The organism is Nocardia sp. CA-128927 (genome assembly GCF_050955855.1).
In the GTDB taxonomy this organism is placed as follows: domain Bacteria; phylum Actinomycetota; class Actinomycetes; order Mycobacteriales; family Mycobacteriaceae; genus Nocardia.
In genome coordinates this window covers 8,234,028-8,288,272 of record NZ_CP192087.1, presented here as the reverse complement: position 1 = coordinate 8,288,272, position 54,245 = coordinate 8,234,028, and the positions used below count along the sequence as shown (strand labels likewise).

The 54,245-nt window shown below is 64.7% G+C and carries 58 protein-coding genes and 4 pseudogenes (2 of these 62 cut by a window edge); 38 read left to right on the top strand and 24 right to left on the bottom strand.

Annotation, left to right across the window (positions count from 1 at the left end):
• Window positions 1-313, bottom strand: partial view of an SPFH domain-containing protein gene (locus ACQPW1_RS38435; protein WP_433657578.1) — the 5' portion only. The gene continues 533 nt to the left of window position 1, outside the view; 313 of the gene's 846 nt are visible here — the first part of the coding sequence; it begins with the start codon at window positions 311-313; its stop codon lies beyond the left edge, outside the window.
• Between the two features lie 9 nt (window positions 314-322).
• Entirely contained in the window at window positions 323-682 is a 360-nt protein-coding gene (locus tag ACQPW1_RS38430; protein WP_433657576.1) for a DUF5994 family protein, read from the bottom strand.
• A gap of 218 nt (window positions 683-900) precedes the next feature.
• Between ACQPW1_RS38430 and ACQPW1_RS38425 the strand changes: the two genes are divergently transcribed.
• Window positions 901-1,632: a TetR/AcrR family transcriptional regulator C-terminal domain-containing protein gene (locus tag ACQPW1_RS38425; protein ID WP_433657574.1), complete on the top strand. Its 732-nt coding sequence runs from the start codon at window positions 901-903 to the stop codon at window positions 1,630-1,632.
• A 4-nt stretch (window positions 1,633-1,636) separates the two neighbouring features.
• On the opposite strand, the gene ACQPW1_RS38420 is transcribed toward ACQPW1_RS38425, so the two are convergent.
• Window positions 1,637-2,458: a TetR/AcrR family transcriptional regulator C-terminal domain-containing protein gene (locus ACQPW1_RS38420; protein ID WP_433657572.1), complete on the bottom strand. Its 822-nt coding sequence runs from the start codon at window positions 2,456-2,458 to the stop codon at window positions 1,637-1,639.
• A 117-nt stretch (window positions 2,459-2,575) separates the two neighbouring features.
• Here ACQPW1_RS38420 and ACQPW1_RS38415 point away from each other — a divergent pair, with 117 nt between their 5' ends.
• Both ACQPW1_RS38415 and ACQPW1_RS38410 read left to right on the top strand, forming a co-directional pair.
• On the top strand, window positions 2,576-3,868 hold the full coding sequence (locus tag ACQPW1_RS38415; protein WP_433657570.1) for a fatty acid desaturase family protein: 1,293 nt from the start codon (window positions 2,576-2,578) through the stop codon (window positions 3,866-3,868).
• Window positions 3,865-4,359, top strand: a complete 495-nt coding sequence (locus ACQPW1_RS38410; RefSeq protein ID WP_433657568.1) for a DUF5994 family protein — start codon at window positions 3,865-3,867, stop codon at window positions 4,357-4,359. The genes ACQPW1_RS38415 and ACQPW1_RS38410 overlap by 4 nt, the downstream gene beginning before the upstream one ends.
• On the opposite strand, the gene ACQPW1_RS38405 is transcribed toward ACQPW1_RS38410, so the two are convergent.
• Complete coding sequence (locus tag ACQPW1_RS38405) at window positions 4,360-5,169, bottom strand: SAM-dependent methyltransferase (protein WP_433657566.1); 810 nt, start codon at window positions 5,167-5,169, stop codon at window positions 4,360-4,362. It lies immediately after the preceding gene.
• 94 nt (window positions 5,170-5,263) lie between these two features.
• Here ACQPW1_RS38405 and ACQPW1_RS38400 point away from each other — a divergent pair, with 94 nt between their 5' ends.
• From ACQPW1_RS38400 to ACQPW1_RS38390, 3 genes are all read left to right on the top strand, one after another.
• Entirely contained in the window at window positions 5,264-6,445 is a 1,182-nt protein-coding gene (locus ACQPW1_RS38400) for a cytochrome P450 (RefSeq protein ID WP_433657564.1), read from the top strand.
• Window positions 6,446-6,508: 63 nt separating this feature from the next.
• Window positions 6,509-7,102, top strand: a complete 594-nt coding sequence (locus ACQPW1_RS38395; protein ID WP_433657562.1) for a M23 family metallopeptidase — start codon at window positions 6,509-6,511, stop codon at window positions 7,100-7,102.
• A 45-nt stretch (window positions 7,103-7,147) separates the two neighbouring features.
• The gene (locus ACQPW1_RS38390) at window positions 7,148-7,423 is read left to right on the top strand and encodes a hypothetical protein (RefSeq protein WP_433657560.1); all 276 of its coding nucleotides are present in this window, start codon (window positions 7,148-7,150) and stop codon (window positions 7,421-7,423) included.
• Window positions 7,424-7,459: 36 nt separating this feature from the next.
• Here ACQPW1_RS38390 and ACQPW1_RS38385 read toward each other — a convergent pair whose 3' ends face one another.
• Together ACQPW1_RS38385 and ACQPW1_RS38380 are read right to left on the bottom strand one after the other, a co-directional pair.
• Window positions 7,460-8,776, bottom strand: a complete 1,317-nt coding sequence (locus tag ACQPW1_RS38385; RefSeq protein ID WP_433657558.1) for a tyrosine-type recombinase/integrase — start codon at window positions 8,774-8,776, stop codon at window positions 7,460-7,462.
• 52 nt (window positions 8,777-8,828) lie between these two features.
• On the bottom strand, window positions 8,829-9,491 hold the full coding sequence (locus ACQPW1_RS38380) for a hypothetical protein (protein ID WP_433657556.1): 663 nt from the start codon (window positions 9,489-9,491) through the stop codon (window positions 8,829-8,831).
• A gap of 249 nt (window positions 9,492-9,740) precedes the next feature.
• Between ACQPW1_RS38380 and ACQPW1_RS38375 the strand changes: the two genes are divergently transcribed.
• The 10 genes from ACQPW1_RS38375 to ACQPW1_RS38330 all read left to right on the top strand — a co-directional run bounded on the left by ACQPW1_RS38375 (window position 9,741) and on the right by ACQPW1_RS38330 (window position 18,374).
• Complete coding sequence (locus ACQPW1_RS38375; RefSeq protein ID WP_433657554.1) at window positions 9,741-9,941, top strand: helix-turn-helix transcriptional regulator; 201 nt, start codon at window positions 9,741-9,743, stop codon at window positions 9,939-9,941.
• Window positions 9,942-10,121: 180 nt separating this feature from the next.
• On the top strand, window positions 10,122-10,874 hold the full coding sequence (locus tag ACQPW1_RS38370) for a bifunctional DNA primase/polymerase (RefSeq protein WP_433657552.1): 753 nt from the start codon (window positions 10,122-10,124) through the stop codon (window positions 10,872-10,874).
• On the top strand, window positions 10,871-12,220 hold the full coding sequence (locus tag ACQPW1_RS38365) for a DUF3631 domain-containing protein (RefSeq protein ID WP_433657550.1): 1,350 nt from the start codon (window positions 10,871-10,873) through the stop codon (window positions 12,218-12,220). Before ACQPW1_RS38370 ends, ACQPW1_RS38365 begins: the two co-directional genes overlap by 4 nt.
• A 544-nt stretch (window positions 12,221-12,764) precedes the next feature.
• Window positions 12,765-13,175: a hypothetical protein gene (locus ACQPW1_RS38360; protein WP_433657548.1), complete on the top strand. Its 411-nt coding sequence runs from the start codon at window positions 12,765-12,767 to the stop codon at window positions 13,173-13,175.
• A complete protein-coding gene (locus ACQPW1_RS38355) occupies window positions 13,160-13,423 on the top strand; it encodes an HNH endonuclease (protein ID WP_433657546.1) in 264 nt (87 codons plus the stop codon). Before ACQPW1_RS38360 ends, ACQPW1_RS38355 begins: the two co-directional genes overlap by 16 nt.
• A gap of 297 nt (window positions 13,424-13,720) precedes the next feature.
• Window positions 13,721-13,966: a hypothetical protein gene (locus ACQPW1_RS38350; RefSeq protein ID WP_433657544.1), complete on the top strand. Its 246-nt coding sequence runs from the start codon at window positions 13,721-13,723 to the stop codon at window positions 13,964-13,966.
• 59 nt (window positions 13,967-14,025) lie between these two features.
• Window positions 14,026-15,462: a terminase TerL endonuclease subunit gene (locus tag ACQPW1_RS38345; protein ID WP_433657542.1), complete on the top strand. Its 1,437-nt coding sequence runs from the start codon at window positions 14,026-14,028 to the stop codon at window positions 15,460-15,462.
• Window positions 15,463-15,466: 4 nt separating this feature from the next.
• Window positions 15,467-16,885, top strand: coding sequence for a phage portal protein (locus ACQPW1_RS38340; protein ID WP_433657540.1), 1,419 nt, complete (start codon window positions 15,467-15,469; stop codon window positions 16,883-16,885).
• Window positions 16,886-17,326, top strand: a complete 441-nt coding sequence (locus tag ACQPW1_RS38335; protein WP_433657538.1) for a hypothetical protein — start codon at window positions 16,886-16,888, stop codon at window positions 17,324-17,326.
• A 79-nt stretch (window positions 17,327-17,405) separates the two neighbouring features.
• Complete coding sequence (locus tag ACQPW1_RS38330) at window positions 17,406-18,374, top strand: phage major capsid protein (protein ID WP_433657536.1); 969 nt, start codon at window positions 17,406-17,408, stop codon at window positions 18,372-18,374.
• 206 nt (window positions 18,375-18,580) lie between these two features.
• Here ACQPW1_RS38330 and ACQPW1_RS38325 read toward each other — a convergent pair whose 3' ends face one another.
• The 4 genes from ACQPW1_RS38325 to ACQPW1_RS38310 form a co-directional block, all read right to left on the bottom strand.
• A complete protein-coding gene (locus ACQPW1_RS38325; protein ID WP_433657534.1) occupies window positions 18,581-19,870 on the bottom strand; it encodes a hypothetical protein in 1,290 nt (429 codons plus the stop codon).
• 75 nt (window positions 19,871-19,945) lie between these two features.
• The gene (locus ACQPW1_RS38320; RefSeq protein ID WP_433657532.1) at window positions 19,946-20,464 is read right to left on the bottom strand and encodes a hypothetical protein; all 519 of its coding nucleotides are present in this window, start codon (window positions 20,462-20,464) and stop codon (window positions 19,946-19,948) included.
• 67 nt (window positions 20,465-20,531) lie between these two features.
• A complete protein-coding gene (locus ACQPW1_RS38315; RefSeq protein ID WP_433657530.1) occupies window positions 20,532-20,846 on the bottom strand; it encodes a hypothetical protein in 315 nt (104 codons plus the stop codon).
• Between the two features lie 238 nt (window positions 20,847-21,084).
• A complete protein-coding gene (locus ACQPW1_RS38310) occupies window positions 21,085-21,288 on the bottom strand; it encodes a hypothetical protein (RefSeq protein WP_433657528.1) in 204 nt (67 codons plus the stop codon).
• Between the two features lie 746 nt (window positions 21,289-22,034).
• Between ACQPW1_RS38310 and ACQPW1_RS38305 the strand changes: the two genes are divergently transcribed.
• From ACQPW1_RS38305 to ACQPW1_RS38285, 5 genes and pseudogenes are all read left to right on the top strand, one after another.
• The gene (locus ACQPW1_RS38305; RefSeq protein ID WP_433657526.1) at window positions 22,035-22,970 is read left to right on the top strand and encodes a helix-turn-helix domain-containing protein; all 936 of its coding nucleotides are present in this window, start codon (window positions 22,035-22,037) and stop codon (window positions 22,968-22,970) included.
• Entirely contained in the window at window positions 22,967-23,173 is a 207-nt protein-coding gene (locus ACQPW1_RS38300) for a DUF397 domain-containing protein (protein ID WP_433657524.1), read from the top strand. Before ACQPW1_RS38305 ends, ACQPW1_RS38300 begins: the two co-directional genes overlap by 4 nt.
• Before the next feature lie 252 nt (window positions 23,174-23,425).
• A pseudogene (locus ACQPW1_RS38295) lies at window positions 23,426-24,211 on the top strand (ATP-dependent DNA ligase); the annotation flags it as partial.
• A 157-nt stretch (window positions 24,212-24,368) separates the two neighbouring features.
• Window positions 24,369-24,806, top strand: a complete 438-nt coding sequence (locus ACQPW1_RS38290; protein WP_433657522.1) for a hypothetical protein — start codon at window positions 24,369-24,371, stop codon at window positions 24,804-24,806.
• A gap of 134 nt (window positions 24,807-24,940) precedes the next feature.
• On the top strand, window positions 24,941-25,804 hold the full coding sequence (locus ACQPW1_RS38285; RefSeq protein ID WP_433657521.1) for an alpha/beta fold hydrolase: 864 nt from the start codon (window positions 24,941-24,943) through the stop codon (window positions 25,802-25,804).
• On the opposite strand, the gene ACQPW1_RS38280 is transcribed toward ACQPW1_RS38285, so the two are convergent.
• From ACQPW1_RS38280 to ACQPW1_RS38255, 6 genes are all read right to left on the bottom strand, one after another.
• Complete coding sequence (locus tag ACQPW1_RS38280) at window positions 25,805-26,368, bottom strand: phospholipase D-like domain-containing protein (RefSeq protein ID WP_433657519.1); 564 nt, start codon at window positions 26,366-26,368, stop codon at window positions 25,805-25,807.
• Between the two features lie 61 nt (window positions 26,369-26,429).
• Window positions 26,430-27,332, bottom strand: coding sequence for an N-acetylmuramic acid 6-phosphate etherase (murQ, locus tag ACQPW1_RS38275; protein ID WP_433657518.1), 903 nt, complete (start codon window positions 27,330-27,332; stop codon window positions 26,430-26,432).
• A 50-nt stretch (window positions 27,333-27,382) separates the two neighbouring features.
• A complete protein-coding gene (locus ACQPW1_RS38270) occupies window positions 27,383-28,258 on the bottom strand; it encodes a MurR/RpiR family transcriptional regulator (RefSeq protein WP_433657516.1) in 876 nt (291 codons plus the stop codon).
• The gene (locus ACQPW1_RS38265) at window positions 28,251-29,417 is read right to left on the bottom strand and encodes an anhydro-N-acetylmuramic acid kinase (protein ID WP_433657514.1); all 1,167 of its coding nucleotides are present in this window, start codon (window positions 29,415-29,417) and stop codon (window positions 28,251-28,253) included. Before ACQPW1_RS38265 ends, ACQPW1_RS38270 begins: the two co-directional genes overlap by 8 nt.
• Window positions 29,417-30,946 (bottom strand): sodium:solute symporter, encoded by a 1,530-nt coding sequence (locus ACQPW1_RS38260; RefSeq protein WP_433657512.1) that lies wholly within the window; start codon window positions 30,944-30,946, stop codon window positions 29,417-29,419. Before ACQPW1_RS38260 ends, ACQPW1_RS38265 begins: the two co-directional genes overlap by 1 nt.
• A gap of 73 nt (window positions 30,947-31,019) precedes the next feature.
• Complete coding sequence (locus ACQPW1_RS38255) at window positions 31,020-31,946, bottom strand: N-acetylglucosamine kinase (RefSeq protein WP_433657510.1); 927 nt, start codon at window positions 31,944-31,946, stop codon at window positions 31,020-31,022.
• Between the two features lie 94 nt (window positions 31,947-32,040).
• Here ACQPW1_RS38255 and ACQPW1_RS38250 point away from each other — a divergent pair, with 94 nt between their 5' ends.
• Window positions 32,041-32,412, top strand: a complete 372-nt coding sequence (locus tag ACQPW1_RS38250; protein WP_433657508.1) for a cupin domain-containing protein — start codon at window positions 32,041-32,043, stop codon at window positions 32,410-32,412.
• Between the two features lie 9 nt (window positions 32,413-32,421).
• Window positions 32,422-33,177, top strand: coding sequence for a helix-turn-helix domain-containing protein (locus ACQPW1_RS38245; RefSeq protein ID WP_433657506.1), 756 nt, complete (start codon window positions 32,422-32,424; stop codon window positions 33,175-33,177).
• Between the two features lie 36 nt (window positions 33,178-33,213).
• Here the strand turns inward: ACQPW1_RS38245 and ACQPW1_RS38240 are convergent, their stop codons facing one another.
• The 3 genes from ACQPW1_RS38240 to ACQPW1_RS38230 all read right to left on the bottom strand — a co-directional run bounded on the left by ACQPW1_RS38240 (window position 33,214) and on the right by ACQPW1_RS38230 (window position 35,406).
• Window positions 33,214-33,768 carry a hypothetical protein gene (locus tag ACQPW1_RS38240; RefSeq protein ID WP_433657504.1) on the bottom strand — a complete coding sequence of 185 codons (555 nt, stop codon included), beginning with the start codon at window positions 33,766-33,768 and terminating at the stop codon, window positions 33,214-33,216.
• A 172-nt stretch (window positions 33,769-33,940) separates the two neighbouring features.
• Complete coding sequence (locus tag ACQPW1_RS38235; protein ID WP_433657502.1) at window positions 33,941-34,546, bottom strand: NADPH-dependent F420 reductase; 606 nt, start codon at window positions 34,544-34,546, stop codon at window positions 33,941-33,943.
• 41 nt (window positions 34,547-34,587) lie between these two features.
• The gene (locus ACQPW1_RS38230) at window positions 34,588-35,406 is read right to left on the bottom strand and encodes an inositol monophosphatase family protein (protein ID WP_433657500.1); all 819 of its coding nucleotides are present in this window, start codon (window positions 35,404-35,406) and stop codon (window positions 34,588-34,590) included.
• Window positions 35,407-35,522: 116 nt separating this feature from the next.
• Between ACQPW1_RS38230 and ACQPW1_RS38225 the strand changes: the two genes are divergently transcribed.
• From ACQPW1_RS38225 to ACQPW1_RS38205, 5 genes are all read left to right on the top strand, one after another.
• On the top strand, window positions 35,523-36,437 hold the full coding sequence (locus ACQPW1_RS38225; RefSeq protein ID WP_433657498.1) for a LysR family transcriptional regulator: 915 nt from the start codon (window positions 35,523-35,525) through the stop codon (window positions 36,435-36,437).
• 98 nt (window positions 36,438-36,535) lie between these two features.
• Window positions 36,536-37,522 (top strand): CorA family divalent cation transporter, encoded by a 987-nt coding sequence (locus ACQPW1_RS38220; RefSeq protein WP_433657495.1) that lies wholly within the window; start codon window positions 36,536-36,538, stop codon window positions 37,520-37,522.
• 153 nt (window positions 37,523-37,675) lie between these two features.
• A complete protein-coding gene (locus ACQPW1_RS38215; RefSeq protein ID WP_433657493.1) occupies window positions 37,676-39,283 on the top strand; it encodes a peptide ABC transporter substrate-binding protein in 1,608 nt (535 codons plus the stop codon).
• Window positions 39,284-39,413: 130 nt separating this feature from the next.
• Entirely contained in the window at window positions 39,414-39,845 is a 432-nt protein-coding gene (locus ACQPW1_RS38210; protein WP_433657492.1) for an anti-sigma factor, read from the top strand.
• Window positions 39,835-40,650: an RNA polymerase sigma factor SigF gene (locus ACQPW1_RS38205; RefSeq protein WP_433657490.1), complete on the top strand. Its 816-nt coding sequence runs from the start codon at window positions 39,835-39,837 to the stop codon at window positions 40,648-40,650. The genes ACQPW1_RS38210 and ACQPW1_RS38205 overlap by 11 nt, the downstream gene beginning before the upstream one ends.
• On the opposite strand, the gene ACQPW1_RS38200 is transcribed toward ACQPW1_RS38205, so the two are convergent.
• On the bottom strand, window positions 40,639-41,322 hold the full coding sequence (locus ACQPW1_RS38200; protein ID WP_433657488.1) for a DUF998 domain-containing protein: 684 nt from the start codon (window positions 41,320-41,322) through the stop codon (window positions 40,639-40,641). The genes ACQPW1_RS38205 and ACQPW1_RS38200 overlap by 12 nt on opposite strands.
• A gap of 132 nt (window positions 41,323-41,454) precedes the next feature.
• Between ACQPW1_RS38200 and ACQPW1_RS38195 the strand changes: the two genes are divergently transcribed.
• From ACQPW1_RS38195 to ACQPW1_RS38185, 3 genes are all read left to right on the top strand, one after another.
• Complete coding sequence (locus ACQPW1_RS38195; RefSeq protein WP_433657486.1) at window positions 41,455-41,991, top strand: hypothetical protein; 537 nt, start codon at window positions 41,455-41,457, stop codon at window positions 41,989-41,991.
• A 54-nt stretch (window positions 41,992-42,045) separates the two neighbouring features.
• Window positions 42,046-42,201 (top strand): DUF6131 family protein, encoded by a 156-nt coding sequence (locus tag ACQPW1_RS38190; protein ID WP_433657484.1) that lies wholly within the window; start codon window positions 42,046-42,048, stop codon window positions 42,199-42,201.
• 98 nt (window positions 42,202-42,299) lie between these two features.
• Complete coding sequence (locus ACQPW1_RS38185) at window positions 42,300-43,052, top strand: NYN domain-containing protein (RefSeq protein ID WP_433657482.1); 753 nt, start codon at window positions 42,300-42,302, stop codon at window positions 43,050-43,052.
• A gap of 5 nt (window positions 43,053-43,057) precedes the next feature.
• On the opposite strand, the pseudogene ACQPW1_RS38180 reads toward ACQPW1_RS38185, so the two are convergent.
• Window positions 43,058-43,420 (bottom strand): annotated as a pseudogene (locus ACQPW1_RS38180) (multicopper oxidase domain-containing protein); the annotation flags it as partial.
• An 8-nt stretch (window positions 43,421-43,428) separates the two neighbouring features.
• On the opposite strand from ACQPW1_RS38180, the pseudogene ACQPW1_RS38175 reads away from it, so the two are divergent.
• The 4 genes and pseudogenes from ACQPW1_RS38175 to ACQPW1_RS38160 form a co-directional block, all read left to right on the top strand.
• Window positions 43,429-43,536 (top strand): annotated as a pseudogene (locus tag ACQPW1_RS38175) (LuxR C-terminal-related transcriptional regulator); the annotation flags it as partial.
• Window positions 43,537-43,658: 122 nt separating this feature from the next.
• Window positions 43,659-44,126, top strand: coding sequence for a helix-turn-helix domain-containing protein (locus ACQPW1_RS38170; RefSeq protein WP_433657480.1), 468 nt, complete (start codon window positions 43,659-43,661; stop codon window positions 44,124-44,126).
• Between the two features lie 54 nt (window positions 44,127-44,180).
• Window positions 44,181-44,807, top strand: a complete 627-nt coding sequence (locus tag ACQPW1_RS38165; protein ID WP_433657478.1) for a PIN domain-containing protein — start codon at window positions 44,181-44,183, stop codon at window positions 44,805-44,807.
• A 161-nt stretch (window positions 44,808-44,968) separates the two neighbouring features.
• The gene (locus ACQPW1_RS38160) at window positions 44,969-46,735 is read left to right on the top strand and encodes a gamma-glutamyltransferase family protein (protein ID WP_433657477.1); all 1,767 of its coding nucleotides are present in this window, start codon (window positions 44,969-44,971) and stop codon (window positions 46,733-46,735) included.
• Here ACQPW1_RS38160 and ACQPW1_RS38155 read toward each other — a convergent pair.
• The 3 genes from ACQPW1_RS38155 to ACQPW1_RS38145 form a co-directional block, all read right to left on the bottom strand.
• A complete protein-coding gene (locus ACQPW1_RS38155; RefSeq protein WP_433657475.1) occupies window positions 46,717-47,601 on the bottom strand; it encodes a hypothetical protein in 885 nt (294 codons plus the stop codon). The two genes, ACQPW1_RS38160 and ACQPW1_RS38155, sit on opposite strands and share 19 nt — an antisense overlap.
• An 83-nt stretch (window positions 47,602-47,684) precedes the next feature.
• A complete protein-coding gene (locus ACQPW1_RS38150; RefSeq protein ID WP_433657473.1) occupies window positions 47,685-50,384 on the bottom strand; it encodes a discoidin domain-containing protein in 2,700 nt (899 codons plus the stop codon).
• 168 nt (window positions 50,385-50,552) lie between these two features.
• On the bottom strand, window positions 50,553-51,500 hold the full coding sequence (locus ACQPW1_RS38145; protein ID WP_433657471.1) for an SMP-30/gluconolactonase/LRE family protein: 948 nt from the start codon (window positions 51,498-51,500) through the stop codon (window positions 50,553-50,555).
• An 84-nt stretch (window positions 51,501-51,584) separates the two neighbouring features.
• On the opposite strand from ACQPW1_RS38145, the gene ACQPW1_RS38140 reads away from it, so the two are divergent.
• The 3 genes and pseudogenes from ACQPW1_RS38140 to ACQPW1_RS38130 form a co-directional block, all read left to right on the top strand.
• Complete coding sequence (locus ACQPW1_RS38140; protein ID WP_433657469.1) at window positions 51,585-52,223, top strand: PaaI family thioesterase; 639 nt, start codon at window positions 51,585-51,587, stop codon at window positions 52,221-52,223.
• A gap of 426 nt (window positions 52,224-52,649) precedes the next feature.
• Window positions 52,650-52,976 (top strand): annotated as a pseudogene (locus ACQPW1_RS38135) (transglycosylase family protein); the annotation flags it as partial.
• 317 nt (window positions 52,977-53,293) lie between these two features.
• Window positions 53,294-54,245, top strand: partial view of an MFS transporter gene (locus tag ACQPW1_RS38130; RefSeq protein ID WP_433657467.1) — the 5' end (the start) only. The gene runs 995 nt beyond the window's last position; the window shows 952 of its 1,947 coding nt (coding positions 1-952); its start codon is at window positions 53,294-53,296; its stop codon lies beyond the right edge, outside the window.

Below are 54,245 nucleotides of genomic sequence, written 5' to 3'. Positions count from 1 at the left end.
CGTTTTCGATCGCGACGACCGATCGTTCCGCATCGACGATGCGGAAGTAGGCCACCGCGGAGATGTCGACGCTGACGTTGTCCCGGGTGATGATGCCCTGCGACTGGATCGGCATGGTGATGATCCGCATCGTCACCTTCCGCAGCTGATCGACCACCGGAATGATGAAGTTGAGGCCGGGCTCGCGGACCGCGATCACCCGCCCGAGCCGAAACAGCACGCCCTTTTCGTATTGGGTGACGATGCGAATCGACAGCGCCGCCGCGATCAGCGCCAGCACGACTACGGCCGCGAGAATGACGAATACGTTCATGATGTGCGCCTAACTCAGGGCTGCTGGTTCGGGGGTGACGGCGGCCATCAGCGCCGCATGCGCGAGCTCTTCATCGGTGGCCGAGGGGATGACGCGCAGCACGATCATGCCGGTGTCCCTGCCGAAGATGTACATGGTGTTCCACACTTCGAAGGGATAGGCGTCGAGCCGGATCACCCGATCGCCGACGGTCAGCTGCTGCGGTGCCTGCGACCAACCCGCCGGGTCGTAGACGACGCGCCAGATCGGTCCGAGCCGAACGGTGAGGACTGCCAGGAGATCCGGCAGTTCGGCGGTGAGGTCGGGGGAGTGCGGCCACCATGCGCCGTCGACGTATCCGCCGCTTTCGGCCTTGGGCTTCAACCGCAATCGGGGTGTGTATTCGGGTGGAACCGGGTGTCGGGCCGACGGAGTGAGGTGCTGAGCTGGTGTGCTGACACTCCGGCTTCGGCCGCGCGGAGTCCTGACCATGGCGATCCTCGGATCTGTGGGTTGACTCCAGTAGACACCGCGTGTGGCATAGTGTCAACGTCGTAGGTCTACACCAGTAACCTACCGAAAACGCCGAGGGAATGAGGCCTACTCGTATGACTGAGCCGCCCGCCAAACGCGGTAACTCTCGATCGGGAAACTCGCGCGCCGACGGCGTGACCTCGGTGCGGGGCGAGAGTCCGGTTACCAGGGCTGCGGTGTTGGACGCGGCGCTGGAGATCATCGACGCCGATGGTGTGGACGGGCTGTCCATGCGGCGACTTGCCGACTCGGTCGGCCGGGATCCGATGGTGATCTATCGGCACGTGCCGAACAAGGCCGCGGTCCTCGACGGTGTCGCCGAGATCGTCTTCGCGCAGCTGTCGGTCGACCCCACCGATACGGACTGGGTCGCTCAGCTGCGCAAGGTCGCGCGGGACTTCCGCGGACTGGCATTGGCGCATCCGAAGGTGGTTCCGCTGTTGGTGACCCGCCCGTTGGCGACGCCGCTCGGGTTGCGCCCCACGTCGGTGGTCCGGCCGCTCGAGGACATGCTCGCGCTGCTCACCCGGGCCGGCTTCGCGGGAGCGGATGCGCTGCATATCTACCGCGCGCTGTTCGGATTTCTCTACGGCCATGTCCTCAACGAGTTGCAGGAGATCGTCGAACGCCCCGACGAGACCGACGAGGTGCTGCGGCTTGGGCTGCATCGGCTGCCGATCGCCGAGTTCCCGCTGCTGCGTGAACTCGCGCCGGTGCTGGCCGCCTACGACGGCGCCTTCGAACTGGAACGTGGACTCGACATCCTGCTCACCGGCCTCGCCGCGACCCTGCCCGGCCCCGGCTGACGGCTCAACCGGCTCCGCCCTCGGAGTCCCAACGCTGCTGTGCGGCAACCGATTCGGCTTCCCGGTCAGCGCTGTCCCGGTCGGCGGCGCTCGGCGGCGTCGTGATCGGTGTCATGGTTGTGTTGAGGCCGTCCATCAAAATGTCCAGGCCGAGTTCGAGTTCGGCGAGACCGTCGTAGGCGGCGAGGTCCGAGGCGAGGCTGCGGAGCAGCGGGAATTCGCCGATCGGTAGGCGGTTGAGACCCATGCGTAGCAGGTCGGTCGTTTCCTCCGGTCGTTCGACGACTTCCTGTAACTCGTTGAGGATGTGGCCGTAGAGGAATCCGAACAGCGCGCGATAGATATGCAGTGCGTCCGTGCCGCTGAAATCGGCGTGGGTGAGCAACTCGAGCATGTGTTCCAGCGGCCGCAGGGTGCCCGTCGGCCGCAGCCCGATCGGTGTCGCCAGCGGGTGGGTCACCAGCAGCGGAACCACATTCGGATGGGCCACCGCCAACCTGCGGAAATCACGTGCGACGACGCGCAATTGGTGCTGCCAGTCGGGGTCGGTGGCGTCGACCGACAGTTGGGCGAAGACGATCTCGGCGACGCCGTCGAGCACCGCGGCCTTGTTCTCGGCATGCCGGTACAGCACCATCGGGTCGCGGCCGAGCGCCGCGCCGAGGCGCCGCATCGACAGTTGGTCGATGCTGTCCCTATCGATGATCTCCAGTGCGGCCGCCAGCATCGCGGCCCGGGTCAATGGGTTGTTCCTGCCGTTCTTACGGGCAGGGGGACCTGCCTCGGCGTCCGGGGGGTCGCCGGGGCCGGCCCTGATTCGATTCATGGAATCCAGCACCTCGTCCATCTAGATCCAGCACACCGTCCAGCTAAAGGGTGCGTTGTCAACGATGTAAGCCTACGCTGTAGACAGACGCTGTAACGGAACTCGAGGACACCAAGAATGGCGATTACCGAAGTTGCTGCCTATGCGCACCTGAGCGCGGCGGATGTCGAGGCGCTCGGCTTGGAGCTCGATGCGATCCGCCGCGACATCCAGGAGCAGCGCGGTGCCCGCGACGCGAGCTACATCCGTCGCACGATCGCGTTCCAGCGTGCGCTCGACGCCGCGGCCAGGCTGACGATCGGACTCAGCCGCGGCCGCACCGGCTGGCTCGCGGGGACCGCCGGGCTGGCGCTGGCCAAGAGCATCGAGAACATGGAAATCGGCCACAACGTCTGCCACGGTCAGTGGGATTGGATGAACGACCCGGAGATCCACTCCAGCACCTGGGAGTGGGACATGGCCGGTGTGTCGGCGCAGTGGCGCTATTCGCACAACTATCGCCACCACGTCTATACGAACGTGCTCGGCATGGATGAGGACATCGGATTCGGCGTGATGCGGGTGACCCGCGACGAGCGCTGGAAGCCGGGACATCTGCTGCAGCCGCTGCGAAACCTGTTGCTGGCGGCCACCTTCGAGTGGGGCATCGCGCTGCACGGCCTGTATTCCGAACGCGATCGTGCGGTGGGCGCGGTGGAGAAGGCCGCGCAGACCAAGGCGTTCCTCGGGAAGATCGCCAGGCAGACCGGCAAGGACTATCTGCTCTTCCCCGCGATCAGCGGACGACGCTGGCGGCGCACGCTGGCCGCGGACGCGAGCGCGAACGTGCTGCGCAACCTCTGGGCCTACGTGGTGATCTTCTGCGGCCACTTCCCTGATGGCGCAGAGAAGTTCGAGCCGACCGTGGTCGCGGACGAGACCAAGGGGGAGTGGTACCTACGGCAGATGCTCGGCACCGCGAACTTCGACGCGGGCCCGATGCTGGCGTTCCTCAGCGGAAACCTCTGCTACCAGATCGAGCACCATCTGTTCCCCGACCTGCCGAGCAACCGGTACGCCGAGATCGCACTGCGGGTGCGGGCGCTCTGCGACAAGTACGACCTGCCCTATACAAGTGGGTCACTGCTGCATCAGTACATGTTGACCCTGCGCACCATCCACAAACTGGCGCTGCCGGACAGCCTGCTGACCGCCACGTCCGACGACGCTCCGGAAACCGCCTCGGAACGAAAGTTCAATGGCGACAAGGTATTCGACGCTCCCGATACTGTCCGGCCGCTGGGCCGCAACGGGCTGCGTACCGCGCTGCGGCGGGCCGAGAAGTCTCGGGTGGCCATTCGGCGGTCGCAGCGCCGTCCGATTCGGATCAACCCGGCCGATACCAGGCCGAGGCAGGAGGATCGGCCATGACGAAGACCCGCGTCGGTGAACGGACGCTGCGCCTGCGGCTGAAGCCGAAAGCGCCGAAGACCGGGTACGTCGACGGTGCCTGGTGGCCGCACAGCGATGAACTCGCGGCTGAGCTGCCCGCGCTGCTCGCGGCCGTTGCCGGTCGGATCGGGCCGATCCATCACGTGGCCTATCCACTCGGCGAATGGGCCAGAACATCCGGTGAACTCGTCATCGCCGGGCAGACCGTGCGGGTCGAAGGAATTCGGCAGGGGACCGTGCACACGGTCGAGCTGCTCGGCGTGAAGAACCGCAGGGTGGTCCTGCTGGTCGTGCCGCCCGCGACCGTCGAGGGCGACGCGGCGGCGACGATGACCTCCGCGTCCGCCGTGGACGACGAATCGGCGGTCGACGAGCTGCTGACCATCGGCACCCGCCAGCGCGGCGATCGTGCCGACGGCGTCACCGCGGTGCAGCGCTGGGTCTCCGAAGGCGGCGCCGACCGCCGGTGATCAGGGGATGCGGGCCACCGCACCCAGCATGGAGACCGCCTCCGGCCTCGGGTGCGGCCGCCATTCGCCCGGCCGCCACGTCATCACCGAGCCGATGCCCGGTGAGACCAGATCGAAGTCGGTGAAGAAGCGGGTGAACTCCTCGGTGGTCCGTAATCGGAACGGGACACCGCTGCGCTTGTTGGCCGCGTTCGTCTCGGCGAGGTCGTCGGGCGAGAGATGGTCGCTGGTGGCATGGGTCATCACCAGGTAGCTGCCGGAGGGCAGTGCGTCGCACAGCTTGCGGACCAGCTCGTACGGGCCGTCGTCGTCGGTCATGAAGTGCATGATGGCCACCAGCATCAGCGCCACCGGCTGGTTCATGTCGAGGACCCGGGTCAGGTCCGGGTGGTTGAGGATGCGGTCGGGATCGCGGATGTCGGCGTCGAGATAGGCGGTCGCGCCCTCGGGTGAGCTGTTCAGCAGGGCCCGGGCGTGCACCAGCACGATCGGGTCGTTGTCCACGTAGACGACGCGCGACTCGGGGGCGATGCTCTGCGCGATCTCGTGCACATTGCCCGCGGTGGGCAGGCCGGCGCCGATGTCGAGGAACTGCCGGACGCCCTCGTCGGCCAGGTAGGCCACCGCGCGCCGCAGGAAGCTGCGATTCTCCAGCGCGGCCAGGCGGATGGTGGGAAACGCCTCGGCCACCATGTCGGCCGACTCCCGATCGGCCGGGAAGTTATCCTTGCCGCCCAGCCAGTAGTCGTACCGGCGCGCCGGATGCGGTTTCGACACATCGATCTTCGCGGCTACCGGTTCCGAGTTCACAACGCCCTCAATTCATCTCGACTATTGTCATCATGTCAGCTCGAGTTGCGAACCGGTAGCGATGGTGATGTCGCACCGCCCGGAAGGCTCCGCCATGCCACTGCAGTACAGCCCATACGATTTTGACGTACACCGCGACCCGTACCCGTACTACGCGAGACTGCGTACCGAGGCGCCGGTATACCGCAACGATACCGATGACTTCTGGGCGTTGTCCCGCCACGCGGATGTCCTTGCCGCACTGCGCGATTCGGATCGATTCTCGAACGCGAACGGGGCGATCCGGATGGAACCGGCGTTCTGGGGACCGCAGGCGGAGCAGATGTTCTCCTTCGTCGCGATGGACCCGCCCCGACACACCCGACTGCGTGGGCTGGTCTCGCGGGCGTTCACCCAGCACCGGGTACAGGGGCTGGAGACCCGGTTGCGCGAGATCGCTCGCGGGCTGCTGGACCCCCTGCTGGCGCGCGGCAGCTTCGATTTCATGGCCGATTTCGCGGGGCCTTACCCGACCGAGGTGATCGCCGAACTGGTCGGTGTGCCCGCGCGCGACCGCGACATGCTGCGCAAGCTCGGCATGGAAATCATGTACAACGACGAGGAGACCACCGACCTGCGCCCCGAGGCGATACAGGCGATCGGCGCGATCATCGGCTACTACACCCAGCTGACCATCGAACGCAGCCAGGATCGGCGCGACGACCTGCTCTCCGGGCTGCTCGACGCGGCGGACGGGGACGATCGACTCACCCCCGAGGAGATCGTCAGCGTGCTCATCCTGCTGATCGGCGCGGGCATCGAGACCGTCATGCTGACCCTCGGCAACCTCTGGCACACCGCCTGGCTGCACCCCGACCAGCGGCGTAAGGCGTTCGACGGGCAGATCGACGCCTGGATCGCCGAGTCGATGCGCTACGAACCGTCCAGCCAGACCTCGCTGCGCACGGCCACCGAGGAGTTCGCGCTGCACGGGGTGACGATTCCGGCGGGCGCGCGGATGCTGCTGCTGATCGGCTCCGCCAACCGCGACCCCGAGGTGTTCACCGACCCCGACACGTTCGATCTGGACCGCGACACCAGCGCGTCCCTGGTGTTCGGCAGCGGGCGCCACCACTGCCTCGGCGCCAACCTCGGCCAGCTGGAAATGCGCGTCGCACTCGAGGAGATCGTCGGCAAGGTCGCCGACTACGAGATCGACCCCGACGGCGTGCGCCGCATCCACGCGTCGAACAACCGCGGCTTCGCGGCCCTGCCCACCACGATCACGGCCCGCTGAGCGGACCGAGTCAGCACGTTCGGCGCCCTCCTCCCGATATCCGGATCGGAGATGAGGGCACCCATGACCCGATACTGGCCCATCGCCCGAGAAACACTCACGATCGGTTCGCCGTTCGGCCCGCGCGAGGACGGTTTCCACACCGGGCAGGACTTTCCCGCGCCCGACGGGACCCCGATCTACGCCTGTGCGGGCGGCACGGTGCGGTATCTCGGCGCCGCGTCCGGATACGGCGAGTGGATCGTCATCGACCATCCGACCGCCGAGGGCGGCGGGGTGAGCGAATACGGCCACATGTGGGACGCCCGCGCGACCGGACTGTCCGTCGGGGACCGCGTCGAGGCGGGGCAGCTGATCGCCTACGTCGGCAACAACGGCGGATCCACCGGCCCCCACCTGCATCTCAGCGTCATGCCGTACGGGTACGACCCCGGCGCCAAGATCGACCCGATGGGCTGGCTGGACGACGCGGACTTTCCCGCGGACTTCCTCTGGGCGCTCGGCGACGACGAGCAGCGCGAACTGCTCGATCGGACCCGCGCGGTCTGGACCCAGCTGTGCGGACCACACGGCCGGGGATGGCCGCAGCTCGGGCAGCACGCGAACGGGGCACACCGCACCTTCGTCGATGCGCTCGCTGCGTTGCCGCCGGTATAAAACACCCGGGTTGACCGCGCTGTCCGTGGCGGGCAAGGTGAGCCGATGGGCAGTGAAGAGGTCCGCGCCGGGGTAACGCTGACCAATCTCGACAAGCCACTGTTCGACGGTGCCGAGGCGACCAAGCGCGATCTGGTCGACTACCTCGAGGCCGTCGGCGAGCGGCTGGTGCGGCAATTGCGGGACCGGCCGCTGTCGGTGCTCCGGGTCCGGCCGGGGCAGCAGCCGTTCATGCAGAAGGGTACGGGTTCAGCGAGAACCGCCAGTTCAGAGCATTGTTCATGCACTAGGTTTGCCCGAAATCCCGTGAAATTCCCGTGAGTCGGGGGAACTGTCAGCCCTGATCGGGCATACCCCCTAGGCAGCTGCGGATTCCGCCCGATCCCTACGCTTGCGGTCTCGCTTACACGCCCGGCAATGCCTCCGGCCGACCGGGTCAACGTAGGAGTTTGCGTCATCGAACGGATGCCCGTTGATGCAGTGGGTTTTCGCTGCCCTGGCGGAGTCCCTGTTGTTGGCGTTGATCTTCGGGACGGTCACACCCTCCCAAGCTGCGTTCACGGCTTCGATGGTTCGCTCGAACTCGCCGGGCCATAGGTGCGTGTAGACCTTCAATGTGATGTCTGGGGAGGCATGTCCTAGGCGAAGCTGCACAGCCTTCACTGATGCCCCGTACTGGATCAGCTTGGAGGCGTAGAAGTGTCGGCAATCCTTCCACGTCAGCCGGTCCGGCAACCCTGCTCGTTTTGCCGCATTCTTGAACTGCTCCCAAACCTCAGATGCCTTCATGGGCCGACCGTTTCGGCTCGGGAAGATGAGAGCTGTAGAGGACATGTCGCAGCTCTTCAAGTAGGCGCTGAGAGCCGCGTACAGCTCATCGGGGAGCGGCACTGTGCGGCGGCTGGTTTCGGTCTTCAGCGTGAACGTGGGAAGCCTGTCCCTGCCTATCTGCTGCTCGACTCGGAGAGTGCGCGCGCCTAGGTCAATGTCTCGGTATCGGAGCCCAACAATCTCGGACGGTCGTAGTCCGGCCTGCATAGCTACGAGCATCATCGTTCGGAGTTTCGGGCGGGAAACACCCAGGAGCGCTTCGGCTTGCGCGAGGGTGAGCAGGTTCACCGGAGTCACGATGTTCTCAACACTGACTTTCGACGGGGCTTCCACACCACGGGCAGGGGTCTTGGTCAGGATGTCATCGTTGACTGCCTGGTTCAGGACGGTTTTCACGTGCTGAAAGGCCAGTCCGATTGTGGTTGCTGCGAGCGGCTTCCCATCAGCCCACGGCCGCCCTTCCCGGAGTACGTCTAGCCATTCCCGTAGGTGCTCCTGGTGCATCTTTCCGACAGGTTTTGATTTCAGCACACCGAGATTGCCGAATGTCGACATACGAGCTTCTTTGGTGCGTGGCGCTTTTGCTCTGTTCGCCCACTTCAAGAACAGATCGCCAAAGGGCTGCTCACCAAGCTTCGGGTCCGTGTATGACCCTGTAATGAGCCGGTTCTCAACTTCCTTCTTGAATGCGTGCGCTGTTCCCGGTGCCGGGTAGCTCTCCGAGCCCTTCTTGTCGAAGCTCTTGGACTTCTCCTCTCCGTGGATGTCTACCCACCGAACGATGTAGTATTTCTGGCCCTTGCGGGGGCCGCTGGTGCGGTTTTTGGCCTGGATGTGTGCCAAGTTCCTTGTTCTCTCTCGGTAGTTCTTCGGTGTTTCTGGCGATGAGGGTCGACTACCAGGCGGACTCTGCGCCGAGTTCGAAGATCATGGGATGGTCATCGGTCGCGGCCTCAACTCGAATTTTGGGAAAACGCTCCTGGAACCGCTCACTCATGAGCTTGCGCTCTGGTCGCAAAAATTCCTTCGCCTTCTCGGTGACCTGGCCTCCGGCACGCCCTCGAACGGTCGTGAGCAGGTCTCGTCGCCGGGCCTCCTTCAAATGCATCTTGATGGTTTCCTGGCTCGCTCCGACCAACTCGCCAAGACGCGGAACCACGGACTTGTTTCCTTCTGTGACAATTAATTCGTAGGCGTTGGCGAGAACCGCAAGGTAGAGGTCTGTGATCCCCTCGGCGCGGAGTTCGCGAAGCCGAAAACCCCTGTAGTTCCATTGCAGTTCGTTCAGCGCCTCTGAGACCGGTTCCCGCTGCCGTCGTATCTCGGCTGCCTGCGTCAGGTTGATCCTCCGCAACAGGGTTGCGGGAATGCCGCCTGCTAGGTCTTCCTCGGATGCGCCCGCCGCTGGTTCGATGACCACCTTCCACGGGTTTCCTTGGGGAGTGTCGGCGGGCCAGCTGTATTCGATAGTCCATGGGCCATCCGTTTGGGAAACCGAGGGTCCGGAGATCGAGCGGGCACCAGGTGTGGACTTGTCTGAGGGGTCACTTTTCGTCATGCCATCAACCTACACCATCCATGCTGGGTTGCACACCCGGGTTGACGTACCTGGGTATGTCTGGCAGTGTGTGCCGTGTTGCCCCTCGTCCGGGGCGGATGAGAAGGCAACACGGCACATTGAGAACTGAATAGCTGAGCTCACTCGGGTTCGGGAGTCGTGGCGGGTCCGCAAGTGCGGAATCTGTTGCTCTGCAATCGAACACGGGTGGAGGCGTGAGCCAAGATCGGCGGATAGGAGAGCGCGCGAGTGGGTGTCACGGGGCCGTTGGGGCGGCTGTACACGGTGAGGGAGTTCGCGGAGTTGACCGGGATCAGCAAAAGCACCCTGGATAAGTGGCGTAGTGCCGGGATCGGCCCGGCCTACCTGAAGCAAGGCGGAATAGTCCGCTACCCCGCGAGCGCGTATGCGGAGTGGGTCAAGAACAACACCATAGGAGGGGTTGCGTGAACAACAACGATATGAGCAACAACGATTTTGACCGGGCGATGGAGGAAGCGCGCGACAACGCGGATAAGACCATCGGCAAGGCGGCATGAACTGACACGTACCAACTTTGATGTGCCCCGGCCGGTGTTCGCAGCACCGCGCCGGGGCGTTAGCTCAGATCAATATTCAAGTAGGAGGGTAATGCGTGACGTCGATGTCCCCGCACAGGGGGGCGAGATGATGGCTCATGCGCTGGCATACGCGCGGGCAGGGTTGGCCGTGCTGCCATTGGCTCCGGCGGGCAAGGTGCCCGTAGTCGAGCACGGTAAGGATGACGCGACGACCGATCCGGAGGTTATCCGGGCGTGGTGGGAGCGGAATCCGTTGTGCAACATCGGTATTCGTCCCCTAGTGGGGCGGGTCGTGTTGGATGTGGACCCGCGCTCGGGCGGCAGCCTGGAAGCTCTGGGCGAGCTGCCGGACACGTGGATGGCCGCGACGGGCGGCGGGGGCTGGCATGTCTGGTTTCGTTGCACGGGCAGGATGCGGGGCCGCCTGGATGGCGTGGCCGGTGTCGACATCAAGACCCACACCGGATATGTGGTGGCTGCGCCATCGGTGCACCCCTCAGGTATTCGATACCGGTGGTTGAACCGCGCTCCGGTCGCGGTGCTGCCGATGCATTTGCGGGACAAGGTACGACTACCGGCACGGCGGGCGGACGGCTTCGGACGGGTTCGGACGGCTTCGGGAGGTGCGGGGCTGGTGAACGTAGTCGCCTCCGCTCAGGAGGGGAACCGCAATCAAGCGTTGTTCTGGGCGGCGTGCCGCGCCTATGACAGCGGTGGTGATCCGAATGTGTTGCAGGAGTTGATGTTTGCCGCTATGAGGGTTGGCTTGCCGGATAGTGAGATCGAGGCGACGTTGCAGTCCGCCCAGCGGAGGGCCGCATGAGTGACCCTGACTACAGCAATGCGGGGGTCGCACCGCTCGACGGCGCGGCCCTGCTGGATGAGTTGCGGGCCTTGATCAGCCGTTACTGTGTCCTGCCCTCGGAAACTGCGTTGAACGCGGTGGTGTTGTGGACCGCGACAACGCATCTGGTATCGGCGTTCGAGTACGCACCAAGACTGGTGATCCGGTCGGCGGAGAAGCGGTCCGGTAAGTCCCGGCTACTGGAAGTGGTGGACGCAGTGGTGCATGAGCCGTTGCGGGTGGTCAACGCGTCGGTGTCGTTCGTGTTCCGGTCGCTCGATACCGACCCGCCCCCGACGTTGTTGTTCGATGAGGCGGACACGATATTCGGGTCCAAGCGGGCCGCTGAGAACAACGAGGATCTGCGCGGGTTGCTCAACGCTGGATTCCAGCGCGGCATGACCTACGGGCGGGTGGTCGGCCCGAATCATGAACCGACCCAGTTCGAGACATTCGCGATGGCTGCCCTGGCAGGTATCGGACGAATGCCCGACACGATCGAGGACCGTGCGGTGGTCGTGGTGATGCGTCGACGTAAGCCCTCGGAACGGGTGCAGCCGTACCGGACCAGGCGGGATCGGCCGGAGTTGGCGCGTGTGTGCGACGAGATCGCAGCGTGGGCGCAACAGGTTAGGGGCAAGCTCGACGGGTACGAACCCGAAGACCTCGGGGTGGAGGACCGGGCCGCCGACGTATGGGAACCGTTGATCGCGGTAGCGGACATGGCCGGTGGGCACTGGCCCCAGCTCGCCAGGGCCGCCGCAGCCGAGATGGTCAGCGACGCCGACGACGAGGCCGAGACAGCCTCGCCGAATATGCGCCTGCTTGCCGACATTCGGGACGTGTTCACTCGAACCGGGGAAGAGTTCATCAAGTCGCAAGCACTGTGTGACTATCTGCGGCTGATGGATGAATCCCCTTGGGCGCAATGGGATCTCAATCCATCCAAGCTTGGACATCGTCTGCGCGAGTACGGGATCAAGACCAGCTTCAAGGATTCGGGCAAGAGCGAGCGCGGGTATCGGCGGACCGACTTCCTCGACGCGTTCGCCCGCTACCTGCCCGCGCAGCCCGTAAAGGCGTCCGAAGCCGTCCAACCCGTCCGAAACGACGCTGACCAGCCGAAACAGTCGGACACCTTGATGCGGCCGGACATGTCGGACCCGTTCAACCCGTCCGAGGAAAACACCAGCTCACCACCGGTTACGGCGGCTTCGGACGGCTTCGGACGGGTTTCCGGCGCACGGCCGGTGGTGGCTGATCCGTTCGCCGACGTGCCGACCGATGCTGAATGGCTCGCTGAATCCGGCTGTGAGGTGGGTTAGCCATGAGTGAATCGCACGACAAGGACGAACCGCTCGCTGTCGCCGGGCTTCGGTTGGATGTCGAAAAGGTTCGGCGTACTACTCCCAGCACTCGGCGGTATCCCCGGCACCGTGGCTCGGCACGGCGGCAACGGTCTGCGGAGTTACTGGATTTGATTGCGGCCCGTCACGGGTTCTCGGTCGAGACGTTCGCTGGTCTCGGGCCGGTCGACCGGTGCCGGTACTGCGGTGAGCCGATCCAGCGATCCGAAGAAGAATGGTTCTGTGAATCGGTGGAGCTGGAGGGCGCAGAACCGTGGGCGGGGTGTCACTGCAATTGGTGTGTGATCAAAGAAAATCCGCCACGGAAACGCGGCGGGCAACAACAGACATGCCAGTCTCTGGAATGCAAGAGAGCGTTGAAAAGGGATCAGCAACGCCGGTATCGGGAGAGTAAGAGACCTGCCGCGTAGTAGTTGAATCACTAAGGGTAGGAAAGAATCAGGGATCGCCTTCCGGGCGGTCCCTTTTTCGTATGCGGAACACCCGGAAAGAAGGGGGGATCATGGGGGTATCCATTCAGTTCGACACCGACATCAAACCACTGTGCAGTACCGCTGACCCGGCAGCGGCTGCGCTCATCATTCAGGACGCCCTAGCTCAGGCGGACCGTATCGCCGAATGCATCAACACACCAGGGTTCCGGTACACGGATGCCGCCAAGGCGATTATCCGTCAAGCGATAGTGCGACGCCTGGAAGCCGGTTCGGGTGCGATTGTGCAGCAGGCTGCCGGACCGTACTCGATGACGATAGACAACAGCCAACAGCGTAAGGCGTTGTTCTGGCCCAGTGAGATCAGCCAGCTACAGAAGCTGTGCCGTGACAACAAACGGGCGAGCTTCCACAGCATCGACACGACACCGAATTGGCCCGACACTGATTATGTTCCTGGTGAGATATGGCTAAAGGGATAGAAGGCCACCGATACCGGCAATACCGTAAACGAGTCCTCGCGAAATCCAATATCTGCCACTTGTGCGGTAAAGAAATAGATTTCAGCCTGGATTATCGGCATCCGATGTCGGCCACTATCGACCACCTCATTGCCAGATCGAAAGGCGGAGACGTGTTCGGTGAAGCCTTACCGGCGCATCGTTCGTGCAATAGCTCCCGAGGGAACAAGCCGCTGGCACCGAAACGGTTCACTTCCCGCGACTGGTAACACCTTTCATCGGCATACGCCGTTTCCGGCCCCTGGCTGCCCTGTGAACGGCCTTTCGTGTCCGATTCATGTCCGAGTATGGCTCCGGCGTTAATCGGCCCTGGGGGTGAACCTTAAGGCGGCGAAGAATGTCGCCTCTCTGTCACCGGGCCGTTTCTTTCTCCGTGCGATTTCCACACAGGAACGTTTTCCGATGCCAGGCATATGCGACTGCCCTGGACCGCTGGGGCGGTCCTCAAATCGCCGTACAGCGCCAGCAACGGCGCTTCCTGCACGGCTGGAGAAAGAAGTAGAACCATGAATGTCAGTGATGCTGTGGCCGGTGGTGACCAGCGAGAAATCCTTATCGCCTTGCGGCGCACCGTTGCGGAAGCAATCGACAACAATCCTGCTGCCCGCGATCTCGCTGCCCTGGTCCGAGCGCAGCTGAATATCGACAAAGAATTATCCGGACTTGACGCCGGTAGTTCCGACAACGTTCCCGCGGATCTCAAGGAATTACAAGAACGAACAAAACGCAAGCGTGGAGCAGTAATTTTATAACCCGTCGCCGGCCTCGACCGGTAAAAATATCAATTCAAAATTGAAGAGGTGGTGAGGTGATGCCTGAACTACTGGGTATTCCCACCCCGAGAATCAACGTATTCCCCGAGTTCGAGTATTCCTTTGGGGAAGAGTCCACGGACCTGATGCTACTTGCAGGCATCGACCTGTTCGAGTGGCAGCAGATCGTCTTGGATACCGCGCTTGGGGTGCGGAGTGACGGGAAATGGTCCGCTTCCACGGTCGGTCTCTCGGTCAGTCGCCAGGCAGGCAAATCCGCTCTGATCGAGGCCAGGGCGTTGACCGGGGTGCTGTTGTTGGGGGAACGGCAAGTTGTCATCTCGGCGCATGAGCAGAAGACGAATAACGTCATCTTCAAACGGATGCGGGACTATCTCACCGGTTCGGTGTATCTGAAAAGATTGTTGAAGCCGGGGACCGAAGGAATCCATAAGTCGAAAGGCGAAGAAGGTTTCACCTTCGCCGATGGTGCGGAGATTCGTTTTCTCGCAAGGTCGAATGGTTCCGGGCGTGGTTTCTCCCCGGACTGCCTGCTATTGGACGAAGCGCAAATGATGTCCGCCGACGAATACGAAGCGATCCTTGGTTCAGTATCGGCGAAGATCAACCCGCAAGTGTGGTTGTGCGGGACACCGCCACCGCCGAATGTCGCCGCTGATTCGTTCGCCCGGTTACGAGCCTCCGCATTATCTGGGGATGACAAGCGGGCAGCGTGGTTCGAATACTCGCCGCCCGACGACTGCGATATAGACGATCATCATAATTGGGCACTCGCTAATCCGGCGTGGGGTTTAGCTCTCCAGACCGAAACGATCGAGCGGGAACGCGCCCAGTTCTCCGAAGACGGTTTCTGCCGTGAACGTCTCGGTATGTGGGTGTTCGCCGGTACCCCGGCAGTCATCGACGCCGATATGTGGAATACAGCGGCGGTAGACGACGCTGGTGATTTGGTCGGTGCCGTATCGGTCGGAGTGGATATTTCCCCCGATCGTTCTGTCACGTCGATCGCCGTAGCCGGTATCCGGCAAGACGGGCGTTTCCAGGTCGAATTGGTGGCGCATCGCGCCGGTACTGATTGGCTACTGCCGAAACTCCTGGATCTGGTCACCAATCATGACGTGAAAACCGTGGTGGTCGAAGGAGCCGGGGCCGCTGTCACGCTCGCTCTGGAACTGGAACGCGAACGCCTACCGGTACACACCACTACGGCAACCGAATGGGCTAGTGCGTGTGGCCTGTTCTATGACTCGGTAGTCAACGGGAATCTCACCCATTTAGGCGATCCCGCATTAGCGACTGCCGTTTCCGCTGGCCGTAAACGCCAACTCGAAGGTCGATGGGCATGGGCACGGAAAAACACCGATTCCGACATCACCCCGGTCTGTGCCGCAACCCTCGCACTGTTCGGGTCCGTGAAAACCCGCAAACGTGCCCGCCGGAATACAACCAAAACCGGGTTACAAGTTTGGACATAAAACATTGACGATTATTGACGGGTTCAGCCCGGAAGAAACCAGCCTATTCGGCACACTCGCCAACCGGATCGACACCTACGCGGGCAGCAACCGGCGCAAACTCGCTTATTACGAGGGTCGGCAGCGGGTCAAACACTTACGGATCGCGGTACCACCGCATCTGGAAAACCTGTTGAACATCTCGGTCGGGTGGGCCGGAACCGCCGTCGACGTATTGAACGAGCGGATAGATTTTCTCGGCTGGAATCAATCCGACACCGACTACGGACTCGGCACGGTGTATGCGCGTAACCGGTTGTCGGTGGAAGCCGGTCTAGCCCATTCCGCATCGTTGATTTACGGGCAAGCCTATGTGTGTGTCGGTGCCGGTCTTCCGGGTGAACCGCACCCCCTTGTCACGGTCGAATCACCGCTTGCCATGACTGGCGTCTACGACGCACGCCAACGCCGATTGACCTCCGCCCTATCGCGGGTATGGGATGCCGAGAAGAAGAAGTACACAGCGGCGACGCTGTTCCTGCCGGATGAGAACATTTATTGCCAGGCCGATGATTCCGGGGTGTGGCGGGTTGTCTCCCGCAACACCCACAACCTCGGTCGGGTTCCGGTGGTGCGGCTGGTGAACCGGCCTACCGCGTCCAACCTCGATGGCCGCTCGGAGATGAGTCATGCGGTTCGCTCCTACACCGATGAAGCGGTCCGCACCCTGACCGGTGCCGCCGTGTCGCGGGAGTTCTACGCCACCCCGCAACGGTATGTGCTCAACCACGCCGCAGAGCAGAGCGAGAGCGCGGGATGGGAAGCGATTGCGGGCCGTGTCTGGTCACTGCCCTATGACGACGAGAACCCCGACGCCAAACCTGAAGTCGGCGAATTTACTGCCGCCTCGCCTACCCCGTTTCTGGACCAGCTCCGGGGCTTGGCCGAAGGATTCGCGGGCGAATGTGGAATCCCCTTGTCCTACTTGGGGTTTGCCAACGATCAAGCTTCCTCGGCGGACGCTATCCGCGCTCTGGAGGCGCGTCTGGTCAAGCGGGCCGAACAGCGACAAACCGAGTTCGGGCACGCCTGGACCGAGGTAGCCGAACTCTGCCTGTTGGTTCGTGATGGCGTGGTGCCGGAATCGTTCTATTCCGATGTGCAACCGAAATGGGTTGATGCGAACACGATTTCACGCGCCGCCGCCGCCGATGAGGTGGTCAAACTCGTGCAAGCCGGGGTGTTGCCCGCTGATTCCGATGTCGTCTATGACCGGCTGGGATTCACCGAAACCGCCCGCAAACAGATCCGGCACGACCAGCGCCGGGCACGCGTAGCCGGGCTCGCGGACCAGCCCCACGACACCGCCACCGAACCCGCCGGAGCGGCACCGGCCACGCGACGACCATCAACTACCGAACAACCTGATAACGAGGCTGCATAAATGACCGAAAACCACAGTGACACAACTGAGTTTGCGCCGATCACCACGCAAGCCGAGTTCGATGCTGCGATCTCCGACCGGATCACCCGTGTACGCAACCGGTATGCCGACTACGACGAGTTGAAGGCCACCGCCGCCCGAATCACGGAGATCGAGGCGGAGCACGCTACCGCCCTCACTGAGGCGGTTTCCCGCGCCGGGGCGGCTGAGTCCCGGATCACGGAATTGGAAGCCGCAGCGTTGCGTGTAGACGTCGCTACCACAGCCGGTGTTCCGGCCGGTCTGCTGCACGGCACCACCCGCGAAGAACTCGAAGCCTCCGCAGCGGCGCTGAACTCCTTCCGTGGTGCGTCCCGTGTCGAACCGGACCCGAACCAGGGCCGCACCACTCGCAGCGGCGATAGCGGGAAGTTCGATCTCCGCAGCCTGTTCGGCCAATAAGAATATTGTCCGCTGCCCCGAGCGGTGATCGGGAGAACACGCAAATTCTGTCTATCTCGAATCGAAGGATTATTTAATCGTGCCTATTGATCGCACTACTCTTGGCGGTAACTCCACCGCCCTGCTCCCCGATGACGCTGCCGCTGACATCATCGCGTTGGCTCCGCAATCCTCGGCGGTGATGACGTTGGGTAAACGCGTTCCGATGAACGCTCAGAAGCTGAATCAGGCCGTCTTGTCGGCCGAACCTGTCGCCTCGTGGGTGGAAGCTGACACCGACGCCCGGCCCGTCTCGGTTGCCAGTGTTCGTAACGAAGTGCTGACCGCGAAAGAGCTGGAAACCACTCTGGTTATTCCTCGCAACGTCTACGACGACGCCAGCATCGACCTGTGGGAACAGTTGAAGCCCCGTATGGCCGCAGCGCTGGGAAAGAAGCTCGACCAGGCCGCGCTATTCGGGCTCGGTTCCCCGAAAGATTTCCCGGTCGGTGGGCTCGCCGGTCTGGCCGACACGAAAGTCGTCGGCGGAACCGGGGCCGACAAGGACAAGAAAACCCATGTGGTCGATGACTCTAAACTGGATCTTGCGGCGAAAGTCGCCAAGGCCGGTGAAATCCTTGCCAGCGAAGGACTCGAGTTGAACGGTATTGCCGCCATTCCGGGGGCTCAGTGGCGACTGATCGGCTTGCGTGACGCCAACGGCGCACCCATCTACACTCCGTCCCTTTCGGCCGGTGCCCCGGCCGGTCTGTACGGCCTGCCGTTGCAGGAAGCGAAGAATGGTGGCTGGAATCCCGCCGCCGATCTCGTGCTGATCGCCGGTGACTGGTCCAAGGTGCTGGTTGGTGTCCGCAACGACATCACCATCGAAATGAGCGACCAAGGCACCGTGACCATCGACGGGAAACCCGTCTCGCTGTGGGAAACCCGGCAGGTCGCCGTACGGGTCCTGTTCCGGGTCGGCTTGCACATCGCCCAGCCGGTCACCCCGGTCGATTCCAAAACCGAAACACAGCGCACCGCTTTCCCTGGCGTGAACATCAAATAGGAACGAACGGTCGAGGGATCGAACTCAATTCCGGGTACGTTCGATCCTGACCTTCGGCAGGTCAAGCGCAGCCCGAGACCCACCTTCGGGTACGGGTTAGAGGGTTTCGTTACCCAATCCGCGGGGCGCTGTTTATCCTGGTCAGGACAGTAAAGATGGGTCCTGAACGATCGCGAATTGAGATCGTTGATTCGCTTGCCGAGCTATCAACGGTCGCGGGTTGGTCCTCGGTCGCGGCCTGGGGTCTGTCCGGTACCGCCTCGTTCGACACTGGGTGAGTGTCCGGGTGGTTCCCGCACTGCCGCCTCCGGTGCCTGTGCGTGCGACAACGCCAGTCGAATATGCTCCGGCACCTGGGGTTGATTCAGCATCTCGCGATACGCCGCGTCCCGTTTCTGGTCCAACTCGGCCTGCTTCTGCGTGGCCTCTACTGCGTCGGCTTCTCGCTGCTGTGCAGCTGTCTCGCGAGCCTTTTCGGCTGCTGTGCGCTCGGCCTCACGTTCCACGCTGGCAGCCTGATTCAGCTCCGGGGGTCGTTCCCCGATCTCGATCGTTTCTCGCTCCTGGGGCCGATCAGGCACCGGGAATGGGAATTCCCGCAATACCTGTTCACGGGCTTCACGTTCGACTCTGGCGCGTGCCGCTTCGGGCGACTCTCGTTCTGTAGTGGTCTTCTCGGGTGCGTTACCTACGGCCGGTTCTGGGCCGCTCTGTAGTCGGCCTTGGAATTCCCGCACCGCTTTTTCAGCCGCTATGCGTTCGACCTGGATACGCTGGGCCTCCGGTGTATCACGAGTCTTAGCCCGTTCGGCCCGCTCTTGCGACTGCTGTACACGTTCGGCTTGTATTCGTTGCGGAGCTTCCGCCCGACCACGCGTGACGCCGTCGCGGAACTTCTGAATCGTCCGGAACTTCTCTCGTGCCGCACGCGCCTTGGCGAGAGCCGCTTGTTTATCCCGTTGCTTTTGAAGCTCTTGCGCCTTCTCGGCGCGTGCCTTTTCTCCGACACCAGGCAATTCGAGCTGCTTCCCTTGTCCTGGTGGTTCGACCTGCCTAGCCCGGTCTAGATCGTGGCCTAATGCCCAAATAGCACGGGCCTCAGTGCGTGAAATCTCTTGATGGGTGAATCTGTCGGGAAAGTCTCGCTTCAAACCATTGATGAGTTCTTGGCATCTTTCGGATACCCCCTCATGCTCAACTGAGCGTAGGGTATGTTCCTGTACGACACCGGTTTCGAGAAGGACCCGCAACACAACAAGTTGCTTTACGTCCTTATCTCCCTCGATTCTGCCCGACTTATCCTCGATGGTGTAGGTAAGCCCGTTCTCCCTCTTTATATGGTCGAACTGAATCCGACCTTGCATAGTCTTATACAAGTGGGAATCGGGGTGGTACCCGCGCTGACTGTCCTTGTAGTAGTCGGCTAGACCGGTCTCGAATATCCTTCCGCGCGCGTTGCTGTCGAATCCGTCGCGGTCACTGTCGTATCCGTCCAACCTATGCCCCCCGAAAGCGCGAAGCTACATCCAGAACTGCTTCGGCCGTATTCCTCAGATTGCGGCCGAAGCGGCTCAGCGACTCCGATATTCCTCGTGGTAAGACGCATATTCCCGAATGGCCGCAACCATGTAAGAGAACATGCCGTCGTGATCGCCAGGGTGATAGTCAATCATGCGGCCGATCAACGCCCACACGATTTCGGCATCCTCTTCGTCGCCTGTGCCCATTTCCAAGGCTGGATTGACGTTGTCATAAAAAGTATGTTCTCGGCCAAACCAGTCTTCGTCGATAAACTTCGCCCCTGCGAACTTTTCGAAACATGCGCCAATGAAGCATATGAATGCGTCAACCATATCGGCGTTCTCGGGAGCCATGGCCGTAGCCATATCAGGGAACAGCTCCGCAACAATCGGGTCGAGCCGCTTGACCTCTGCGGAGTCCTCCGGCCACGGCTCCGACGGGATCTCGCTTATGCCTGCGTAGTCCATGAATTTCCGGGCCTGCGCCTTACGGCGCTCAGGGTCGACCCATTTACCCCACTCGGTCCGCTCGACGCCGAGATCCATCGTCAGCTGTTCGTCGTCACTCACGTCTACCCCTCTCGTCACAGCACTAACGGGCCGGTGTCCCGCGTCCACTGGTCAAGATACAAGCCGCTCATGACAAAGTTCGGCTTTCGTCGCTCGTATCGTCGGGACGCTGGGCAGGGCGGAAGCGTTGTGCTGCGGCGGTAAGCCGACCACGGAGGGGGCGATAACCCGGAGTCCGGGCCTTGAGCACTTGGACGAGACGGAACAGGAACCAGCCGTCGGGGAGTTCCGCGCAGAACGTGTAATCGTCAAACCAGATCATCGAATACTTGGCGTGAACGAAGATTTCTGCCGAGGTGGTCAGGTGCTCGACACAGTGGTCTAGCGTGCCCGTGGTCAGCTCAGTACCGCGCGGCCCCTCCTCACCTGCCTCGGGCACCATTTCGACTCCGTAGACGCCACTCACGACGGCTCGACACGTGTCGACTCGACATCAGGACAAACCGTGAGCCGCGTAGGCGGGTCACACGCTGAAGGCTGGTCGGCGGGCCTTGGCGTGTTAAGGAACTGTTCCCGTGCGGCGTTGAGCCGATCGAAGACAGGGCCGGACTGTGGTTCACCCTGAGCGTTGAACGCGTCTGTGGCACTGAGCCATTCGGCTAGGGCTTCTTTGTACTCAGTCATCGCGTTTGCCGATCGCTGCCGGTCTTCGCCTGCTGTGCAGCGAGATAGCTGTCTAGCTCCGCCAGCGTTCCAGATGCCGGTATGTCGCCGTGCTCGTTGATCAGCTCGAATCCGTACGGCGCGCGGTTCCTGCGACGCACCGCGTACCCGCTCCGCTCGGCGTTGGTGATCACCTGCTGACGAAGATCCTCGAACGTCATTTCTTACGCTCCCAACGGGTTTGGCTGATCGGTCGTATCCAATAGGGCAGCCCAATAGTCGTGTCGTACCGCGTCGAACAGGTCGTGAAGGTCGTAGAACGCCTCGCGTGCTTCCCACAGAGTCGGCGGGCCGTCGAGTATCACCAACCCCGGTGCAGCGGCAGGGAGTTCGGTTCCGCTAGGCCATCGGTATGCCGGTGAGGCATCTGCCCGATTCACGATGTGGAGCACCTGAGGGTCGCGACCCACCAGCCGCCACGTGGCTACCTTGCGTCCGTCTGGGGATGCGGTGGTACGGAACCGGTCTCGACGCATTACTCCACCCCCGACGTGGTACGCCCGGTGCTGGGGGTTGGTTCGGCACCCCAGCACCGGGACGATTCGGCTGGCCCGTTGACCGGGTCGCGTTGTGGAAGCTCGTTGTTCGGCATCTGCCGACCTCCGGTGCGTCGACTACGGCTTAGATGCGCCCGGCCCCCAGAGGAAGGGTGAAGTGCCGAATGACCAAGTAGAGCACCTACCGGGCACACACGCAGTTGAGCATCAAACTGACAAAAATGGACGTTCCAATGGAAGTTCCATGGAAATTACTCTGTTTTCCCAGCGCAACTTCCAAAACCCCAGCACAATGGGTTCCACAAGTGGCGTCCTGCGCCTTCCACCGGGGGTATTTACATCTTCCAAATGCGGCTTGCACGCCTTCCAGGAACAAAGGGATACGCCTTCCATGAACAGGAGTAAACCGGATGGGGAAGCCCATTAAGAGCAGGGGAAACCAGCAGGGCGCAGTACAACGACCGCAGGACGCGGAAGTCACTCCTGGTGTGCCCTATCGAAGCTTCGGGCGGTGCCTTCGTGGGATGCGTCAGGAGTCTGGGTTGTCGATTGAGACAGCCGCGAAGGCGATCGGTCGAGGGGTAGGCACCTTGCATCGCTTAGAGACCAGCGCTCCGAACGTGGTTGTGAAGGACGAAGACATCAAAGGGCTGTGCAAGCTGTACCAGCGTCCGGAGATGTTGCCGATCCTGAGATCACTTGCAGCGCAAGGCAAAACGCCATCGTGGTTGGATGAGTACCCCGACCAGGTGAACCCAACGTTCAATGTGTATCTACAGATGGAGTCGGCGGCAGCGCATCTGACCATCTACCGGCCGGACATGGTCAGCGGGTTGTTTCAGACCCCCGACTACGCGAGGGCGCTAGACCGGCTGTACTTCGCTACTGATTCAGCTGACGATATCGAGCGCCGTGTTCGTGTGCGACGGAACAGGCAAGCGCTCATCACGCGGGACCTGGCACCGCTGACAGTGGACCTGGTGCTTGACGAAGCGGTCTTACGTCGTGTTGTCGGTGGACCCAAGGTGATGTCTGCGCAGCTACGGCACTTAGCGGACCTCCTTCCGCCCCGTGTAGGGGTTCAGGTGCTCCCCTTCGGCGGTGGCTTCCCACTCGGCATCTCGACGGGACCATTTACCATCCTGGACTTCGCGGCCAACGCGGACGGTCACCCGCTCGAACCATCGGTTGTCTACGTCGAGAGCTACACCGGGAACATCTACCTGGAACGTCCCGTCACTGTCCAGAGGTATCGGAGAGCCTTCGAGGCGATCAGACGGGTAGCGTTGGAAGTGCCAGAAAGCAAACGCCTGTTGCGGCAGGCAGCGAAGGAGTTCACGCCGTGAGTAGAGACCTGTCCGGAGCGCTCTGGTTCAAGAGCACCTACAGCGCAGGGGGAAACGACTGTGTCGAAGTGGCACACCTGGACGGCGGCATGGTCGGCCTGCGCGACTCGAAGAACCCGACCGGCCCGGTGCTGGTCATCACTCCTGGCGCGTGGGAAGCCTTCACAGCGGGCGTGAACGATGGCGAGTTCGACCGGAAGTAGCACAACCGCGAAGGCCCCGCACCTCGTTGACGTTCGAGGTTGCGGGGCCTTTGTCATGTCGGCTGTCTGTCACGTTTCCGGAGCTGTACCACTACCCCCTACGGGTAATCAGGCATTCCCGTACTATTCCCGTGGACCATATGAATCCGGCGGAAATCAGCGGCAACTAGCGGAAACATCTATCGGTGTCAAATATGCAGGTCATCACATGAAAATGGCCCTGGCCTCGGACTGTCGACATCCTATGGACTCTTCATGCAGAAGAACTTGCCCAAGTACACTCCGGACTGGCTGGAGCGGGTGACGGTGTGGGCCGAGAGTTCGCACCGCGAGGTGACTTACGCGCTGGGTAACGACGTGCGCACACTGCTGTGGTTCGGCAATCAGCGCGCCGTCGAATACCACCCGACGCTGCTGCTCGCCGATCGCAGCCAGGGCCCGACGCACATGATCCTCGACCTCGACCCGCCGCCGGATCAGCCGTTCCGCCAGGCGGTGCTCGCCGCGAAGTTGATCCGCGAGGCGCTCGCCAACGACGGACTCGCCGGTGCGGTGAAAACCAGTGGCGCCAAGGGTGTGCACGTCTTCGTGCCGCTGGTACCCGGCCTCGCCATCGATGATGTCGCCGCGGCGACCCGCGCGGTCGCGGCGCGCGCCGAGCGCCTCGATCCGGACCTCGCCACCACCGCCTTCATCGTCGAGGATCGTGGCGGCCGGGTCTTCCTCGACTCCACTCGCGCGGGCGGCGCGACCGTCGTGGCCGCCTACAGTCCTCGAATTCGGCCGGGCACCACGGTGTCGTTTCCCGTCGGCTGGGCCGACCTCGACAATGTCACCCCGCGCGATTTCACCGTCCGCACCGCGCCGGCCCAACTCGGTGACCGCGACCCGTGGGCCGCCGAAATGCCCGAACCGCAAACCCTGCCCGCCGATCTCGTCGCGGAAGGGCACACCATTCCCATCGCCCGCGTGCAAGCAATGCACGAGGGTAAACGCCGCGCCCGCGCCCGCCGCGAGAATCCGGAACCGGAGTCGTAAATCGCATTGTCGGCGGATTTCCTCCGCGTGCCCGCGCCGGTCGGCGTGAATTCTCTTGCCATACTGGCTGGTCAGTTATATCGGCCACCGGAAATGGAAGGGATTCGAAACTGTGCTACGTGGAAATGGGCTGAGCTCCGTCAAGGGTTTTGTGCTGGTGTTGGCTGGTGTGTTCGGCATGGGGGTGCTGGTCGGGGTCGCGCCGCCCGCGCATGCGGCTACCTGCACGGCGGTGCCGGATCGCAACGCCTATGACGGGGCTTGGAAAGGGGGAGAGCATAATACGCTGGTGACCGGATTCAATGGTCTGATCAGCTTCGGCGAGACGAAGTACACCAAAGCGGGGTCGGAGCCGGTGGTCTGGCTCGGCCAATTCACGGTGGACGCGAAGAATGTGCTGACGAAATGGAGCGGAACGCAGTTTATCGGCGACGGCAGCACCCTCGACGCCATCGTGTCGACGGTGACGTGCGACGCGAGCAACAAGCCGATCAGTTTTACGGCCAACGTCATCAACACGACGACAGACCACAAGAAGACAGATCTCGGCACTTTCACGCTGAGCAAGGTCGCGATGGGTTCGGCTTCGCAGTAGTAGTTCCGGCGTTCGGGCCCCAGCCGGAGTTCGGTACCGATGCGGCTGGGGTCGGGGAATGTCTGCGCACTTCAGGTGGTTTCACAAGTCCCAGCGCCGCGGCGCTGGATGTGGAGCTATCAGAAGGGACAGTGATGCCGGTTAATGACCTACCTCGGGTCGAGCACAGGTTCGTCGAGGTCGATGGTGTTCGGGTGTTCTACCGGCAGGCCGGGCCCGACGACGCGCCGGTGCTCCTGCTGCTGCACGGGTTTCCGTCGGCCTCGCACCAGTTCCGCCGGCTGATCGACGCGCTCGGCGGCAGCTACCGGCTCATCGCGCCCGACTATCCGGGTTTCGGACACACCGAGGCGCCCGACTCCTTCGATCGGCTCGCCGACATCGTCGAAGGATTCCTGGAACAACTCGAACTCACCCGGTTCTTCCTGTACGCCTTCGACTTCGGCGCACCGGTCGGCTTCCGGATCGCAACCCGGCACCCCGAATGGGTGGCCGGTCTGGTGGTGCAGAACGGAAACGCCTACGAGGAAGGCCTTTCCGACGGCGCCCGCGACTTCGTCGCGTTGCGTCCGGATCAGCCCGAGGCCGAGCCCGCCATCCGCGACCTGCTCACCCTGCCCGGCACCCGCGGCCAGTACGAACACGGCGTCTTCGACCCCGAGCTCCTCGCACCGGACGGCTGGACCCTCGACCAGCACTTCCTCGACCTGCCCGGCCGCAAGGAAGCCCAGGTGGCGCTGGCCTTCGACTACCACTCCAACGTCGAGCAGTACCCGCGCTGGCAGGAGTGGCTGCGCACCACCACCCCGCCGACCCTGATCATCTGGGGCCGCGACGACCCCTTCTTCCCGGAACCCGGCGCGCACGCCTACCTCTATGACGTGCCCGACGCCGAACTGCACATCTTCGACACCGGCCACTTCGCCCTGGAGGAGAAGCTCCCGGACATCGCACCGCTCATCGCGGACTTCCTGGACCGGCACTGGCCGAAGGACTGATCAGACGCTGAGCGGTAGCATCGGGATGGTCTCGTCGCCGAAGTCGACGGGCGGTGCGGGCATGAGCTGGAGTTCGCGTTCCTCGGTCCAGGCGTAGTGGCGCAGGGTATTGAACTGGGCGACGAAATGGTCGCGCCAGACCTGGGCGCCGAAGTTCATCGCGGTGTTGACCTGCAGCCAGCCGGTGGCGCTGAAGTTGACCGAGCCCTCCCAGCACTGCGGGCCGCTGGGTGTGTCCACCACGAGACCCTTGGTGTGGCAGATGTATTTGCGGCCGCTGGTGCTGGTGCCGATGGTGACCTCGACGCCGGCGTCGACGAGTCGCTGCACGATCGGCTTCTGGGTCCGGCCCGAGGATTGGGTGTGGTCGAGGTAGAGGTGTAGCGGTACGCCCCGCTGGTGCGCGGCGATCAGGTTGTCGGCGGCGTCGGTCAGGGTGAAACCGTAGGCGATGAGCCAGGTTTCGCCCGGCGCCGCCACCAGCTCCAGGAACCGTTGCTCGGCTTCCGCGTGGTCGTCGGGCATCAGGTAGCACGTCATCGGACCATCGATCACGAAGGGCATGGCTGCACCGTACCGGCGCGGTAGGTGCCGGAGCTGGAGGCGGCGTCGCCGTGCGCGGCGCCTATCCGTCGACGGGCACGGCGGTCCGGACGAATCCGCCGGACCCCGCGAGCAGCCGACGCGCCGCCACCACGTCGACGCCGGCCAGCTGCATGACGATCGCGGTCTTCGGGTGTCCGTCGGCCGCGTCCAGCAGCGCGGCCGCGGTAGCGAGGTCGGCGCCGGTGGCGTCGGCGATGATCCGGCGGGACCGGTCGATGAGCTTGGCGTTGGTCGGCTTCAGGTCCACCATGAGGTTGCCGTAGACCTTGCCGGACTGCACCATGGTCGCGGTCGACAGCATGTTGCACACCATCTTCTGCGCCGTGCCCGCCTTCAGTCGGGTGGATCCGGTCAATACCTCAGGGCCCGTCTCGATTTCGATGCCCACATCGGCGTGTGCGCTCAGCTCGGCATGCCGATTGCACGAGACGCCGACGGTGGCGGCACCGATGGAGCGGCCGTGCCGCAGTGCGCCGATCGCGTAGGGGGTCCGGCCGCTCGCCGCCAGCGCCACGATCACATCGTCGGCGGTCAGGTCGATGTCGGAGAGATCATCGACGGCCCGGCTCGGGTCGTCCTCGGCACCCTCGACCGCGTGCGCGAACGCGACCGAGCCGCCCGCGATGATCCCGATGACCTCGTCGGGCGCGGTGCCGAAGGTCGGCGGGCACTCGACCGCGTCGAGCACGCCGAGCCTGCCGCTGGTCCCCGCGCCGACGTAGATCAACCGGCCGCCGTGCTTGCGCGCGGCGACGATCAGGTCGACCGCCCTGGTGATCTCCGGAATGGCCTGCGCCACAGCGGAAGCGATGCCCGCGTCCTCGGAGTTCATGGTGCGCAACAACTCTTCGACCGACATGGAGTCGAGTGCGGTGGTCCGCGGATTCGCTTCTTCGGTACTCAAAGTGCTGAGTTCACGCATATCGCCTCCTGTTGTCGTGCTGGAACATCGGTCGAACGAGAGTGCCGCTCTCATGGGGCCTTTCGGGTGCCGCGGGAGATCCGTCGATCGGCAACCGCGTCGTAGGTTCGGCGCAGCGCGATCGCGGCGGACGGGGTGCGTTGCAGGACGCCGATGTAGAGCGCGTCGACGATGAGCAGCTGGCTCATCCGGCTCGCCATTGCGGCGGAACGGAATCCGTCCTCGCGCCCGGCGACCAGCACCGTGTGTGCCGCCGCCCTGGCCAGCCTGGACTGTGCGCCCGCGGTGACGGCGACGGTCGTCGTCTGCCTGCCGACGGCGCGGTCCACGGCGTCGATGATGGCGGCGGTCTCGCCCGAGTGGGAGAAGGCGATGATTACGTCGTCGCCCTCCAGCAGGCTGGCCTGGACGAGTGCGTCATCCTCCGATGTGCAAGCACCGCACCACATTCCGATCCGGGTCAGCTTCTGCGCCATGTCCATCGCGACCAGTCCGGACGCGCCGATGCCGATGAGTTCCACGCGTCGTGCGTGCACGAGTGCGTCGACGACCGCCGCCATGGTGGCCGGGTCGGCGAGGTCCGCGGTCGCCACCATGCCCTCGGTTTCGAAGGCGGTGAGCTTGTGCAGCACCTTCGACAGCGGGTCCTCGATGGCGATGTCGGTCGCGAACACCGGCGTGCCGTCGTCCTTGCTCGTGGCCGCCAGTGCCAGCCGCAGCTGCGGGTAGCCCTCGTAGCCAAGGGCTTTGGACAATCGGACGACCGCGGAGGTGCTGGTCGAGGCGCGCTCGGCGAGCTCGCTCACCGTCAATTGCGCTGCGGCGGCGGGATCGTCGCGAATCACCTGGGCGACCCGCAGCCCGGTCGGGGTGAGCCGCGGTATCGCCCCGAGTAAGCGCGTGCGTACGTCGTCGCCCTCAGACATTGCTCACCAACCTGAGCTGTCGCGGTGCCGCGCCGGATGTTTCGGGCAGCGTGAGCCGACCCGCACCCGGCGTGATGGAACCGAGCACCGTGGCCCGCTTCGCGCCGGTGCACGCCGCATCAGTGCCCGCGAGCCCGTGCATCGTGAGGAAGCCGAGCACGGCGAACGCGGCGGCCTCCTTGGCGGCCGACGGCAATCCGAGCTCGTCGGAGGTGCATAGCGTCGCCTTACCCAAACGCTGGCCGAGCATGCCCATCAACGTCGGATTCAGGGTCCCGCCGCCTGACCCGATGACTTCGTCGGGCTCGAAGGGGGCCAGTGCGTCGGCGATAGTGTGTGCGGTCAGGGCGGTCATGGTGGCGACGATATCGTCAGCGGATAACGGGTGATCCAGCAACACTCGCTCGACGTAGGCGCGGTTGAACAGCTCCTTGCCGGTCGTCTTGGGTGGTGCTGCCGAGTAGTAACTCTCGGCGAGAAGCGCCTCGAGCAGTCGCGCGTCGACCATTCCCCGGGCGGCGCGGAGGCCGTCCCGATCGAAATGCTCCGCGCCGTCGGTCGCCAGTTCGACGGCCGCGTCGATCAGCGCGTTGCCGGGGCCGGTGTCGAAGGCGACGGGGTACTCGCCTGTGACGGTCGCGTTGGCGATGCCGCCGATGTTGAGTGCGGCCGGCCGGCCGGGCCGTCCCGCGAGCCACAACAGATCGAACAGCGCGACGAGCGGGGCGCCCTGGCCGCCCGCGGCGATATCGCGCGAGCGGAAATCGCTGACGACCGGCAATCCGGTCGACGCCGCGATCCAGGCCGGTTGGCCGAGTTGCAGTGTGCCGTATGTCTTTCCGTCGGCCACCCAGTGATAGACCGTCTGCCCGTGCGACGCGACGAGATCGGCGGTGCCGTCGAACAACTCGTGCACCGCCGCATCGGCGGCCGCCGCGAACTCCTGCCCGATCGCGGTATCGAGTCGGCACACCGTGGCCATGTCGACCGTGCCGGGTGGCAGCGCGGCGATGAGGTCCGCGCGCAGTCGGTCGGGGTAGGCGCGGCTCAGCTGCCCGACCACCTCGACGTGAACAGTGCTGTCCCGCAGGTGAATATCCGCGCCGACCGCATCGATCGCGTCGTGCGACGTGCCGGACATCAAGCCGATGACGCGCACTAGGCCACCGCCTCGACCGGCTCTGCCGGTATGGGTTCGGGTGCGGGATGGAAGAAGCTCGATACCCCGCCGACGACCAGGGTGACCAGTACGCCGATCGGCACCAGCCATTGTGCGGCGATGCCCTTCTCGGTCACCTTCCCTGCGACGGTCACGTCGATCTTGATGACCCGCACCACGAACGTCATCACGATCACCGTCACCACGAACGCCAGCACCGCATCGAACTGGTTGGCGCGCTTGACAAGTCGGCCGAGCAGGAACGCGCCGAGCAGTGCGCCGTAGGTGTATCCGGCGATGGTCAGCGCGGTGAGGTACACATTCCCGGTCGTCGCGCTGAAGCCCATCGCGAACAGCGCCATCAGCACCGCCCAGACGAGGGTCATGTAGCGCGCGAGATTCAGCATCGCGTCGTCGGAGATCTCGCGGCGGGAGAAGCTGCGAATGATGTCGGCGACGGTCGAATTCGCCATCGAGTTGAGCGCCGAGGACAGCGAGCCCATCGCGGCGCCGAGGATGCCCGCGACCAGCAGCCCGGAGATCACCACCGGCAACCCGTGCAGGATGAAGTTGGGGTACAGGTTGTCGGCGGTGGCGAGGCCGAGCTCCTTGGGCGACTTGCCGCCGTTGTACGACCACAGCAGCGCGCCGACCAGCGAGAACGCCGCGAACTGGATGGCGACGAAGATGCCGGAGCCGATCATCGCCTTCTGGCTGTCGCGCAGCGACCGGGTCGACAGGATGCGCTGCACGATCAGCTGATCGGAGCCGTGCGAGGCCATCGCGAAGATCGCGCCGCCGATGATCGCCGTCGGCATGGCGAAGGTGCTGGTGAGCACGTGTGCGATACCGAAGTCGGTATCGAAGATGTGGAACTTGCCGTTGTGCAACGCGTCCGACCAGCCCTTGGCCCCGACGTGACCGGTGAGCACGCCGATCGCGATGATCGCGCCGGACAGGTACAGACCCATCTGCAGCGCGTCGGTCCAGATGACCGCCTTGATGCCGCCGAGGTAGGTGTAGACGACGGTCAGCAGCGTCAGCGCGATGATGATGATGTCGTAGCCGAGATCGAGACCGAACTCGGCCAGCAGCAGCTTGATCGGGATGGCGGAGGCGAACAGCCGCACCCCCTCGGCGAGCAGCCGGGTGAACACGAACGTCACCGACGCGACACCCTGCAGGTAGCGGCCGAAGCGCAGTTCGAGATACTGGTAGGCGCTGACGAACCCGCCGCGCTTGTACAGCGGGATCAGCGCGGTCGCCACGATCGTGCGGCCGATGATGTAACCGATGGCCAGCTCGACATTGCCGAACGCCTGGTCGGTGTAGGCGCCGCCGGGCACCGAGATGACCGTGAGCACGCTGGTCTCGGTCGCGACGACGGAGAAGCACACCGTCCACCACGGCATCTTGCCTTCACCGACGAAGTAGTCGCGGCTCGACTTCTGCTTGCCGGAAAGGCGCAGGCCGATCCAGGCGACGACGACCAGGTAGACAACGATGACGGCGACGTTGAGTGCGTTCATCGCAGCTCCTCGGTAACGCGGGTAGCAGATTGAAAGTAAGTGTCAGGGGTCGTATGAGTTCTGTCAACAAGTGTCATGCGATTCGTACCACCAATCTCTCCAGCACCGTGTTCGGGTCGACAGCCAGCAGGGCGGCACCGTCGATCGGGCCGCCGCGCGCGGTCCGGCGATCGATCACCTGCGCTATTGCCGCATCGAGCGGATCGAGCAGCGCCGAACCGAGGTTGGCCAGTCCGCCGGTGATCGCGTAGGGCACCGGCGGGCGAATGCCGGACCGGTCGATGGTGGCGAGGACGCTGCGGCCGAGCGCGCGTCCGGCCGCGGTCATGATGGCGGCGGCGGTTTCGTCCGTCGCTGCGGCCGCGGCAACGATGGGGGCGAAGCGAGCGGCCAGCAGGGCCGGATTCTCGTGCTGGCCAAGATGTTTCGGCAGTTCGTCGAGCTGTACCCCGTAGTGCTCAACGGCTTTCGCGGCGAGTTCGGTAGGTGCGTCGCGCCCGTCGTAGGAGCGCAGCGCGGCACGCAATCCCTCGACCCCGATCCACGCGCCGCCACCCTCGTCGCCGAGCAGCGGACCCCAGCCGTCGGTCCTGGTGAATCGTCCCGCCTCGTCGACCGCGGTGACCACGGCGCCGGTACCGGCGGCCAGCACAACTCCCGGTGCGCCGCCGAGCGCTCCGGCGTGCGCGGTCACGGCGTCGGAGGTGACGGCAACCGCTCGCGCGCCGGGGATATCGGTCAGTTCACGTGCGAGCAGCTCGGCCGCGTCTGGCGCGGCTGCGGCACCCGCGGCACCGATGAACAGGGTGAATGTGGTCTCGGACAGTGCCAGCTGATCGACGACCGCGCGAATCGCGCTGTCCGCCGCCGTGACGCCGCCCGCGTTGGCCAGCCCGGGTGCGCCGGGGCCATCGGCGGATCGCGTCTCGCGTCCGTCGAGCCGAAGGGAACCCCGGCAGCCTGTCTTACCGAGGTCGATCGCGAGAACGTGGTCGGTCATCGGACCATCCTCGCGCGGTTGTCCGCGCAACGGTGTCCCACGTCGGGAACATTCGTTCAAGACGTGAACTGGGGAGAGCGGCGACAGTGGGGACATGCAGAGCTATCACCCCCTCGCCATCGCGAAGAGTCTTCAGCCGTTCGACTTCCACGAGATCGTCGGATTCAACGGCGCGTCGTTCGCCGTTTTCAACGGCACCGACCTGGCCACCTCGGACTGGGAGTTGCACCCGGACACCGACGAACTGCTCATGGTCCTCGAAGGCAGTGTCACGGTGGAGATCCTCACCGACACCGAAAGCCACCGGATTCCACTGACCGCAGGCCAGTTCGCGATCGTGCCGAAGGGGCATTGGCACCGGCACACCGAGGTGCGGGACCTGGTCGAGATGTTCTTCACGCCGGGCGAAACCGTGGAATCAACCGCGGTAGATCCGCGCCGGGAAACCAGCGCCGCAACGTCGTAGCCTGGGTAGATGAGCGGCTGGGAAGTAGTGCGCTCGGTCGCGAGCCGCCGCATCGACGGCATTGAGATGATCGGGTTCCGTGATCGGGCCGGGCTCGGGTTGGACATGCGGGTGATCCCGCGGCCCGTGGTGATCGTCGTGATCGAGTTCGGCAACGGGCTGATCGTCGAAGGCCCGACCGATCGCGCGTTGGGGAGCCTGGTCGCGGGTCTGTCACCTTGCGCGGCCCGCATTCGCGGCGAGCGGGTCGAGTGCGTCGAACTGCAACTGTCGCCGGTGGCTGCCTATTCGCTGCTCGGTGTCGCGCTGTCCGATCTCGATGACGCCGTGGTCGATCTGGACGAGCTGTGCGGCGGTGACGCGCGACGGTTGCGCGAGCAGTTGGCCGACAGCACAACATGGTCCGAGGCGTTCGCGTTGACGGACGCGTTTCTCGGACGACGGCTCGGCGCGACGGCGGTGGATCCGGAGGTGGCGGTCAGCTGGGATCGGATCGTCGCGAGCCGTGGCCTGGTGCGCATCAGCGAGCTGGCCGCCGACTGCGGGTGGAGCCGAAAACGGTTGTGGGCCAGGTTTTCCGCGCAGCTCGGTCTGACGCCCAAGCGGGCGGCCATGCTGGTCCGCTTCGACCATGCGGTCGCCGGTTTGGCCGCGGGCACGGACACCGCCGAGGTCGCCTTCGCGTGTGGGTACGCGGATCAGTCGCACATGTACCGCGACGTGGCGAGCTTCACCGGGCGCACGCCCGGCGCTTTGATCGGCTGACGCGCAGAGTGCTCGCGTCAGCCGATGATCAGCGAATCACGGTGTGGAGTAACCGATCAGGGCACCGATGCCCGCGCCGATGGGGATGGTGACCAGGGCGCCGACGCCGCCGAGGAAGAAGCCGATCACCGCACCGATGCCCGCGCCGATCAGGGCGCCGATGCCCGCGTTGTACTGCTTGCGGGCCACGGTGTCGTCTTGCTGATCGACGAGTTGTGCCAGGTGCGAGCTGGTTTCCGGGGCGCTGACGGGAGTCATCGTCACGGTGCGCCCGGTGTCGCTGATTTGGGTTCGCAGGCCGAAGGTTTGGCCGTTGGCGGTGAAGGAAGTGGGTAGCGTCGCGATGACGTTGCCCACGCTGTCGGTCAGCGTGACCGCGGCGGCATCACTGGTCAACGCGAAAACGCCCGCGTCGACGGTGGTGATCACGCCGCTGCCGTCGGTAGCCGTGGTGTATCCGACGCCATGATCGACGCTGGACACGCTGACCTCGGCCGATGGCTCTATTACTGGTTGGGCGTTGACGATGCCCGCGGTGATTCCGGTGGCGCCTACTGCGAGAAGGGCGGTGGCAAATCCTTTGACTTTCATCGTGTTTCCCCACATGTTCTGTCGGCCACGACAGCCGATACGTCCCCGTGAAGCCGGATCAGGCCACCTCCATTCTCACTCCGTGGCCCACGTCGAGTGATCGATTCCGCGAATTCCGCGCAACGAAATCCGGCGTATTTCTTTGTGCCGAATCGATAAGGGCGCAGGGGATTCAGGCCGCGATGGTCAATGCGAAGGGTGCGAATCCGCGGTTTCGGATGAGCGAAGGGACAAGCAGCATCAAGGCTTCCGTGCCGCGGGCCGTGCTGATGTCGCCGAGGTCTTCGAGCCACTCGGTGGGCCAGCCGAGATCGGTGAGCAGCGCGGTGACCACTGCTTTCGCCGATGCGTCGTTGCCGGAGAGGAACGCGGTGGGTGGTGTGCGGAGGCTGTGCGGGTCGGCCATGACGGTGAAGAACATGGTGTTGAGTGTCTTCACCACTCGTGTGGTGGGCAGGGCGGCTTGGAGTTGTTCGGCGAGGCTGGGGTCGGATCCGCTGGGGTTGTGGGGGTTCGAGACATCGATGAGGATCTTGTTCTCCAGAGCCGCGGCGAGTGCGCCGAGTCGTTCGATCGCGCCGTCGCCGGGAGTGGCGTTGATGATGATCTGTGCGCCGCGCGCCGTCGACTCGTAGTCGGCGATGGCGATGGGTGCGCCGGTCCAGTTCAGCGCGTCGGCGTTTCTGGTGCCGAGGGTGACTTCGTGTCCTGCGGTGGCCAGCTTGTTCGTCAGCGCGGTCGCTACGCGTCCGGAGCCCAGGATTCCGATGGTGCTCATGATGTTTTCCTCAGTGGTTGTGGGACAGAAGGTTTCGGTGATCAACGGAGTGTGGCGAGGACACGCTGTGCTGCCGCGTGCACTCCGGGAGCGGCCGCGAGGAAGTCCTGGCTGCTCAGTTGCCATGGGGCGCCATGGATGTCGGTGACTATGCCGCCCGCTTCACCAACCAGTAGCGCACCGGCCACCAGGCCCGAGCGGACGTCGCTGTACTGCCAGAACACATCCGAGCGTCCGGCGGCGACCTGGATCAACTGCAGTGTCGACGGCACCGAGACCTTGGTGACGAGTGCGGCGTCGAGCATGGCGGCGACCGATTCGCCTATGCGACGGAACGTATTTCGGTCCTCGCCCGGCTTCGCCTGCCCGGTGCCGACGAGGGCGGCATCGAGGTTGGTCTTGGCCGAGGCGCGCATCGCGACACCATTGCGGAAGGCGCCGCCGCCGAGCACCGCGGTGAAGGTCTCGTTCAGCAGCGGGAGGTGCACCGCGGTCAGGACCGGCTGGTTGTCGCGGACGAGGGTGGCGGTCACCCCCCAGTCGGCCATTCCGTGGATGTAATTGATGTTGCCCTCCACCGCGTCGGCGACCCACCATTCGCCGGTCGGCAGGTCGCCTGCCGACTGTTCGTCGTCGATCCACCCGGCGCCGGGCCTGGCCGCCAGCAGCGGTTCGCGCAGGGACCGGAGAGATTCCGCATCGGCGGCCTGGATCGCGGCCACTACGGCGTCGAGGCTGTCCAGCTCGGTCCGTGGCACAAAACGTTCGTGCAGGTGTGCCCCTGCGGCGTGCACCGCGGAAACCACCGCGGGTAGGAGTTCGCGGTCTGCCTCGACGGCGGTGTTCAGCAAAGTCGACATGGTGATCCTGTTCGAAAGAGAAATCGGGAGAAGTGTTTTCGTGAGTTGCTACCTCAACGCTAGAAACCTTGACCGTTGTCGTCAAATGCATTCTAGTAAGCAATAGAGTTACTCTCATGCAATTGGATTTGAACCTGCTGACCGCGTTGGACGCGCTGCTGGAGGAGGGCAGCGTGGCCGGTGCGGCCGATCGGCTGCATCTCACCGCGCCCGCCGTGAGCCGCGCCCTCGGGCGGATCAGGCGGGTGATGGGCGACGAGATCCTGGTCCGCACCGGCCGGACGATGACGCCGACGCCGCGCGCCCTCGCGGTCCGCGAACAAGTGCACGCGCTGGTGCAGCAGGCGCAGCTGGTGCTGTCGTCGGAACATGATCTCGACCTGACGACGCTCGAGCGCACGTTCACGCTGAAATGGCATGACGCCGTGGTCAATACGATCGGACCCGACCTGCTCGCGGCGCTCCGCGCGCAGGCCCCCGGCGTCCGGCTGCGCCTGCTGGCCGAGGCGGACGCCGATACCGACGAACTACGACACGGCCACGTCGATCTCGAGATCGGCTCGAATCCGCCTGCGTCGGCAGACATTCGGCACGAGATTATGGCGAGCGACCGTCTCGTGGTCGCCGTGCCCGCCGACCATCTGATGCGTCCCTTCGCCATCGAGGATTACGTTGGCGCGGAACACATCACGGTGTCCCGGCGCGGCCGCCTGCACGATCCGATCGATGATCTCCTGCACGCCCGAGGACTGACCCGTCGTGTCGTCGCCACCGTGCCCACGGTCGCCTCGGCGCTGCGCTTCGTCCGGCGCGGCGACCTGGTGGCCACGGTGCCGGAGCGGATGACGAGTGCGATGGCGACCGAACTCGGACTGCGCCTGGTGCCGCTCCCGCTGGACCCGATATCGATCCTGGTGATCGCGGCCTGGCATCAGCGCTACGACGGCGACCGGGCGCACACCTGGCTGCGCGAACAGCTCCGCACCGCCATCCACCAGGCCGTCCACGGCTCGGCTGCCCGCCAGGACTAGCTGAACTGGTTGTCGTTGTCGGTATGTTTGCGCAATCGTCGCTGCGACGACGCCGATAACATCCGGACCGGTTGGTTATCTTCCGGCACAATGCCGCAATGATCACCGAAGCTGCTGTGTATCTCGACGGCCTTACCCAAGTCGGGATGACGGCGTACGGCCCGAACTGGCGTCAACCAGGCGCATTCGCCTGGGTGAGCGTTCAGGAGCCGGATGCGGGGGATCTCGCGCGACTGCACGAGACGCTCGGTGTCGCTCCGCAGGCGCTTTCGGGCGCGTACGAGGATCTGCAACGTCCCGGCATCCAGGTTGTCGGGGACACGGTGATCATCGCGCTGACGACCGGCCATTACCGGCCGGAGAACATGTCGGTCGAGCTGACCGACGTGTTGCTGGTCGTCGGGCCCGACTACGTGGTGACGATCAGCGATGCGCCGCTGGCCGGATTCGCCTCGCTGCGTGCGGAATTGGAGGACGGCCGCACCGAACTGCGCGGCGGCCCGCTCGCCCTGTTCCGCGGTGTCCTCGATCTCGTCATCGACAGTTATCTGATGCTGATCGATGACATCGATCGAGAAATCAGGACGGTCGAGCGAGAAGTCTTCCCGCTGCGCGGCACCAACCCGGTGGAGCGGATCTATCGGTTGCGGCGACTACTGACGGATCTGGAGCAGGCGACCGGCCCGCTGGTCGACGAACCGCTGGAACGTCTCGTCCGCCGCCGCCTGCCGGCCTGGGTGAGCGCGGCCCCCTACGCCGCCGAAGTCGGCGAGCAGGCGCTGCACGAGATCGATCGGCACTTCCGCCAGATCGACAGCCGGGTTCGCGGCCGCCGCGAACTGCTCGACGGCGTGCTGAATGCCAACCTCACCCAGGTCGGGATCCGGCAGAACCAGGACATGCGCAAGATCTCGGCATGGGTGGCCACCGCCGCCGCGCCTGCCCTGATCGCCGGGATCTACGGGATGAACTTCCAGCACATGCCCGAGTTGTCCTGGACCTACGGCTACCCGGGGGTCATCGGCGTCATGGTCGTCGTCTCCGGCTTCGTGCACCTTCGTTTCCGCAAGAACGACTGGCTGTAAACCGCACCCGCACGGCCGGGAGCTGCCGATCTGATGACAGCGCTCGACGGAATCGCTACTGTCCGAGGACATTCAAGGCAGATCGTGTCGGCAAGCGCTGGTGACCTCACGCGTGTCGCGGGTTCTGCCCCTTCTCGACCTGGGGAGAACGCAGTGAGATTCACAAGAGCTGGTGCGTTGGCGGCGGCGGTATTACTGGCCACGAGCCTGGGACTGTCCGCGTGTTCGTCGGACGACAGCACCGACGCGGGCATCGTCACGACCAATATCACCGAGCCGCAGAACCCGCTGCTGCCGGCCAACAACAACGACAACAACGGCAGCCGCATCGTCGACCGGCTCTTCGCCGGGCTGAAGTACTACGACGCCGACGGTGTCGCCCACGACGACATGGCGCAGTCGATCGAGTCGTCGGACCGGAAGAACTACAAGATCACCCTCAAGCCGGACTGGAAGTTCTCCGACGGCACCACGGTGACGGCGAAGTCGTATGTCGACGCGTGGAACTACGCCGCGCTCGGCACCAACACGCAGTTGCAGGGCTACGTCTTCTCGAACATCGTCGGCTACGACGAGGTGGCGGCGGAAAAGCCGACAGCACAGACGATGTCGGGGCTGAAGGTGGTCGACGACCGCACCTTCACCATCGCGCTGAAGAGCCCGTCGATCGACTTCGAGCTCGCGCTCGGCTTCACCCCGTTCTATCCGCTGCCCGAGGCGGCGTTCAAGGACATCAAGGCGTTCGGCGAGAACCCGATCGGCAACGGCCCGTACAAGATGGCGCGGACCGGCGCGTGGGAGCACAACGTCAAGGTCGATCTGGTGCCGAACCCGGACTACAAGGGTGCTCGCCCGGCCAAGAACAAGGGCCTGCGGTTCACCATGTACCAGTCGTTCGACACGGCTTACGCGGATCTGCTGGCCGGCAACCTGGACACGCTCGACACGATCCCGGACAGCGCGGTGTCGTCCTACCAGAAGGACCTCGGCGACCGGGCGATCACCAAGCCGACCGCGCAGAACCAGCACATCAGCAGCCAGACCAACATCCCGCACTTCGCCGGTGCCGAAGGCGTGCTGCGCCGCAAGGCGCTCTCGATGGCGATCAACCGAGAACAGATCTGCGAGAACATCTTCCACGGCACCAGGGTGCCGTCGAAAGACTTCACCGCGATCACGCTGCCCGGCTTCAACGGGAATCTGCCCGGCTCCGAGGTGCTGAAGTTCAACCCGGAAGAGGCCAAGAAGGTGTGGGCGCAGGCCGACGCGATCTCCCCGTGGTCGGGTCGTTACGAGATCGCCTACAACTCCGACGGCGGGCACCAGGCGTGGATCGAGGCGGTGGCCAACAGCATCAAGAACACCCTCGGCATCGAGGCCATCGGCGCGCCGTACCCGACGTTCAAGGACATCCGGACCGCGATCACCGCGCGGACCATCGGTAAGGCGTTCCGCTACGGCTGGCAGGGCGACTACCCGACGATGCTCCAGTTCCTGACCGCGTTGTATTACACCGGCGCCGGAACCAACAATGTCGACTACGCGAACCCCGAGTTCGACAAGCTCATCGACGCCGCGCTGGCCGCGCCGTCGCTGGAGGAGTCCTACAAGCTCGTCGCGCAGGCGCAGGGCCTGCTGTTCCGGGACATGGCCGACATTCCGGTGATCGATTTCATCGCCACCGCGGGTCTGGGCGAGAAGGTGAAAAAGGGCGAACTGACCTGGAACGGCCAGTTCGATTTCGAGAACATCGAGAAGTAATAGCTCAGTCCGCCGCGCCGTCGTCGTTCGGCGGCGCGGCGGCACGGGTGTGCCCGCTGCCGGGGCCGGTTCGGTCCGGGTAGGCTGACCCGTCGATCGGACACGCGCATGTAAATGAGGTGGTGGCGGAATGAGTGAACGGGTATCCGAATCCGTGACGGGGACAACCACGGTCGCCGTCACGGTGCCCGCGTCACCGGAGCAGTTGACGATGCTGCGCGCGCTCGCCGAGACCGTGCTGCTGATCGCCGATTTCGGGCTCGACGAGGTGACCGATATCCGCCTCGCGCTCGACGAGATCGCGACCGTGCTGATGCAGGACGCGGCGCCCGGATCGACGATCGATTGCGCGTTCTCCTATCGCGAAGGCGTGCTCAACGCCAACATCCGTGCGGTGAGCACCACCGAAACCGAGGTCGGGACAGGCAGTTTCGGCTGGCATATCGTGCAGACCCTGACCGAATCGGTCACCGCGACCAGGGCGCCGTTCGATGCCGCCGTCTCCGGCTACCCGACTGTCGTCGACTTCGTCTGGGCCCGGGGCGACCTCGATGAACAATGAGGCGAAAGCGTCCGGCGTAGGCCATGAGCCGCGCCGACGTGGTGGGGACAGCTACGACAACATCGAGCCGCTGTTCCTCGAGCTGAGCGAGCTCGACGCCGACGATCCGCGCCGCGCGATCGTGCGGGAAGAGCTGATCAGCCGGTGCCTGCCGCTGGCCGAGCACATCGCCCGCAAGTTCACCGGGCGCGGCGAGAACTTCGACGATCTCTTGCAGATCGCCCGGGTCGGCATGGTGGCCGCGGTGGACCGTTTCGACGCGTCGCACGGTTCGCCGTTCCTGGCCTTCGCGGTGCCGACCATCATGGGCGAGGTGCGCAGGCACTTCCGCGACTACACCTGGTCGGTGCGAGTTCCGCGGCGGCTCAAGGAGATTCAGCAGACCATCGCGCCGACCATCGAGACGCTCGCGCAGCGGCTCGGCCGGATGCCCAAGGCGCGCGAGATCGCCGACGAGCTCGGCGCCGACCTCGTCGAGGTCACCCAGGCGTTGATCGCCCGCAACGCCTACCAGACCTCCTCGATCGATGTGGGTCTGGACAGTGACGACGACAACGCGCCGCGTTCGCCGCTGGACACGCTCGGTGCCGAGGAGCCGGAATACCAAACCGTCGAGGACTATCTCGCGGTGAAACCGCTCATCGCGGCGCTGCCGGAACGCGAACGCCAGGTGCTGATCATGCGGTTCTTCGAGTCGAAGACGCAGGATCAGATCGCCGCGCAGTTGGGTGTTTCCCAGATGCAGGTCTCGCGGATTCTCTCCAAAACGCTGAGTACGTTGCGGGAACAGGCATTACGCGACTGACACGGCCTGCTGCGGTGTCTCGTGGATGAGCGGTGGCCGGATCAGCCGACGGACCGGCCTGAGCGCGATCGCGGCGCCGGTCACCGCCATCCAGGTCGGTAGCGGATAGAAGACGAGCCGCTCGGTGATGCCCACCTGCAGGCCGATCGCCAGCAGCACCATGCCCGCGATCCCGGCCGACGCGCAGACGGCGGCCCAGACTGCGGCGAGGCGGCGTTGTTTCCACAGCCAGACCGTGAGCAAGATCAACACGATGTGCCGGGACACGAACGCGGGCAGCACCGCGAGAAAGTGCACGACGACGCCATCGCTGGACGGCACCAGCCCGGTCGCCGCGGTGCTGAGGCCGATGATGACCGCGAGCGCCACGATCGACCATTGGCGGCGGCCGCGCGGCAGGAAGTCGCGGAATCCGATGGCCCCGGCGATGGTGAGCAGGCCGAGTGTCACGAAGGTCGCGTTCATCAGCAGATGCAGCGGTGAGCACATGTTCGGTGTGCATGCCGTGATGCCGAGGTCGCTGATGGTGTCGTGGCGGAAGCTGTAGGCCGTTTTCCACGCGGTGGCGGTCACCAACTCCGCGACCAGATACAGAAAGGTCAGCGCCCAGGCGAAGCCGGCGGCGGTGTGCCGGAAGTGTGCGGCGCGGCCGTCGGTCTGCTGGGGATTCACGAGTGCCTGATTTCGGGTCCGTGGTTCGGAGCGGGGTATCTCAACTGTAGTTCATCAGTGTAGGTCTACACTGTTGACAGTAGCGCCTGGGCGGCGTGTACTGGTAGGACACACAGAAATCTGAGGATCATCATGATCGTCATCATCGGGCTCGTCGTCCTGCTCGCCGCCGTCATCGTCGGGGTCACCGGCGTGTTCGCCAACGGCGGCAGCACGCACGCGCTCACCGACAACTTCGCCGTCTTCGGCTATCACGTCACCGGCTCCACCGGCGTGCTGTTCCTCTACGGGATCGTCGTCGGCGCCGTCGGGCTGGCCGGGCTGAGCCTGCTGCTCGCCGGTGCTCGACGCACCGCCCGCCTCGGTGCCAACGCGCGCCGCGAGCTCAAAGAAACTCGCCGGACGCCGGTGTTCGGCAGTCGGCCCATGCCTGATCAGCCACCGCCGAACCAGCCCGTTCGCCCCGCTTCTCCCGGCACCGACGCCGGGAACGGTGCGTTCAGCAACGTCGCCGGGCAGGGAACCGGCGGTCAACCCCTACCCGGCGGCCACAGCCGACCGCCTACCGGACCGCCACCGGCTGCCTCGCAGCCGACACCCGGCAGTGGGCGCCGACTGTTCAAATCGAAGCCGGTCGATCCCCAACCGGCCGACACCACGCGCAAGTAACCGCTGTCCCAATATCCAAGTCATCTAACATAATTCGAAGTCAGGTAGTTGTTCATGATCGTGCTCGGGCTTGTTCTCCTCGTCGCCGGATTCTTCCTCGGCATCCATTTCCTCACGGTCGCCGGAATCCTCGTCCTCATCCTGGGGGCGGTGCTGATGGTTGCGGGCGGTACCGGCCATCCGGTGGGCGGCAGGCGGCACTACTACTGAGCGGCGGTCGCTGAGGCCGTGTTCTGTGGTGTCGGTCGGTCGGCGCGGGTCCGGCGGGCTACCGTTGTCCGGTAGCCGACCGACGAATGGGGAATGCCTTGAGCAGCGACAACGCTACGCGGCTTGCGGTGCTGATCGACGCCGACAATGCGCAGCCCGGCATCGCCGACGGGTTGTTGGCGGAGGTGGCCAAGTACGGGACGGCGCATGTGAAGCGCGCGTACGGCGACTGGACCAGCACGAACCTGAAGGGGTGGAAGGATCAGCTGCTCGCGCAGTCGATTCAGCCGATCCAGCAGTTCGGTTACACCACCGGCAAGAACGCCACCGACTCGGCGATGATCATCGACGCGATGGATCTGCTGTACACCGGCAACCTCGACGGCTTCGTGATCGTCTCCAGCGACAGCGATTTCACCCGGTTGGCCAGTCGTATCCGCGAATCCGGGCGCACCGTATACGGATTCGGTCAGCACAAGACGCCGAAACCGTTCGTCGCGGCCTGCGACAAGTTCATCTATACCGAAAACCTCACCGGCACAACGGAGGAGTCGCCGACGCCGACGCGGCGGCCCGCGGCCAATCAGCTCAAGGGTGACGCGAAGCTGATGAACCTGCTGCGCAACGCTGTCGACGCGGCCTCGGACGACTCGGGGTGGGCGACGTTGTCCAGTGTCGGCTCGATCATCAACAAGCAGCGGCCGGACTTCGATCCGCGCACCTACGGTTACAGCAAGCTCGGTGAACTCTTCGCCGCCACAACGCTTTTCGATTCGGATACGCGTAGCCCCGGTGAAGGTAAGCAAGCCGTCACGTACGTTCGCGACATCCGTAACCGCCCGGCCAAGTGACTGGCTCAGCCGTGGTGACTCTTGCCTGCGGTGGTCCCGGAATCCATGCCCGGCATATCCATTCGCATCGGCGCGGCCTGCTGGCCGGGGGCGAGCACCAGGAACTGGCCCATCATGCCGTGGTCCTCGTGCAGCAATAGGTGGCAGTGGAACATGTAGGGGTAGGTCGGGTCGCTGTGCTGTGCGAAACGCATTGCCAGGCGGTAGGTGGCGCGTGGCTCGGTGTAGAGGGTGTCCTTCCAGCCTGCGAGGGCGGGCGGCGGGGTCTTTCCATCGATGTCGACGACTTGGAATTGGACGTCGTGCACGTGGAAGTTGTGTGGCCAGTTGTCGTTGTTGCGCACCGACCACACCTGTGTGGTGTCGACGGGGACACCTCCACCTCAGCGTCACCACCATCAAAACCCACATAGCCAACCTGATGGACAAAACCGCCTGCGACAACCGAGTCCGCCTAGCCATCTACGCCCACAAACTCCTCTGAGGGCGTGCATCGTCAGCCCGCTCGTCGTCAGCCGATCCGACGCCGAGCCCAATTGCTTTGCACTTATAAGTGCAAAGAGCTACGTTGGGTTGACTACGCATTCCGGGAAGGAGTCCGAGTCGATGGGTGAGACGATCATTCGCGACGACAGGGCGGTCCTGTCCATCACCTCCAGCGAGGTCGAGCAGGCTCGTGCGTTCAAAGCCCGCGTCGCCGAGGTCCACCGAGCCTCCGCTGATGCGGCCGAGGTCCTCATCGGGCTCCGCGGCGGTGGCACCGTGGAGATGCCCGCCGAGCTGACTTCGCTTATCGGTCAGATCCTCGACCTGGTCAGCCGTGGCTGCACAGTGACTGTGGCCAGCGTGCCCAACGAATTGACCACGACTACCGCCGCGAAGATTCTCGGTATATCCCGTCCGACCCTGATGAAGCTCGTCAAGGACGGTGCGCTGCCTGCGCACAAGGTCCGATCCCACACCAGGCTGCTCAGCAAAGACGTCTTCGCATACAAGGAACAGCAAGGCGTCGAGCAACGGCAGGCCTTCGACGAACTCCGTCTATTCGAAGACGAGCTGGGCCTGGTCGACTGACCAATTTGCCTGTATGCCAGGCTATTTCAGGGTCAGAGTCCGGCCGCTTGTAGCATGCTCGGCATGGTCAGCGGGCGGGGTACGAACGTTCTGGTCGACGCCAACATTCTGTACTCACGCACGCTCCGTGACTGGTTGGCCTTGCTGTACCTACACGGCGGCGGCGAGATGTTCGAGGTCAAGTGGACCGACGACATCATGGCCGAGTTCCACTATCACTTGCGTAAGCGGAACCCGTTTCTCGATGACGCGCAGGTAGGTGGCATCCGGCGGAGACTCGAGAGCGTGTTCAAGACCGGACGGATCAGCGGTTACACAGTCGGTGCTGCTGGGACCTATCCGGATCCGGGTGATGCACACGTTCATTGCGCCGCTGTCCATGGCGACGTGGACATCCTGCTGACCGACAACGTCAAACACTTCCGTGAGATCGATGAGCTGCCGTACGAGATCTATTCTGCCGATGAGTTTTTCGAGCTCGTCGACGACACTGCCCCGCGCGCTGTGCTGGCTGTAACGAAGGAACAACTGGTCTATCACGTTCGGAGGAGTGGCGATGGGGCCGTGTCGCTACCGGAGATGTTGAAGAAAGCCGGTGCTCCGTTGTTTGCCGAGCGGGTTCGGCAACACCTGAACTCGCTCGATATCGCGGCACTTCTGAGTGCACCGGCAACCTCGTAGGTCACTGCGGTCGACTGCTTTGGGTAACGGTTGGTTTGCCGGTGGGGTGCGGCGCTCCGAGGAGTGGACGGGTGCGCGGGGGTCGGGGGAGGGGTCTGTAGGTTTTTCTGGGGATCCGTGCCAGTTCGGTGCGGAGCGAGTTCGGGACCGGAGGCGTTGATATGTTCACCACCAGGCCGACATTGCGGGGGACGTTCGGGATGGTGTCGTCCACTCATTGGTTGGCGTCGCAGTCGGCGATGGCTGTGCTCGAGGGTGGTGGGAATGCGTTCGATGCGGCGGTTGCCGCTGGATTCGTGCTGCATGTGGTGGAGCCGCATCTGAATGGGCCGGCCGGTGAGGTGCCGATGATTCTTGCGCCGGCGGGTGAGGCGGTGCGGGTGTTGTGTGGGCAGGGGCCCGCGCCGGCGGGGGCGAGTGCCGCGCACTATCGGGGGCTCGGGCTCGAATTCGTTCCTGGGACCGGTCCGTTGGCGGCCGCGGTGCCCGGTGCGTTCGATGCCTGGATGGTGTTGCTGCGTGATTACGGCACACGGTCGTTGGCTGACTTGCTGCGCTTCGCCATCGAGTACGCGGAGGATGGGCATCCGCCTGTTCCGCAACTCCAGAAGCAAGTGGAGAACGTCCGCGAACTCTTCACGAGCGAGTGGACCTCGTCGGCGGAGGTCTACCTGCGTGACGGCACGCCGCCGACACCCGGTGAGCTGTTTCGTAATCCGGCACTCGGCCGGACTTGGCGACGGCTGATCGACGAGGCGGTTGCCGAGGGCGGCGGCGATCGAGTCGCCGAAATCGAAGCGGCACGGCGGATTTGGCGCACCGGGTTCATCGCCGAGGCGATACTGCGGCAGTCGGCGCGACCCACCCTCGACACGAGCGGTGAGCGGCACGTCGGCACTCTGACGGCGGCGGACCTGACCGACTGGTCGGCGACGTACGAATCGCCGACGACCTACGACTGGCACGGCTGGACGGTGTGCAAGGTAGGACCGTGGAGCCAGGGACCGGCCTTCCTGCAACAACTCGCCCTGCTGCCCGACGACCTGCCCGCGTACGGCTCCGCCGAGTACGTCCATCTGCTCATCGAGGGCTGCAAGCTCGCGATGGCCGACCGTGAGGCGTGGTACGGCGACGTGCCCGATGTGCCGGTGCCCGAACTGCTTTCGGCGTCATACAACGCGCAGCGGCGCGAGCTGATCGAAGAGAAGGCGTCCTACGAGCTCCGTCCCGGCAGCCCGGACGGCCGTACGCCGCTGCTCAGCTCACACATCGGCGGCTCCGAGTCAGCATCGGAAACGACCGGTGCGGGTGAACCTTCGCTCGCCAGCACCGGTGAAACACGAGGCGACACTTGTCATTTCGACATCGTCGACCAGTGGGGCAACCTGATCTCGGCGACACCGAGCGGCGGCTGGCTGCAATCCAATCCCGTCATCCCCGAGCTGGGCTTCCCGCTCGGCACCCGCCTGCAGATGGCCTGGCTGGACGCGGGCTTGCCGAATACCCTTGCGCCGGGCCGTCGTCCGCGCACCACGCTGACGCCCGCACTGGCACTGCGCGACGGCGTACCGGTGCTGGCCTTCGGCACCCCGGGCGGCGACCAGCAGGACCAGTGGCAGCTGCACTTCTTCCTGTCCGTCGCCTACGGCGGTCTGGACCTGCAAGCCGCGATCGACGCACCGAACTGGCACAACACCTCGTTCCCCAGCTCCTTCTACCCGCGCGACATGGCGCTGGGCGGCGTCGGCGTGGAATCCCGGATGGACGAGTCGATCATCGAAGACCTGCGCCGCCGCGGCCACGACGTCACCGTCGGCGGACCGTGGTCGGAAGGTCGCCTGTGCGCCGTCGCGCGCGACCCGGAGTCGGGCGTGCTGTCCGCGGCGGCCAACCCGCGCGGCATGCAGGGTTACGCCGTCGGCCGCTGATCCCGCGGCTGCAGACGGCGCTCCGCCCGAATCCCGCGGTCGCCCCGCGCACGGGTGGCGGCCGCGACAAGCCGGGTCAACGCGTCGGACTCCAGTTGTGTCGGGTCCACGCTCGGTCCGCCATAGCGGAACAGGTCACCATCGACGAGCTCCTCGATCCGCGGTTCGCCCAGGCTGGCCGCGGCGAACGCGTAGACCGGCACGCGCTTCGGCAGGATCAACCCGAAGTCGATGGCACGGGCCGCACGCCCCTCGTCGGTGAGCAACCGCTGAATCGAGTAGTCGTGCAACGGGTAGTGCCGCGGGAAGACATTGCGCAGGTCCAGGAACAGCCCGACCGAGCTGCTGCGCGGATCGGCGACGTACGGACCGAGCCGGGCGAAGCGGCCGAGGGCCCGGTCGGGGCGCTCGATCAGGGCGTGCGTGAACAGCACCCGCGCCAGCGTCACGTTGATCATCAGCCGTTCGGCATCCAGCTCGGCCTCGGCCAGCTGCCGGTTCTCCAGATAGCCCGAGACGATGCTGAGGTTGTGTGCCCGATACCAGGTCACCGGTGACGGTGCCGCGAGAAACTGCTGCCACAGCCGGGCGCCCGGTGTCGACGCGTGGCCGCTCGCGCCGAGCAGCGCAGCCTCCAGTTGATCGTGCAGGAGGCGATCGTTGACCGCGCGCCACCAAGGGCTGCCCGAGTCGGGGTGCAGGACGCCGCGGGTCAGTTCCCAACGCAGAAAGGTCAGTTCGGCCCGCGCGTAGGCGCTAAGCCGCTCCGGGTAGAAGCTCGCTGCCAGGGCCAATCGCTGATCGGGGTCCGGGTGGACGGCTCCGACCTGTTGCGCGGCAAGTTCGCTGGCCCGATCGGTGTTCATCGTCGCCTACTTTACCGATGTGACGCGGACTCGGCTGAGTACGCGAAGCCGCCCGCAGCCAGCAGGTCCGCGAGGTGCCGCGCCTATTTCGGTGGGGCGGAAACCTCGAGCTCACTGAGGCCCGGATGGACAGTCGGGTCGGCTGCCGTGATGTCGAGGCGGATGTAGCGGGCGGCAGACGGACTCGCGAGTGCGCCGGTTGCCGGGTCTGGGGTGACTGTCGTCCAGGTCTTGTTGTCCGGTGACACCGCGACGGTCGATTCCGTAGGAGCGGGAGCCGACCAGCGCGGAAGTATCCGTCCGACAGGGGTTTCCGTGCCCAAATCGACGGTGAGAGTGCCTCGGTTGCCGTCGGGCGCCCAGCCGGTAGCGACGCTGCCGTCGACGGCAGCCTCGGCGTATCGGCCAGGTTCGGCTGAACTCGCGAAAACGGCCTTGCAGCGGGCGATGTTGTCGGTGGGTGTCAGGTCCGGTCGGCGGGTCTTGACGGTCAGTGGATGGTCACGGCTGACCCGTTGCGTGCCGGTCGCAGTCCGAACCTGCATCGCCGCACCGTCTTTCAGCGTGATCTTCGTATCGTCGGGTCCCAGTTCGGCGTCGAAAGTCCGTCCCTGCCAATGCATGCCACGGATATGTAGTCCCGCAGCGAGTTCCGGCGGCAACGTCGGATCGATGCGCACCTCGTCGGCCCGCAAGCGCAGCCCGAGCAGGCCATTGGTGAAGGTCTGGAGGAATCCGCCCGCGGCGGTGACGAAGGTGAAGGCGGGCGCACCTGCCAGCGGGTCCTTGACGCCCGCTTTGTTGCCACGAGCCTCCGCGAACTGCCCGAACGGCGCTCGCTCGAACGGTCGAACCGCGCGTTCGAGGTAGGTGTCCGTCGCACAACCCGGCGTGCCGATCGCCGCAGCGTCGATGGCATGCACCGAATCGGTCATCGCGGGACCGTCGGGATCGGTGCGCTTGGCATAGTATTCGAGAACGTTTCTCGAAACCTCCTGCGACATAGGCCATTCCAGCGGATAGATCAGCAGTACGGTGTCCGCCTGTTTGATGGGCGTGCCGGGATAGCCGTCGTACTGGGCGAAGATCTGCCGCGCCGGATCGAAGGGCATGCGCAGGTGGTCGGCGATCGCGGTCCACTCGGGCGGGGCGGGCTCGCCGAGGATTTCGGCGGCACGGGCCGCATTGCGCAGTGCCAGTGCGGCTACCGCGTTGGTGTAGACCCCGTCCTTGACGCCGTTGCTGTATTCATCTGGGCCCGCGACATTCTCGATCGAGTAGCTGCCGTCGGGGTTCGGCGTCACCCGGGACGTCCAGAATTCGGCCAGGTTCCGCATGATCGGCCAACTGCGGCCGCGCAGGTAATCGGTGTCGCCGGTGGCCAGGTAGTACTGCCAGGCCGCGAGGGAGATGTCGCCTTGCAGGTGGATCTGGGTCAGGCAGTGCGGCGGATCCCAGCTGTGGCATTCCGCGAGGGCACCACGGCTTTCGCTGGTCCACGGATAGAAGGCGCCACGGTAGCCCAGCTGTTGTGCGTTCGCCTGTGCGGCGGGCAAGGTCTTGAACCGGTATTCCACAACGGATTTGGCGAGATCGGGCGCCAGCTGGAGCAAGCCGGGGAACATCCAGATGTCCGCGTCCCAGAACACGGCACCCGCGTAGTTGTCGCTGCTGAGTCCGACGGGCGAAATGCTGTTGTCCTGTTGGGAATTGGTGCTCGAGTACAGCGAGTAGAGCGCACCACGGGCCCACGTCTGTAGGTCGGAGTTGCCGGGTACCTCGATGTCACCGCGCCACAGCCCGCGCCACGCTTCCGCCGTGCCCGCCAGCAGATCCGGCCAGCCCTTACGCGCGGCCCGCTGCGCCGCGTCATGTGCCGCGGCCACGGGATCGCGTGCGGTGAGCGCGGTGTCGACTCCGACGAATTTGGTTACCTCGTAAGTCCTTCCGTCGCGGACGCTGAGGCGGTTCTGCTGGCTGACGCTGAGATCGCGCGCCGGAGCGGGCTGCTGCGCGGCTCCGGTACTTAACACAGACGCAACCGCGCCGACGACTCCGGTGCCGTCGGCGCGGAAACCGACCTGGATATCGCCCTCGCTCGCGCCGCCCTCGGTCTGCGTCATCCGGCGCGCGCCCGCGCCGGCGAGCAGATCGGTCACCGTGAGCTCGCCGGACCAGTGCGGAACGAGCGTGAGATGGACCGCGCCTACATGCTGATCGACCCGATCCGCGACGACGTCGTACACCAGATCGGTGGCCTTGCCCTCCGCGTTGGTCCAGGTGAGGGCGGTACGCACCAATCCGCAGCGCAGGTACCTGGTCTGCGTGAAGTTCGTGATCCGGTCGGCCGGTGTGTTCGTGGAGTACGTGTCGTCGCCGACGCCGACGGTGAGCGCGGACCAGTTCGGGATCGCCGCCGCGACCTCACGATCGTCGGCCAGCCCGGGCGTGTGCCCGTACAGCCCTGCGACGAAAGCGCCGTCGTATCGGGGCGTGTACAGCGGCCAGCCGCTCAGCTCACCGGTCAGCGCGTACCCCATGCCGCGCGGCGGCACCCGCAACCCGAGGTAGCCGTTGCCGACGAACGGATGCTGCTCGAACGCCGCATCCACCTCAGTATTCGACGACGTCCACCCCGGCCCGGACGACGCGTCATCACCAGGGCAGACCGGCGCGGCCTCGTCCCGCGAGGCGTACCGGACGGCGAACAGAATCCCGCCGGCGACCAACGCGATCGTCACGGCAAACGCGACGCCGATCAGGATCTTGGTGCGAGAACGCAATCCGTACCTCCACGTGACGCATGGACGATCGTGTCGTGCTCGGCGATGCGGCCGGAGGTCCATGCAATCACGGCCCCGGACAGCCACCAACAGTCATCCTATGATCGACCGCGGAAACCGGGGCGTCAGTGTCTACGGGCTGGCACCTGAAAGGCGCAGACCTCGGTGTTACGGGGTCGCGGTGCGGGCGTTCGGGTCGAAGCCGCCGGGGATTTCGTAGACCACGCCGGTGAAGGTGGCGCCGAAGAGGCGACCCGCCGAGAAGCCGTTCGTGCCGCGGCCGTAGGTGAGGACGCTCGTCATGGGATTGCCGCTACCGAGGACGCAGTATTGGTTCGGGGCGTCGATGCGGATGACTTGGCCCGCCGTATTGAGGGGGACCACCGGGCGGTCCAGGGAGTCGAGGGTCAGTCCGTCCGGCGCGGCGAGCGCGTCGGCGCCACCGAGGTCGAGCAGCGACTGGGGCGCGCCCGGGTTGGCGGTGGGGATTCGGCTCACCCCTGGGTTGGCGAATGTCCTACTGACGTAAAGGTATTCGTCGTTCGTGCCGAGGACCGCGCCGTTCGCGCTGGGGAAGGACGTCCAATCGGCTTGGACCACGCCGTTCGGGTAGACGCGGCCGACGAGGCTGCCGAAGTCGTTGGTGGCGTAGACAGTTCCGTCTTGTGCGACATCCATGCCGTTCGCGGCGCTGAGCCCCGAGGCAAAGGGCGCAACGGCGCCGGTCTCCGGATCGATCTTGATGATCCCGGCACGGCGCAGCGAGTCGCCGACGAAAGACCGCGCGTCCGCGCCATAGCCGACCAGCAACTTGTCATCAGGTGTCCACGCGAGCGCGCCGCCACCGCCGCTCGGCACGGTCGCGATGGGCACCGGTACCGCGCCCGGCGCGTCGATCCGATACACCCGACCGGTCGCCAGGTCCGTTGTATAGGCCCGCCCACGTGCGTCGACGGTCAGTCCCTCCAGCGCCCCGGGCAAGGTCGCGGCCACCAGCGTCGGCTGGCCCGCCCCGCCGCACACCGGTGCGGCACTCGCCGCGGGCGCGGCAACCGCCGACAGTGCGGCGAACGTCAGCGCCGCGACGGCGACCGTTGCCTTGTCCATGCTGGTCATTGCGTACCTCGGCTGTCTCGGAGGGGTGCGATTCGCCGCGAGCAGCAGGAATCGCCGAATCGGGCCCGGCCAATCCTGTGCAGTATGCGCTCGTGGCGGGGGATAACCACGCAACATCGGTGGTCCTGGCGTGGCACCCGCGAGACGAGCAGCGCCGCACCGACTTTGCGATCGGCCGGGTTACGCTTCGGTGCGGTCGGCCGAGGCGGCGGACACGAGGTGCTGGTCGCCTCCGGTGCGAAGGGATGGTGCGGGATGAGTGACGAGGGGCAGACGCCGCCGTTCGCGGAGATCGTCAACGCGGGACTGGAATTCACCATCCCGATTGCGCACGGGATGGGTGTGCGGGCCGCCGAGGTGCGGCCGGGCTTCGCGGCGACGATGGTGCCGATCGAGGGCAACGGGAACCATTTCGGCGTGATGTACGCGGGGGTGCTGTTCACCGTGGCGGAGATCCTCGGCGGCGCGATCGCGGTCGCCACCTTCGACAACTCCGAGTTCTATCCGCTGGTCAAGGATCTGCACGTGTACTTCCGCAAGCCCGCGAAGACCGATGTGCGGGCGGAGGCGAGTTTGCCTGCGGACGAGATCGCCCGGATCGCCGAAGAGGCTGCCGCCAAAGGAAAGTCGGACTTCACCCTGCGGGCCGTTGTCACCGACGCCGACGGCGTGGTTGTCGCGGAGACCGAGGGGCTTTATCAACTGCGGGCGCACGGTAAGTAGGAGATTCGCGCAATCCTGTTCGTCCTCGGGGATTGACAGGTATTCGAAGCGTGCACAGCGAAGTTTTCATTAGCGTCCCGCTCAGTGGGACTGTCGCGGCCCGGCGTGCGACCGAAGACACAGTTTCGTAGTGATCTCGGGCACATAACGTAACAATTACCGCACGCTCGTTCGATTCTTTTTGCCTGCTCTGCATGCATAAACAACATAACTCTGCACTGTTGGTTGAGGCAGTGCGGTTGTGATCGCGACGTGATTCGCAGCGACTTCTTCGCTACCGTCGCCGGAGCCCGATCGATGACGGGCTCGAACTCGAACCGCTGAATGCCGGTAACCCTGTCCCGCGGTTCGAGGATCCCCGACCTACCTGGGGACAGGGACACGGCGAGCACGTGCCGTGCCGGTGGGCGCAGGCAGGGAATCCCTATGTCGCAAAACCGCAAGTTCAGCACCCGCGTCCTCGGCGTCACCGTCGCACTCGGCGCCCTCGTGGCCGTCCCGTTCGGCCTGTCCACCGCCACCGCGTCGGCCAACAACTGGGACGCCGTCGCACAGTGCGAGAGCGGCGGCAACTGGAACACCGAGACCGGCAACGGCTTCTCCGGTGGTCTGCAGTTCACCCAGGGCACCTGGACCGCCAACGGCGGCGTCGGCAGCCCGAGCAACGCCAGCCGGGCCGAGCAGATCCGCGTCGCGGAGAACGTGCTCGCCACCCAGGGCCCGGGCGCCTGGCCCGTCTGCGGCGCCTACCTCTAAAGCGTCACCGGCGCCTATCGCGAATCGCGGTAGGCGCCGGGCTATTTCGGGGCGACCGATTCTTGGGCGCGATTATCTGACTCGGCTGCAATCTTTTCCGGACTGAGATTGTTTTCGTAATTCCGAATCGTGGTTCACTGAGCGAGCGCTCAGGTATTTCATCCCACGAATTAGAACTAGAACACGTTTCGGTCTCGTGCGGCGAAATGCCTGCGGCCGGTGATGCCGATCACTAGCCTGTTGCCACCCGGTTCCTTCGTGCCGGCTCGCTGTAGAGCCGGACGAGATGCCGTGGCTAGAAAGGCATCTCGACCATGAGCTCGACCCAGACCGCGGCACCGCCGACCATTCTCACCGGGCTGTGGCAGCGCAAGCTTCCGCACTATCCCGATACGCCCGCCCGATCGTGGTATCTGACCGTTGTTGTCATCGCTTCGATCGGGCTCTACTACCAGTTGTTCGTCACCGGCGCGGTGGGTAATGAGCTGATCGCCTATTTCCACCTGTCGTTCGCCTACTTCGTCTGGATCTTCATCATCGGCGCCGCGTTCGGCGCGGTCGCCTCGGTGCTGGCCGGGCTGCTCGACCGGTGGGGCCGGGCGAACATCGTGGCCTACGGCGTGGTGATCTGTTCGCTGCTGACGCTTTTCGCGGTCCCTGCGACCACCACGAAGGAGCAGTACCTCTTCGTCTACGTGGTGGTGAGCATCGTGGAGGGTGCGGTGCTGGTGGCCACGCCCGCGCTGATCCGCGACTTCTCGCCGCAACTCGGTCGAGCCTCCGCCATGGGCTTCTGGACGCTGGGCCCGGTCATCGGCGCCCTCGTCACCACTGCGATCTCCACCCGGACCCTCGACACGCATCCCGACTGGCAGTACCACTACCGGCTGTGCGGGGCGATCTGCCTGGTCATCGCGGTGATCGCGGTGGTCGGCCTGCGTGAGCTCAGCCCGCGGCTGCGCGACCAGATCATGGTGTCGCTGCGCGATCGGGCGTTGATCGAGGCGCGGGCCCGCGGGCTCGACGTGGGTGAGCTGGAGAAGGGGCAGTGGCGGCAGATGCTGCGCCTCAACATCGTCGGGTCGGCCCTGGCCATCAGCCTGTTCCTGGCGTTCTTCTACACGATCGTGTCCTTCCTGCCCGTCTATATGGCGACGAACTTCGGCTTCAGCCCGGCCAAGGCCAACGCGCTCGGCAACTGGTACTGGACCGCCAACGCGGTCGCGCTGGTGCTGGCCGGGATCGCCTCGGACTACCTCAAGGTGC

What these genes read in the sequence shown, in the direction of transcription:
- ACQPW1_RS38310 (WP_433657528.1), bottom strand. Translation starts at nt 21,288, where the DNA reads ATGACGTTCGAGGATCTTCGTCAGCAGGTGATCACCAACGCCGAGCGG.
- ACQPW1_RS38190 (WP_433657484.1), top strand. Translation starts at nt 42,046, where the DNA reads ATGATCGTGCTCGGGCTTGTTCTCCTCGTCGCCGGATTCTTCCTCGGC.
- ACQPW1_RS38140 (WP_433657469.1), top strand. Translation starts at nt 51,585, where the DNA reads ATGCGCTCGTGGCGGGGGATAACCACGCAACATCGGTGGTCCTGGCGT.
- ACQPW1_RS38250 (WP_433657508.1), top strand. Translation starts at nt 32,041, where the DNA reads ATGCAGAGCTATCACCCCCTCGCCATCGCGAAGAGTCTTCAGCCGTTC.
- ACQPW1_RS38235 (WP_433657502.1), bottom strand. Translation starts at nt 34,546, where the DNA reads ATGAGCACCATCGGAATCCTGGGCTCCGGACGCGTAGCGACCGCGCTG.
- ACQPW1_RS38425 (WP_433657574.1), top strand. Translation starts at nt 901, where the DNA reads ATGACTGAGCCGCCCGCCAAACGCGGTAACTCTCGATCGGGAAACTCG.
- ACQPW1_RS38220 (WP_433657495.1), top strand. Translation starts at nt 36,536, where the DNA reads ATGATCACCGAAGCTGCTGTGTATCTCGACGGCCTTACCCAAGTCGGG.
- ACQPW1_RS38355 (WP_433657546.1), top strand. Translation starts at nt 13,160, where the DNA reads ATGGCTAAAGGGATAGAAGGCCACCGATACCGGCAATACCGTAAACGA.
- ACQPW1_RS38415 (WP_433657570.1), top strand. Translation starts at nt 2,576, where the DNA reads ATGGCGATTACCGAAGTTGCTGCCTATGCGCACCTGAGCGCGGCGGAT.
- ACQPW1_RS38360 (WP_433657548.1), top strand. Translation starts at nt 12,765, where the DNA reads ATGGGGGTATCCATTCAGTTCGACACCGACATCAAACCACTGTGCAGT.
- ACQPW1_RS38365 (WP_433657550.1), top strand. Translation starts at nt 10,871, where the DNA reads ATGAGTGACCCTGACTACAGCAATGCGGGGGTCGCACCGCTCGACGGC.
- ACQPW1_RS38205 (WP_433657490.1), top strand. Translation starts at nt 39,835, where the DNA reads ATGAACAATGAGGCGAAAGCGTCCGGCGTAGGCCATGAGCCGCGCCGA.
- ACQPW1_RS38350 (WP_433657544.1), top strand. Translation starts at nt 13,721, where the DNA reads ATGAATGTCAGTGATGCTGTGGCCGGTGGTGACCAGCGAGAAATCCTT.
- ACQPW1_RS38230 (WP_433657500.1), bottom strand. Translation starts at nt 35,406, where the DNA reads ATGTCGACTTTGCTGAACACCGCCGTCGAGGCAGACCGCGAACTCCTA.
- ACQPW1_RS38335 (WP_433657538.1), top strand. Translation starts at nt 16,886, where the DNA reads ATGACCGAAAACCACAGTGACACAACTGAGTTTGCGCCGATCACCACG.
- ACQPW1_RS38170 (WP_433657480.1), top strand. Translation starts at nt 43,659, where the DNA reads ATGGGTGAGACGATCATTCGCGACGACAGGGCGGTCCTGTCCATCACC.
- ACQPW1_RS38245 (WP_433657506.1), top strand. Translation starts at nt 32,422, where the DNA reads ATGAGCGGCTGGGAAGTAGTGCGCTCGGTCGCGAGCCGCCGCATCGAC.
- ACQPW1_RS38195 (WP_433657486.1), top strand. Translation starts at nt 41,455, where the DNA reads ATGATCGTCATCATCGGGCTCGTCGTCCTGCTCGCCGCCGTCATCGTC.
- ACQPW1_RS38165 (WP_433657478.1), top strand. Translation starts at nt 44,181, where the DNA reads ATGCTCGGCATGGTCAGCGGGCGGGGTACGAACGTTCTGGTCGACGCC.
- ACQPW1_RS38155 (WP_433657475.1), bottom strand. Translation starts at nt 47,601, where the DNA reads ATGAACACCGATCGGGCCAGCGAACTTGCCGCGCAACAGGTCGGAGCC.
- ACQPW1_RS38380 (WP_433657556.1), bottom strand. Translation starts at nt 9,491, where the DNA reads ATGACGAAAAGTGACCCCTCAGACAAGTCCACACCTGGTGCCCGCTCG.
- ACQPW1_RS38390 (WP_433657560.1), top strand. Translation starts at nt 7,148, where the DNA reads ATGGGCAGTGAAGAGGTCCGCGCCGGGGTAACGCTGACCAATCTCGAC.
- ACQPW1_RS38410 (WP_433657568.1), top strand. Translation starts at nt 3,865, where the DNA reads ATGACGAAGACCCGCGTCGGTGAACGGACGCTGCGCCTGCGGCTGAAG.
- ACQPW1_RS38210 (WP_433657492.1), top strand. Translation starts at nt 39,414, where the DNA reads ATGAGTGAACGGGTATCCGAATCCGTGACGGGGACAACCACGGTCGCC.
- ACQPW1_RS38145 (WP_433657471.1), bottom strand. Translation starts at nt 51,500, where the DNA reads ATGACCAGCATGGACAAGGCAACGGTCGCCGTCGCGGCGCTGACGTTC.
- ACQPW1_RS38255 (WP_433657510.1), bottom strand. Translation starts at nt 31,946, where the DNA reads ATGACCGACCACGTTCTCGCGATCGACCTCGGTAAGACAGGCTGCCGG.
- ACQPW1_RS38285 (WP_433657521.1), top strand. Translation starts at nt 24,941, where the DNA reads ATGCCGGTTAATGACCTACCTCGGGTCGAGCACAGGTTCGTCGAGGTC.
- ACQPW1_RS38315 (WP_433657530.1), bottom strand. Translation starts at nt 20,846, where the DNA reads ATGGTGCCCGAGGCAGGTGAGGAGGGGCCGCGCGGTACTGAGCTGACC.
- ACQPW1_RS38240 (WP_433657504.1), bottom strand. Translation starts at nt 33,768, where the DNA reads ATGAAAGTCAAAGGATTTGCCACCGCCCTTCTCGCAGTAGGCGCCACC.
- ACQPW1_RS38260 (WP_433657512.1), bottom strand. Translation starts at nt 30,946, where the DNA reads ATGAACGCACTCAACGTCGCCGTCATCGTTGTCTACCTGGTCGTCGTC.
- ACQPW1_RS38400 (WP_433657564.1), top strand. Translation starts at nt 5,264, where the DNA reads ATGCCACTGCAGTACAGCCCATACGATTTTGACGTACACCGCGACCCG.
- ACQPW1_RS38420 (WP_433657572.1), bottom strand. Translation starts at nt 2,458, where the DNA reads ATGAATCGAATCAGGGCCGGCCCCGGCGACCCCCCGGACGCCGAGGCA.
- ACQPW1_RS38225 (WP_433657498.1), top strand. Translation starts at nt 35,523, where the DNA reads ATGCAATTGGATTTGAACCTGCTGACCGCGTTGGACGCGCTGCTGGAG.
- murQ (WP_433657518.1), bottom strand. Translation starts at nt 27,332, where the DNA reads ATGCGTGAACTCAGCACTTTGAGTACCGAAGAAGCGAATCCGCGGACC.
- ACQPW1_RS38280 (WP_433657519.1), bottom strand. Translation starts at nt 26,368, where the DNA reads ATGCCCTTCGTGATCGATGGTCCGATGACGTGCTACCTGATGCCCGAC.
- ACQPW1_RS38395 (WP_433657562.1), top strand. Translation starts at nt 6,509, where the DNA reads ATGACCCGATACTGGCCCATCGCCCGAGAAACACTCACGATCGGTTCG.
- ACQPW1_RS38345 (WP_433657542.1), top strand. Translation starts at nt 14,026, where the DNA reads ATGCCTGAACTACTGGGTATTCCCACCCCGAGAATCAACGTATTCCCC.
- ACQPW1_RS38270 (WP_433657516.1), bottom strand. Translation starts at nt 28,258, where the DNA reads ATGTCTGAGGGCGACGACGTACGCACGCGCTTACTCGGGGCGATACCG.
- ACQPW1_RS38305 (WP_433657526.1), top strand. Translation starts at nt 22,035, where the DNA reads ATGGGGAAGCCCATTAAGAGCAGGGGAAACCAGCAGGGCGCAGTACAA.
- ACQPW1_RS38160 (WP_433657477.1), top strand. Translation starts at nt 44,969, where the DNA reads ATGTTCACCACCAGGCCGACATTGCGGGGGACGTTCGGGATGGTGTCG.
- ACQPW1_RS38370 (WP_433657552.1), top strand. Translation starts at nt 10,122, where the DNA reads ATGCGTGACGTCGATGTCCCCGCACAGGGGGGCGAGATGATGGCTCAT.